At 72.7% G+C, this 56,171-nt stretch carries 53 protein-coding genes and 2 pseudogenes (2 of these 55 cut by a window edge); 18 read left to right on the forward strand and 37 right to left on the reverse strand.

Annotated features, from left to right (window positions below; translation table 11 throughout):
- On the reverse strand, positions 1 to 4 hold the start of the coding sequence (gene ppdK, locus EES41_RS12960; RefSeq protein WP_123078206.1) for a pyruvate, phosphate dikinase. It extends 2,705 nt beyond the left edge of the window; the window shows 4 of its 2,709 coding nt (coding positions 1–4); it begins with the start codon at positions 2 to 4; its stop codon lies off the left edge, out of view.
- 366 nt (positions 5 to 370) lie between these two features.
- Positions 371 to 1,531 (reverse strand): tRNA dihydrouridine synthase DusB, encoded by a 1,161-nt coding sequence (gene dusB / locus EES41_RS12965; protein WP_123078208.1) that lies wholly within the window; start codon positions 1,529 to 1,531, stop codon positions 371 to 373.
- Positions 1,532 to 1,565: 34 nt separating this feature from the next.
- On the opposite strand from dusB, the gene EES41_RS12970 reads away from it, so the two are divergent.
- The gene (locus tag EES41_RS12970; RefSeq protein WP_123078210.1) at positions 1,566 to 3,017 is read left to right on the forward strand and encodes an MFS transporter; all 1,452 of its coding nucleotides are present in this window, start codon (positions 1,566 to 1,568) and stop codon (positions 3,015 to 3,017) included.
- Positions 3,018 to 3,201: 184 nt separating this feature from the next.
- Here the strand turns inward: EES41_RS12970 and EES41_RS12975 are convergent, their stop codons facing one another.
- A complete protein-coding gene (locus EES41_RS12975) occupies positions 3,202 to 3,678 on the reverse strand; it encodes a MarR family winged helix-turn-helix transcriptional regulator (RefSeq protein ID WP_073799487.1) in 477 nt (158 codons plus the stop codon).
- Between the two features lie 91 nt (positions 3,679 to 3,769).
- Between EES41_RS12975 and EES41_RS12980 the strand changes: the two genes are divergently transcribed.
- From EES41_RS12980 to EES41_RS12995, 4 genes are all read left to right on the forward strand, one after another.
- Positions 3,770 to 4,114: a DoxX family protein gene (locus tag EES41_RS12980; RefSeq protein ID WP_164495822.1), complete on the forward strand. Its 345-nt coding sequence runs from the start codon at positions 3,770 to 3,772 to the stop codon at positions 4,112 to 4,114.
- Between the two features lie 66 nt (positions 4,115 to 4,180).
- A complete protein-coding gene (locus EES41_RS12985; protein WP_123078214.1) occupies positions 4,181 to 5,221 on the forward strand; it encodes an aldo/keto reductase in 1,041 nt (346 codons plus the stop codon).
- Positions 5,222 to 5,242: 21 nt separating this feature from the next.
- A complete protein-coding gene (locus EES41_RS12990) occupies positions 5,243 to 5,836 on the forward strand; it encodes a TetR family transcriptional regulator (RefSeq protein WP_123078216.1) in 594 nt (197 codons plus the stop codon).
- 135 nt (positions 5,837 to 5,971) lie between these two features.
- On the forward strand, positions 5,972 to 6,700 hold the full coding sequence (locus EES41_RS12995) for a VC0807 family protein (protein WP_123078218.1): 729 nt from the start codon (positions 5,972 to 5,974) through the stop codon (positions 6,698 to 6,700).
- 87 nt (positions 6,701 to 6,787) lie between these two features.
- On the opposite strand, the gene EES41_RS13000 is transcribed toward EES41_RS12995, so the two are convergent.
- Entirely contained in the window at positions 6,788 to 8,170 is a 1,383-nt protein-coding gene (locus tag EES41_RS13000) for a glycine--tRNA ligase (protein ID WP_008739295.1), read from the reverse strand.
- A 154-nt stretch (positions 8,171 to 8,324) separates the two neighbouring features.
- Here EES41_RS13000 and EES41_RS13005 point away from each other — a divergent pair, with 154 nt between their 5' ends.
- Genes EES41_RS13005 through EES41_RS13020 form a run of 4 tightly spaced genes read left to right on the forward strand, consistent with a single transcriptional unit; the run spans position 8,325 to position 11,483 of the window.
- Positions 8,325 to 9,311, forward strand: coding sequence for a metal ABC transporter substrate-binding protein (locus EES41_RS13005; RefSeq protein WP_123078220.1), 987 nt, complete (start codon positions 8,325 to 8,327; stop codon positions 9,309 to 9,311).
- 32 nt (positions 9,312 to 9,343) lie between these two features.
- Positions 9,344 to 10,138 (forward strand): metal ABC transporter ATP-binding protein, encoded by a 795-nt coding sequence (locus EES41_RS13010; RefSeq protein WP_123078222.1) that lies wholly within the window; start codon positions 9,344 to 9,346, stop codon positions 10,136 to 10,138.
- On the forward strand, positions 10,138 to 11,004 hold the full coding sequence (locus EES41_RS13015) for a metal ABC transporter permease (RefSeq protein ID WP_123078224.1): 867 nt from the start codon (positions 10,138 to 10,140) through the stop codon (positions 11,002 to 11,004). The genes EES41_RS13010 and EES41_RS13015 overlap by 1 nt, the downstream gene beginning before the upstream one ends.
- A 56-nt stretch (positions 11,005 to 11,060) precedes the next feature.
- Positions 11,061 to 11,483, forward strand: a complete 423-nt coding sequence (locus tag EES41_RS13020) for a Fur family transcriptional regulator (RefSeq protein ID WP_008739300.1) — start codon at positions 11,061 to 11,063, stop codon at positions 11,481 to 11,483.
- Here the strand turns inward: EES41_RS13020 and EES41_RS41395 are convergent.
- The 6 genes from EES41_RS41395 to leuA form a co-directional block, all read right to left on the reverse strand.
- On the reverse strand, positions 11,480 to 12,019 hold the full coding sequence (locus EES41_RS41395; protein ID WP_164495823.1) for a YcxB family protein: 540 nt from the start codon (positions 12,017 to 12,019) through the stop codon (positions 11,480 to 11,482). The two genes, EES41_RS13020 and EES41_RS41395, sit on opposite strands and share 4 nt — an antisense overlap.
- Before the next feature lie 32 nt (positions 12,020 to 12,051).
- A complete protein-coding gene (locus tag EES41_RS13030; protein ID WP_008739301.1) occupies positions 12,052 to 12,873 on the reverse strand; it encodes an isoprenyl transferase in 822 nt (273 codons plus the stop codon).
- An 11-nt stretch (positions 12,874 to 12,884) separates the two neighbouring features.
- Positions 12,885 to 13,631, reverse strand: coding sequence for a DNA repair protein RecO (gene recO, locus EES41_RS13035; protein ID WP_008739303.1), 747 nt, complete (start codon positions 13,629 to 13,631; stop codon positions 12,885 to 12,887).
- 75 nt (positions 13,632 to 13,706) lie between these two features.
- Complete coding sequence (locus tag EES41_RS13040) at positions 13,707 to 15,239, reverse strand: nucleobase:cation symporter-2 family protein (RefSeq protein ID WP_254211424.1); 1,533 nt, start codon at positions 15,237 to 15,239, stop codon at positions 13,707 to 13,709.
- Between the two features lie 618 nt (positions 15,240 to 15,857).
- A complete protein-coding gene (locus tag EES41_RS13045) occupies positions 15,858 to 16,559 on the reverse strand; it encodes a TerB family tellurite resistance protein (protein ID WP_008739306.1) in 702 nt (233 codons plus the stop codon).
- 225 nt (positions 16,560 to 16,784) lie between these two features.
- The gene (leuA, locus tag EES41_RS13050) at positions 16,785 to 18,557 is read right to left on the reverse strand and encodes a 2-isopropylmalate synthase (RefSeq protein WP_123078228.1); all 1,773 of its coding nucleotides are present in this window, start codon (positions 18,555 to 18,557) and stop codon (positions 16,785 to 16,787) included.
- Positions 18,558 to 18,897: 340 nt separating this feature from the next.
- On the opposite strand from leuA, the gene EES41_RS13055 reads away from it, so the two are divergent.
- The 4 genes from EES41_RS13055 to EES41_RS13070 all read left to right on the forward strand — a co-directional run bounded on the left by EES41_RS13055 (position 18,898) and on the right by EES41_RS13070 (position 21,978).
- A complete protein-coding gene (locus tag EES41_RS13055; protein ID WP_123078230.1) occupies positions 18,898 to 19,980 on the forward strand; it encodes a M4 family metallopeptidase in 1,083 nt (360 codons plus the stop codon).
- Between the two features lie 21 nt (positions 19,981 to 20,001).
- Positions 20,002 to 20,271, forward strand: coding sequence for a protealysin inhibitor emfourin (locus EES41_RS13060; protein ID WP_123078232.1), 270 nt, complete (start codon positions 20,002 to 20,004; stop codon positions 20,269 to 20,271).
- Positions 20,272 to 20,370: 99 nt separating this feature from the next.
- Complete coding sequence (locus tag EES41_RS13065) at positions 20,371 to 21,180, forward strand: GNAT family N-acetyltransferase (protein WP_164495824.1); 810 nt, start codon at positions 20,371 to 20,373, stop codon at positions 21,178 to 21,180.
- 102 nt (positions 21,181 to 21,282) lie between these two features.
- A complete protein-coding gene (locus EES41_RS13070; protein ID WP_123078236.1) occupies positions 21,283 to 21,978 on the forward strand; it encodes a cyclopropane-fatty-acyl-phospholipid synthase family protein in 696 nt (231 codons plus the stop codon).
- Positions 21,979 to 22,023: 45 nt separating this feature from the next.
- On the opposite strand, the gene era is transcribed toward EES41_RS13070, so the two are convergent.
- From era to EES41_RS13085, 4 genes and pseudogenes are all read right to left on the reverse strand, one after another.
- Complete coding sequence (gene era, locus EES41_RS42945) at positions 22,024 to 22,974, reverse strand: GTPase Era (RefSeq protein WP_037791844.1); 951 nt, start codon at positions 22,972 to 22,974, stop codon at positions 22,024 to 22,026.
- A 501-nt stretch (positions 22,975 to 23,475) separates the two neighbouring features.
- Positions 23,476 to 23,958 (reverse strand): annotated as a pseudogene (locus tag EES41_RS44170) (DUF916 domain-containing protein); the annotation flags it as partial.
- Positions 23,959 to 23,971: 13 nt separating this feature from the next.
- Positions 23,972 to 25,258, reverse strand: coding sequence for a beta-xylosidase (locus EES41_RS13080; RefSeq protein ID WP_123078240.1), 1,287 nt, complete (start codon positions 25,256 to 25,258; stop codon positions 23,972 to 23,974).
- Between the two features lie 161 nt (positions 25,259 to 25,419).
- Entirely contained in the window at positions 25,420 to 26,463 is a 1,044-nt protein-coding gene (locus EES41_RS13085; protein WP_123078242.1) for a GlxA family transcriptional regulator, read from the reverse strand.
- Between the two features lie 70 nt (positions 26,464 to 26,533).
- Between EES41_RS13085 and EES41_RS13090 the strand changes: the two genes are divergently transcribed.
- A complete protein-coding gene (locus tag EES41_RS13090) occupies positions 26,534 to 27,847 on the forward strand; it encodes an MFS transporter (RefSeq protein ID WP_254211425.1) in 1,314 nt (437 codons plus the stop codon).
- Here the strand turns inward: EES41_RS13090 and EES41_RS13095 are convergent.
- The 13 genes from EES41_RS13095 to hrcA form a co-directional block, all read right to left on the reverse strand.
- Entirely contained in the window at positions 27,804 to 28,022 is a 219-nt protein-coding gene (locus EES41_RS13095) for a hypothetical protein (protein ID WP_216827256.1), read from the reverse strand. The two genes, EES41_RS13090 and EES41_RS13095, sit on opposite strands and share 44 nt — an antisense overlap.
- A 68-nt stretch (positions 28,023 to 28,090) precedes the next feature.
- Positions 28,091 to 28,447: a cytidine deaminase gene (locus tag EES41_RS13100; RefSeq protein ID WP_073773621.1), complete on the reverse strand. Its 357-nt coding sequence runs from the start codon at positions 28,445 to 28,447 to the stop codon at positions 28,091 to 28,093.
- A gap of 56 nt (positions 28,448 to 28,503) precedes the next feature.
- On the reverse strand, positions 28,504 to 28,857 hold the full coding sequence (locus tag EES41_RS13105) for an MmcQ/YjbR family DNA-binding protein (protein WP_123078246.1): 354 nt from the start codon (positions 28,855 to 28,857) through the stop codon (positions 28,504 to 28,506).
- Positions 28,854 to 30,164, reverse strand: a complete 1,311-nt coding sequence (locus EES41_RS13110; RefSeq protein ID WP_123078248.1) for a hemolysin family protein — start codon at positions 30,162 to 30,164, stop codon at positions 28,854 to 28,856. Before EES41_RS13110 ends, EES41_RS13105 begins: the two co-directional genes overlap by 4 nt.
- Positions 30,161 to 30,658: an rRNA maturation RNase YbeY gene (gene ybeY, locus EES41_RS13115; protein ID WP_008738873.1), complete on the reverse strand. Its 498-nt coding sequence runs from the start codon at positions 30,656 to 30,658 to the stop codon at positions 30,161 to 30,163. The genes EES41_RS13110 and ybeY overlap by 4 nt, the downstream gene beginning before the upstream one ends.
- Before the next feature lie 13 nt (positions 30,659 to 30,671).
- A complete protein-coding gene (locus EES41_RS13120; RefSeq protein WP_123078250.1) occupies positions 30,672 to 31,739 on the reverse strand; it encodes a PhoH family protein in 1,068 nt (355 codons plus the stop codon).
- Positions 31,740 to 32,061: 322 nt separating this feature from the next.
- Complete coding sequence (locus EES41_RS13125; protein WP_123078252.1) at positions 32,062 to 33,156, reverse strand: carbohydrate kinase family protein; 1,095 nt, start codon at positions 33,154 to 33,156, stop codon at positions 32,062 to 32,064.
- A 193-nt stretch (positions 33,157 to 33,349) separates the two neighbouring features.
- Positions 33,350 to 34,255, reverse strand: a complete 906-nt coding sequence (locus tag EES41_RS13130) for a ribonuclease Z (RefSeq protein WP_123078254.1) — start codon at positions 34,253 to 34,255, stop codon at positions 33,350 to 33,352.
- A gap of 3 nt (positions 34,256 to 34,258) precedes the next feature.
- Positions 34,259 to 34,618, reverse strand: coding sequence for a histidine triad nucleotide-binding protein (locus EES41_RS13135; protein ID WP_123078256.1), 360 nt, complete (start codon positions 34,616 to 34,618; stop codon positions 34,259 to 34,261).
- Between the two features lie 86 nt (positions 34,619 to 34,704).
- Positions 34,705 to 35,448 (reverse strand): 16S rRNA (uracil(1498)-N(3))-methyltransferase, encoded by a 744-nt coding sequence (locus EES41_RS13140; RefSeq protein ID WP_123078258.1) that lies wholly within the window; start codon positions 35,446 to 35,448, stop codon positions 34,705 to 34,707.
- Complete coding sequence (locus tag EES41_RS13145; RefSeq protein WP_123082427.1) at positions 35,445 to 36,536, reverse strand: nitronate monooxygenase; 1,092 nt, start codon at positions 36,534 to 36,536, stop codon at positions 35,445 to 35,447. The genes EES41_RS13140 and EES41_RS13145 overlap by 4 nt, the downstream gene beginning before the upstream one ends.
- A 168-nt stretch (positions 36,537 to 36,704) precedes the next feature.
- Positions 36,705 to 37,844 carry a molecular chaperone DnaJ gene (gene dnaJ, locus EES41_RS13150; protein ID WP_008738888.1) on the reverse strand — a complete coding sequence of 380 codons (1,140 nt, stop codon included), beginning with the start codon at positions 37,842 to 37,844 and terminating at the stop codon, positions 36,705 to 36,707.
- On the reverse strand, positions 37,845 to 38,861 hold the full coding sequence (hrcA, locus tag EES41_RS13155; RefSeq protein WP_008738889.1) for a heat-inducible transcriptional repressor HrcA: 1,017 nt from the start codon (positions 38,859 to 38,861) through the stop codon (positions 37,845 to 37,847).
- A gap of 167 nt (positions 38,862 to 39,028) precedes the next feature.
- Here hrcA and EES41_RS13160 point away from each other — a divergent pair, with 167 nt between their 5' ends.
- Positions 39,029 to 39,754 (forward strand): MBL fold metallo-hydrolase, encoded by a 726-nt coding sequence (locus EES41_RS13160; protein ID WP_123078259.1) that lies wholly within the window; start codon positions 39,029 to 39,031, stop codon positions 39,752 to 39,754.
- 28 nt (positions 39,755 to 39,782) lie between these two features.
- The gene (locus EES41_RS13165) at positions 39,783 to 40,580 is read left to right on the forward strand and encodes a DUF3097 domain-containing protein (protein WP_123078260.1); all 798 of its coding nucleotides are present in this window, start codon (positions 39,783 to 39,785) and stop codon (positions 40,578 to 40,580) included.
- Between the two features lie 130 nt (positions 40,581 to 40,710).
- Here the strand turns inward: EES41_RS13165 and hemW are convergent, their stop codons facing one another.
- From hemW to lepA, 3 genes are all read right to left on the reverse strand, one after another.
- Positions 40,711 to 41,943, reverse strand: a complete 1,233-nt coding sequence (gene hemW / locus EES41_RS13170; RefSeq protein WP_123078261.1) for a radical SAM family heme chaperone HemW — start codon at positions 41,941 to 41,943, stop codon at positions 40,711 to 40,713.
- A gap of 32 nt (positions 41,944 to 41,975) precedes the next feature.
- Entirely contained in the window at positions 41,976 to 43,865 is a 1,890-nt protein-coding gene (locus EES41_RS13175) for a long-chain fatty acid--CoA ligase (RefSeq protein ID WP_123078262.1), read from the reverse strand.
- Positions 43,866 to 44,067: 202 nt separating this feature from the next.
- On the reverse strand, positions 44,068 to 45,933 hold the full coding sequence (lepA, locus tag EES41_RS13180) for a translation elongation factor 4 (protein ID WP_123078263.1): 1,866 nt from the start codon (positions 45,931 to 45,933) through the stop codon (positions 44,068 to 44,070).
- Between the two features lie 246 nt (positions 45,934 to 46,179).
- On the opposite strand from lepA, the gene rpsT reads away from it, so the two are divergent.
- The gene (gene rpsT, locus EES41_RS13185; RefSeq protein WP_008738895.1) at positions 46,180 to 46,446 is read left to right on the forward strand and encodes a 30S ribosomal protein S20; all 267 of its coding nucleotides are present in this window, start codon (positions 46,180 to 46,182) and stop codon (positions 46,444 to 46,446) included.
- Positions 46,447 to 46,965: 519 nt separating this feature from the next.
- Here rpsT and holA read toward each other — a convergent pair.
- A complete protein-coding gene (gene holA / locus EES41_RS13190) occupies positions 46,966 to 47,958 on the reverse strand; it encodes a DNA polymerase III subunit delta (protein WP_174261682.1) in 993 nt (330 codons plus the stop codon).
- A gap of 151 nt (positions 47,959 to 48,109) precedes the next feature.
- Between holA and EES41_RS13200 the strand changes: the two genes are divergently transcribed.
- On the forward strand, positions 48,110 to 48,352 hold the full coding sequence (locus tag EES41_RS13200; RefSeq protein ID WP_123078265.1) for a hypothetical protein: 243 nt from the start codon (positions 48,110 to 48,112) through the stop codon (positions 48,350 to 48,352).
- A 17-nt stretch (positions 48,353 to 48,369) separates the two neighbouring features.
- Here EES41_RS13200 and EES41_RS13205 read toward each other — a convergent pair whose 3' ends face one another.
- The 6 genes and pseudogenes from EES41_RS13205 to leuS all read right to left on the reverse strand — a co-directional run.
- Positions 48,370 to 49,230, reverse strand: a complete 861-nt coding sequence (locus EES41_RS13205) for a YceI family protein (RefSeq protein WP_123078266.1) — start codon at positions 49,228 to 49,230, stop codon at positions 48,370 to 48,372.
- A gap of 157 nt (positions 49,231 to 49,387) precedes the next feature.
- Positions 49,388 to 51,613 (reverse strand): annotated as a pseudogene (locus tag EES41_RS13210) (ComEC/Rec2 family competence protein); the annotation flags it as partial.
- 164 nt (positions 51,614 to 51,777) lie between these two features.
- Positions 51,778 to 52,419, reverse strand: a complete 642-nt coding sequence (locus EES41_RS13215) for a ComEA family DNA-binding protein (protein WP_123078267.1) — start codon at positions 52,417 to 52,419, stop codon at positions 51,778 to 51,780.
- Positions 52,420 to 52,933: 514 nt separating this feature from the next.
- Positions 52,934 to 53,779 (reverse strand): DegV family protein, encoded by an 846-nt coding sequence (locus EES41_RS13220; RefSeq protein ID WP_123078269.1) that lies wholly within the window; start codon positions 53,777 to 53,779, stop codon positions 52,934 to 52,936.
- A gap of 165 nt (positions 53,780 to 53,944) precedes the next feature.
- Positions 53,945 to 54,673, reverse strand: a complete 729-nt coding sequence (locus EES41_RS13225; RefSeq protein WP_123078271.1) for a hypothetical protein — start codon at positions 54,671 to 54,673, stop codon at positions 53,945 to 53,947.
- A gap of 171 nt (positions 54,674 to 54,844) precedes the next feature.
- Positions 54,845 to 56,171: the end of a leucine--tRNA ligase gene (leuS, locus tag EES41_RS13230; RefSeq protein WP_123078273.1), read on the reverse strand. The gene runs 1,556 nt beyond the window's last position; 1,327 of the gene's 2,883 nt are visible here — the last part of the coding sequence; its start codon lies beyond the right edge, outside the window; the stop codon is at positions 54,845 to 54,847.

Raw genomic sequence — 56,171 nt, forward strand, 5'->3', positions numbered from 1 at the left:
ACACGGGTCTCGACTCCTCGAGGACTCGGGTGGCTGCCCTGACGGCCAGGAACATACCCAGATCGAAGGCGTCTGGGTACGTCCACTTGGTCGTCATACGGCCGTAACCACCCGTGCGCCAGCAGATCGAAAGTGACTGATGGGTAGCCCGATCGTACGAAAAGCGTTCACTTCCCGAAGACGGAAGGGGCTATTGAGGCTTGTTCACACTCGGATGAGCGATCATCGATCCGTTTGCGTTCAAGTCTTGAACGCACAAAGGGTGGCACCCAGTGCCACCCTTTGGAAGTCATACCCGAGATTTTCTTGCTCATCTGAGCGCAACCCCACCCATGCGTGGCGTATATCACGCTACCGCGAGGGCGAAATGTCAGCCTCCGGACGTGTCCAGCTCGGCGTCCTCGCTCACCCCGGCGCAGTCGTACGGATCCTTCAACCAGCCCTCCGGCAGGACAACCCGGTTGTTTCCGGACGTCCGGCCGCGCGGGCCGTCCGCACTGTCGGGCCAGGGCTGGTCCAGGTCGAGCTCGCTCAGATGAGCATCCAGCTCGGACAGTGACGAAGTGACGGCGAGCTTCTTGCGCATCTCGGACCCCACCGAGAAGCCCTTGAGGTACCAGGCCACATGCTTACGGAAGTCGATCACCCCGCGCGCCTCGTCGCCGATCCACTCCCCCAGCAGCTGCGCGTGCCGGTGCATGGTCGCGGCGACCTCGCGCAGGGTCGGCTTGTGGAAGTCCTCGGGGCGTCCCTCGAAGGCCGCCACGAGGTCGTTGAACAGCCACGGCCGCCCCAGGCAGCCACGGCCGACGACCACGCCGTCGCAGCCGGTCTCGCGGACCATCCGCAGCGCGTCCTCGGCGCACCAGATGTCGCCGTTGCCGAGCACGGGGATCTCCGGCACGTGCTCCTTGAGCCGCGCGATGGCCTCCCAGTCGGCGGTGCCGCCGTAGTGCTGGGCGGTGGTGCGCCCGTGCAGGGCGATGGCGGTGACGCCCTCCTCGACGGCGATCCGGCCCGCGTCCAGGTACGTGAGGTGCTCGTCGTTGATGCCCTTGCGCATCTTCATCGTCACCGGCAGGTCGCCGGCGCCCGCGACGGCCTCGCGGAGGATGGCCCGCAGCAGGTTCCGCTTGTACGGGAGGGCCGAGCCGCCGCCCTTGCGGGTCACCTTGGGGACCGGGCAGCCGAAGTTCAGGTCGATGTGGTCGGCCCGGTCCTCTTCGACGATCATGCGGACCGCCTTGCCGACGGTCGCCGGGTCTACTCCGTACAGCTGAATCGAGCGGGGCTTCTCGGTCGCGTCGAAGTGGATCAGCTGCATGGTCTTCTCGTTGCGCTCGACCAGGGCGCGGGTCGTGATCATCTCGCTCACGAACAGCCCCTTGCCGCCGCTGAATTCGCGGCAAAGGGTACGGAACGGGGCATTGGTGATGCCTGCCATCGGCGCGAGCACCACCGGGGGCTGCACGGTGTGCGGGCCGATCGCGAGAGGCGGAGGGAGCGTGGTCATCCCCCCATTGTCGCGCATGCCAGGGTCGTTAGTTAGCCGTACTATCGGCTCCATGTCCGACTTGAGCCACCGGCGGCGCCTGCTCGTCCTGGCGATCTGCTGCATGAGCCTGCTCATCGTCAGTCTCGACAACACCGTCCTGAACGTCGCGCTCCCCTCCATGCGGCGCGAGCTGCACGCCTCGGTCGCCGGGATGCAGTGGACCATCGACGCCTACACCCTGGTGCTGGCCTCGCTGCTGATACTGATGGGCTCGACGGCGGACCGGATCGGGCGCCGCAAGGTGTTCACCATCGGCCTCACCGTCTTCGTCCTCGGGTCGCTGCTCTGCTCGGTGGCGCCCAGCCTGGGGTGGCTGATCGTCTTCCGGACGGTCCAGGCGATCGGGGGCGCCATGCTCAACCCGGTCGCCATGTCGATCATCACCAACACCTTCACCGAGCCCGCCGAGCGGGCCCGCGCCATCGGCATCTGGGGTGCGGTGGCCGGCATCTCCATGGCCGCCGGGCCGCTGATCGGCGGCGTGCTGACCGATTCGGTCGGCTGGCGGTCGATCTTCTGGATCAACGTCCCCGTCGGGCTGTTCGCCCTCGCCCTGACCCTGCGCTGGATCCCCGAGTCCCGGGCGGAGCGGCCCCGCCGCCCGGACCCGGTGGGGCAGCTGCTGGTCATGGCACTGCTCGGCTCGGTGACGTACGGGATCATCGAGGGCCCGGCGGCGGGCTGGAGCTCCGGGCTGATCCTCGGCTGCGGCGCGGTCGCCGTCGCCTCGCTGGTGGGACTGGTGGCGTACGAGCACAGGCGGACGGAGCCGCTGATCGACCCCCGGTTCTTCCGGAGCGCCCCCTTCAGCGGCGCCACGGTGATGGCGGTGTCCGCCTTCTCGGGGATGGCCGGGTTCCTCTTCCTGAACACCCTCTACCTCCAGGACGTCCGGGGGCTGGACGCCCTGGACGCCGGGCTCTACATGCTCCCGATGGCGGCGTGCACCATCCTGGCCGCCCCGGTGGCGGGACGGCTGGTCGCCGCCCGTGGGCCGCGGCTGCCGCTGCTGATCGCGGGCGTGGCCATGGCGGTGAGCGGGCTGCTGTTCGCGGCGTTCTCCGCCGAGACCTCCACCTCGCTGATGTTCACCGGGTACGTGCTCTTCGGACTGGGCTTCGGCATGGTCAACGCGCCGATCACCAACACGGCGGTGTCCGGGATGCCGCGCTCGCAGGCGGGCGTCGCGGCCGCCGTCGCCTCCACGAGCCGGCAGACCGGCAGCACGCTGGGGGTCGCGGTGATCGGCGCGGTGCTGGCGGCCGGGATGGCGGGCGGCCGCGACTTCGAGTCGGCTACCGGGCCGGCCTGGTGGATCATCACGCTCTGCGGGGCGTTCGTGCTGGTCGTGGGCGCCGTGAGCAGCGGACCGTGGGCGATGGCGACGGCCGAACGGACCGCCCGGACCCTGGAGCCGCCGCACGCGGACCGGGCCCCGGCCGGGGCGCCGCCGCACTCCTGACGGGGCTGCGGGGCTGCGGGGCTGCCGCATTCGGCCGCTGTGGATCCGGCCCCGGCGCGCCGGATCCGGCACCGGATCCCGTCCCGCTCATGTCCCGCCCCCGGGCCCGTCCGGGCCCCGCCCCCGGCGCGCGGACCGCGCGCCGGGGACGGTCGCGCACCTGGGCCGGGGGGGCCGCTCGCGGCTACTCCTGGCAGTCGAAGTCGTCGGAGTGCGAGTCGATCCGGGCCAGCAGGCCGCGCAGTACGTCGCGGTCCTGCTCGGAGAGTCCGGCGAACAGGCCGAGTTCCACCTCGTCGAGCGCCGCGTTGGTCCTGGCGAGCACGGCGGAGCCGGCGTCGGTGATGACCACGTTGTGGCGGCGGCGGTCGGCGGGGTCGCGGCGGCGCTCGACGAGGCCGTCGCGCTCCAGGTCGTTGAGGAGTCCGACGAGCACGCTCGGGTCCACCTCCAGCCGCTCGGCGAGCGCCCGCTGGCCGATGGGGCCGCCCTCCAGGTGCATGAGCGTCATGGCGTGCCGGGGGGTGAGCCCGGCCGCGCCGAGGGCCTTCCTCATGCGGGTCTGGGTGACCGATCCGTGCCAGGCCAGCAGCATGCCCAGCCGCTGCGGCGGGTGCGGGGAGTCCTGCGTCGCCGCCGTCGCTTCCTGTGCTGCCGTCATGTACCACACCGTAGCAGTCGACGAATGATTGCGATCAATAGATCGTTGATGCTATTCAATGGTTATTGCGTTTCGACCATTGGAGATCATCATGTTCATCGCCTACGCCGTCGTCGGCACCCTGCTGGCCCTCGCCCTCGCCGCGTCCGCCACCCTCACGCTCCAGGGCAACGACCAGATCGTGGCCAACATGCGCAAGGTCGAGGTCCCGGACTCCTGGCTGCCGAGACTGGCCGCCCTGAAGGCCGCCGGCGCGGTGGGTCTCCTCGCGGGCCTGTGGGCGGCTCCCCTGGGCGTGGCCGCCGCCATCGGCGTGACCCTCTACTTCGTCGGCGCGGTCATCAGCCACCTGCGCGTGAAGGACTTCGACCTCGCCCCCGCGGCCGTGTTGGCCCTGATGGCGGTGGCGGCGCTGGCCCTGCGCGCCGCCACCTGACTCTGACCCTAACCCTGACGAGTGACAGATATTGAAATCTGTCACTCGTCATGCCATTCTCGTTCCATGACGACGAACGAGAACTCCCACACGCACACGACTCCCCCGCGGCGCGCGCTCGGCACCACCGGCCCCGCCGTCTTCCCGGTCGGCCTCGGCTGCATGGGCATGTCCGCCCTGTACGGGGAGGCCGACCGGGCGGAGTCGATCGCCACGATCCACGCCGCCCTGGACGCCGGGGTCACGCTGCTCGACACGGGCGACTTCTACGGCATGGGCCACAACGAGCTGCTGATCGACGAAGCCCTGCGCAGCGCGCCCGCGGCGGCCCGCGAGCAGGCGCTCACCAGCGTCAAGTTCGGCGCGCTGCGCACGGTGGAGGGCGGGTTCACCGGATACGACGGCCGGCCCGCGGCCGTCAAGAACTTCCTGGCCTACTCGCTCCAGCGGCTCGGCCGGGACCACATCGACATCTACCGGATCGCCCGCGTGGACCCGGATGTGCCGATCGAGGAGACCGTCGGCGCCATCGCCGAGGCCGTCCAGGCGGGGCACGTCCGGCACATCGGCCTCTCCGAGGTCGGCGCGGACACCCTGCGCCGGGCCGCGGCGGTGGCCCCGATCTCCGACCTCCAGATCGAGTACTCCCTGATCTCCCGCGGCATCGAGGAGGAGATCCTGCCGACGGCGCGGGAGCTCGGCATCGGGGTCACGGCGTACGGGGTGCTGTCCAGAGGCCTGATCAGCGGCCACTTCAGCCGTGACCGCGCGCTGGCCCCGGGCGACTTCCGCGGGATGAGTCCGCGCTTCCAGGGGGAGAACCTGGACCGGAACCTCGATCTGGTCGACGCGCTGCGCAAGGTCGCCGAGGGCAGGGGCGTGAGCGTCGCGCAGGCCGCCATCGCCTGGGTGCTCTCGCGGGGCGAGGACATCGTGCCGCTGGTGGGGGCCCGGCGCCGGGACCGGCTGAGCGAGGCACTGGGTGCCATGGAGGTGCGGCTGTCCGCCGCCGATCTGGCGGCGATCGAGGAGGCGGTTCCGGCCGGGTCCGCGGCCGGCGACCGGTATTCGGCGGACCAGATGGCCCGCCTCGACAGTGAGCGCTGACCGGGCGGTACGGTCGTACCCATGCCACCCGCTGCCGCCGAACCACTGACGCCCGAGCGCATCCTCGAAACCACCGAGGAGGTGCTGCGCCGCTTCGGCCCGGCCAAGGCGACCGTGGTGGACGTGGCCCGGGCCCTGGGTGTCAGCCACGGCAGCGTGTACCGGCACTTCCCGTCCAAGGCGGCGCTGCGCGAGGCAGTCACGGAGCGCTGGCTCACCAAGAGCGTGGTCGTCCTGGAGGAGATCGCCTCGGCCCCGGGCGGGACGGCCCCCTCCAAGCTGGAGTCCTGGCTGGAGGCGCTGTTCGAGGCCAAGCGCCGCAAGGCGGGCGCCGACCCGGAGCTGTTCGCGACGTACACGGTGCTGCTGGCCGAGAACAGCGGGGTGGTGGACCAGCATCTGTCCGAGCTGATCGACCAGTTGGCCCGGATCATCGCCGACGGTGTCGCGGCCGGATCACTGTCCGCCCCCGATGTACCGGCCGCCGCGCGCGCGGTGTTCGATGCCACCGGCCGGTTCCATGACCCGCAGTACGCTGCGGACTGGCTCTCGCCCACCATCGTCACGGAGTTCGAGGCGGTCACCGCCCTCGTGATCCGGGGCCTGCGGGCCTGATCCGGCCACCGCGGTACCGGAGTTCGTAATTCCGGACACCTTGGTGATCATTTGAGCCGGGGGTCCTGTCGCGGGCCACGCTCCTGTTCTAGGTTCCCCCCAGCTCCATTCATCAGGCACTTCCCAGGGGGAACCATGTCCGATCAACAGACCCGGGTCGAACAGCCCGCGTCGCCGGCCCGCTCCGGTAAGGCCGCCGCGCTCGGCTGGATCCTGACCATCGGCCTCAACGTGGTCGCACCGATCATCACGTACAACCAGCTGCGCGACCACGGCTGGAGCGAGTTCGGCGCGCTGCTGGTCAGCAGCGCCTGGCCGGTGCTCGACACCGCCATCAGCGTGGCCTGGCGCCGTAAGCTCGACGAGTTCGCCGTCGTCACCCTGGTGTTCCTGGCGATCACGGCCGTCGTCTCGCTGATCGGGGCGCACTCGGCCCGGGCCCTGCTGATCAAGGACTCCGGGGTGACCGGGCTGTTCGGGGCGCTCTGCCTCGCGACCCTGCTCGCGCGGCGTCCGCTGATGTTCTACTTCGGCCGCAAGTTCGCCACCGACGGCACCCCCCAGAGCACCGCCTGGTGGAACGGCCTGTGGGAGTTCGAGGGCTTCCGCCGGACGATGACCGTCATGACGACGGTGTGGGGCGTGGCCTATCTCGCCGAGGCCGCGCTGCGGATCGCCCTGGCGTACGCGCTGCCCACCGACACGATGGTGATCATCAGCCCGATCATGGTCTACGCGGTGCTCGGCATGCTGGGCGTGTGGACCGCGCTCTACGGCAAGCGCTCGCAGCGCGAGGGCGAGCGTCGCGCGGCCGAGGCCGACGCCAAGGCCGAGGCGCAGGCGAGCGGGGCCGCGGCCTCGTAGGCGCGGAAGCCGTCAGACGTCAGACGTCAGACAGCGGTGGCCCGGTGCGCAGTGCGCACCGGGCCACCGGTCGTTCGGCAGGCGAACCTAGCAGCCGAGCAGACGGCTGCCGAGGTAGCTCTGGATCTGGTCCAGGGAGACGCGCTCCTGCTTCATGGTGTCGCGCTCGCGCACGGTCACCGCGTTGTCGTCCAGGGTGTCGAAGTCGACGGTGACGCAGAACGGCGTACCGATCTCGTCCTGGCGGCGGTAGCGGCGGCCGATGGCGCCCGCGTCGTCGAACTCGATGTTCCAGTTCTTGCGCAGGTCGGCGGCGAGGCCCTTGGCCTTCGGCGACAGCTGCGGGTTGCGGGACAGCGGCAGGACGGCGACCTTGATCGGGGCCAGGCGCGGGTCGAGGCGCATCACGGTGCGCTTCTCCATGACGCCCTTGGCGTTCGGGGCCTCGTCCTCGTTGTACGCGTCGAGCATGAAGGCGAGCATGGCGCGGTTGACACCGGCCGCCGGCTCGATGACGTACGGGGTGTAGCGCTCGCCGGCCTCCTGGTCGAAGTACGTGAGGTCCTGGCCGGAGGCGGCGGAGTGGGCCTTGAGGTCGAAGTCGGTGCGGTTGGCGACGCCTTCGAGCTCGGAGAACTCATTGCCACCGAAGTTGAAGCGGTACTCGATGTCGGCGGTGCGCTTCGAGTAGTGGGACAGCTTCTCCTTCGGGTGCTCGTACCAGCGGATGTTCTCCTCGCGGATGCCGAGGCCGCGGTACCAGTTCCACCGCTCGGCCATCCAGTACTCCTGCCACTGCTCGTCCTCGCCCGGCTTGACGAAGAACTCCATCTCCATCTGCTCGAACTCGCGGGTGCGGAAGATGAAGTTGCCCGGAGTGATCTCGTTCCGGAAGGACTTGCCCATCTGCGCGATGCCGAACGGGGGCTTCTTGCGCGAAGTGGTCTGGACCTGGGCGAAGTTGGTGAAGATGCCCTGGGCGGTCTCGGGGCGCAGGTACGCCTTCGAGCCGGTGTCCTGGGTCGGGCCGAGGTGGGTCTCCAGCATGCCGGAGAACTGCTTGGGCTCGGTGAACTGGCCCTTCACACCACAGTTGGGGCAGTTGATGTCGGCGAGGCCATTGGCGGGCAGACGGCCGTGCTTGGCCTCGTACGCCTCTTCCAGGTGGTCCGCGCGGTGGCGCTTGTGGCAGGAGGTGCACTCGGTCAGCGGGTCCGAGAAGGTCGCGACGTGACCGGAGGCCTGCCAGACCTCGGGGGCCAGGATCACGGAGGAGTCGAGGCCGACGATGTCCTCACGGCCGGTGACCATGGCCTTCCACCACTGGCGCTTGATGTTCTCCTTCAGCTCGACACCGAGCGGGCCGTAATCCCAGGCAGCCCTGGAGCCGCCGTAGATCTCACTGCACGGGAAAACGAAGCCACGGCGCTTGCTCAGGCTGACGATGGTTTCGATCTTGTCGGCGGCCACGGTGCTCTCTTCATTACGAGGACGAACGGCGAATGCCTCAGGTTACCGGCGCCCGCACCCTCCCTTTCAAATCGGTTCCCCTTCCACGACCCTACGCCCGCCCGCCCACCAGGGTTTTTGACAATCGTTTCCATCTTTGATGAAAATGGATGTCATGAACGTACGACGCCTCATACCCGCCGCCGCCCTCGCCGGAGCCGTCGCCCTCGGCGCGACGACCCTCACCGCCTGCGCCGGAGCCGGAGCCGCCGGCGGTGGCGCGGACGGCAAGCTCGATGTGATGGCCTCGTTCTACCCCCTGCAGTTCCTCGCCGAGCGGATCGGCAAGGACCACGTGAAGGTCGCCACCCTGACCAAGCCGGGTGTCGAACCGCACGACCTGGAGATCACCCCGAAGCAGACCGGCCGGCTGGGCGAGGCCGACGTGGTGCTCTACCTCAAGTCCCTCCAGCCCGCCGTCGACAAGGCCGTCGCCCAGTCCGGCGTGAAGAACATCGTCGACGCCGCCGCCCTCACCCCGCTGGAGGTGCACGGCACCTCCGGCCACGACCACGGGGCCGACGCGGACCACCCCGAGGAGGGCCACGGCGACGAGCACGGCCACAGCCACGGCGAGGCCGCCGAGGACCCGCACGTCTGGCTCGACCCGGTGAAGTACGCCGAGGTCGCCAAGGGCGTCGGCGCGGCCCTGGAGAAGGCCGACCCCGGCCACGCGGCGGACTACCGCAAGAACACCGAAGAGCTCGTGGCCCGGCTGACCGCGCTGAACACCGAGTTCGAGGACGGCCTGAAGAACACGGCCACCCGCACCTTCATCACCACCCACGCCGCCTTCGGCTACCTCGCCGAGCGCTACGGCCTCGACCAGGAGGGCATCTCCGGCGTCGACCCCGAGTCCGAGCCGAGCCCGGCCCGGATGAAGGATCTTCAGGCCGTCGCGAAGAAGGAGAATGTCTCCACCGTGTTCTTCGAGACGCTGGCCAGCGACAAGACGGCCAAGAGCCTCGCGTCCGACACGGGCCTGAAGACCGATGTCCTCGACCCGCTCGAAGGCATCACCGACAAGTCCCAGGGCGCCGACTACTTCGAGGTCATGCGGTCCAACCTGAAGAACCTGCAGAAGGCGCTCGGCACCAAGTGACGGCAGCAGCATCGACAACGGAGGCGCGAGCCATGGAGACCGCGACAGCCGCGACGGCGGCCGAGCAGCCCGTCATATCCCTGCGCGGGGCCACGGCCTCGCTCGGCTCGCGCCCCGTGCTGCGCGGAGTCGACCTGACCGTCCACCGCGGCGAGGTCGTCGCCCTGCTCGGCGCCAACGGCTCCGGGAAGTCCACGGCCGTCCGCGCCGTGGTCGGCCAGGTCCCGCTGACCGACGGCACGCTCTCCCTGTTCGGCACCGACTTCAAGCGCTTCCGCGACTGGTCGCGCATCGGGTACGTCCCGCAGCGCACCACCGCCGCCAGCGGGGTCCCGGCCACCGTCCGCGAGGTCGTCTCCTCCGGCCGGCTGGCCCGCTCCCGCTTCGGGATACCGCGCAAGGCCGACCGGGCCGCCGTCACGCGCGCGCTGGACCTGGTGGACATGGGCGGGTACGCCGACGCCTCGGTCAACGCCCTCTCCGGCGGCCAGCACCAGCGCGTGCTGATCGCCCGGGCCCTCGCCGTCGAACCCGAACTCCTGATCATGGACGAGCCGATGGCCGGCGTGGACCTGGCCAACCAGGAGGTCCTCGCCGGAGCCCTGCGCGAGCAGGTGGCCGCCGGCTCGACCGTCCTGCTCGTCCTGCACGAGCTGGGCCCGCTGGAGCCGCTGATCGACCGGGCCGTCGTGCTGCGCGACGGCTGCGTCGTCCACGACGGCCCGCCGCCGGAGGCCGTGGGACAGCACGCCCTGCCCGGCCACGACCACGTACACCCCCACGCGGCGCACGACGCCGAGCCCCTGCGGACGGGACTGCTGAGCTGATGGAACTCCTGAACTACGCCTTCATGCAGCGGGCCCTGCTCGCGGCCGTGCTCGTCGGCGTCACCGCCCCCGCGATCGGCACGTACCTCGTCCAGCGCCGCCAGGCCGTCATGGGCGACGGCATCGGCCACGTGGCCATGACCGGTGTCGCCCTCGGCTTCCTGCTCAACACGAGCCCGGTGTGGATGGCGACGCTGGTCGCCGTCGTCGGCGCGGTCGGCATGGAGCTGATCCGCTCCCGCGGCAAGACCAGCGGCGACATCGCGCTCGCCATGCTCTTCTACGGCGGCCTGGCCGGCGGCGTCATGATCATCAACCTGGCCCCGGGCGGCTCCACCGCCAACCTGACCAGCTATCTCTTCGGCTCCATCACCACCGTCTCGGCCGAGGACGTCACGGCCGTGGTGATCCTCGCGGCGTTCGTCATCGCCGTCACCCTGGGCCTGCGCCGCCAGCTGTTCGCGATCTGCCAGGACGAGGAGTTCGCCCGGGTCACCGGTCTGCCGGTGCGCTTCCTGAACCTGCTGATCGCGGTCACCGCCGCCGTCACCGTCACCGTGGCGATGCGGATCGTCGGCCTGCTGCTGGTCAGCGCGATGATGGTGATCCCCGTCGCCGCCGCCCAGCGCGTCACCCGCGGGTTCACCGCCACCCTGACGACGGCCATGGTCATCGGCGTGCTGGTGTCCCTGTCCGGCACCGTCGCGACGTACTACATCGACGCCCCGTCCGGCGGCACCATCGTGCTGCTCGCGATCGGCGTCTTCATGGTGATGACCGGCGTCTCGGCCCCGCTCGCCCGCCGCCGGGCCAAAGCGGCCCGCGCCGCCGAACAGATCTGCACCCGGGACGACGTAAAGGTCTAGTTCGGCCCGATCGGTCTCCTGGCACAATGGGCCAAGACCGACACGAGGAGGAACCGGTGGCGACTGCGCCTGGCGAGACCGCGCCAGTACGAGGACGATCCACTCGGCAGCGGGCCGCCGTGGCCGCGGCGCTGGACGAGGTGGACGAGTTCCGCAGCGCCCAGGAGCTGCACGACATGCTCAAGCACCGCGGTGACTCCGTGGGCCTGACCACCGTGTACCGCACCCTCCAGTCCCTCGCCGACGCCGGCGAGGTCGACGTGCTGCGGACCAGCGACGGCGAATCCGTCTACCGCCGCTGCTCCACCGGGGAGCACCACCACCACCTGGTCTGCCGCAAGTGCGGCAAGGCCGTCGAGGTGGAGGGTCCCGCGGTGGAGAAGTGGGCGGAGTCCATCGCCGCCGAGCACGGCTACGTCAATGTCGCCCACACGGTGGAGATCTTCGGCACCTGCGCCGACTGCGCCGCCGCCGGCTAGCCGGCGCGGGTCAGGTTCCGGTCGAGGAGTCCGCGGAGCCGCTCCAGGTCCTCGGGGACCAGGGCGGCCCGCTTGGGGATCCAGCCCAGGTCGCGGCCGTTGGCGTACACGAACACGAACAGGTTCGGGGTCTCGGCCCAGGCGGCGCACGCGTCCCACCCGTATACGGCCGAAGTGCCGTCGGGCCGGTGGTTGGCCGTCCCCGCCGCCGAGACCACGCACCGGTACTCGGGGTACTCCGAGGCCCAGGCGTACATCCGGCGGCCGCCCCGCCAGAGCGCGACCAGGGACCCGAGCAGCCCCACGGCCACCGCGACCCTGATCAGGGCGGCCGGCGGCAGTCCCCGGGCGGGGTGCGGCGGGATGACCAGGCCCGCCAGTACGGTCGCTCCCGCCCCGGACGCTCCGGCCAGGAAGTGCGCCCCCAGGGCCCGGCGGGCCGGCGGGAACCTGCGCAGGGCGAAGCGCTGCACCTCCCGGACGTCCCCGCGCCTCGCGCCGTAGTACAGCTCCACCGCCTGATCGGTCATGTCCATGGCGGCAGAGCGCATCCCGCACGGGCCGGCGGTCAGCCCGTGGAGCCCTCCGACTGGTTCGGGACGGCGCCGCCGAAGCGGCGGTCGCGCTGGGCGTACTCCAGGCAGGCCTGCCAGAGGTTGCGGCGGTCGAAGTCCGGCCACAGCACGTCCTGGAAGACCATCTCGGCGTACGCGCTCTGCCAGAGCAGGTAGTTGGAGGTGCGCTGCTCGCCGCTCGGCCGCAGGAACAGGTCCACGTCCGGCATGTCCGGGTAGTACATGTACTTCGCGAAGGTCTTCTCGTTGACCTTCGACGGGTCCAGCCGGCCCGCCGCCACGTCCCGCGCGATCGCCTGCGCCGCGTCCGCGATCTCGGCGCGGCCGCCGTAGTTGACGCAGAAGTACAGGGTCATCGCGTCGTTGTCGACGGTCTGCTCCTGGGCGACCTGGAGCTCCTGGACGACCGACTTCCACATCTTCGGCATGCGGCCGACCCAGCGGATCCGGATGCCCAGCTCGTTCATCTCGTCGCGGCGGCGCCGGATGACGTCGCGGTTGAAGTTCATCAGGAAGCGGACCTCGTCGGGCGAGCGCTTCCAGTTCTCCGTCGAGAAGGCGTACAGGGAGAGGTTCTTGACGCCCATCTCCAGGCAGCCCTTGAGCACGTCGAGCACGACGCCCTCGCCGACCTTGTGGCCCTCGGTGCGCGGCAGACCGCGCTCCTTGGCCCAGCGGCCGTTGCCGTCCATGACGACGGCGACGTGGTTCGGGACCAGCTCACCGGGGATCTTCGGCGGGCGCGCACCGGACGGGTGCGGCTCGGGAACCTTGTACTCCCGTCGAGAGCGTCCCAGAATCCCGCGTCGTGCCATGTGTCCAGCTCCTATTTCTCGACGTATCGCAGGGAGCGTAGCCCGCGCTCCAGATGCCAGTGCAAATAGGCCGAGACCAGCCCGCTGCCCTCCCGCACGTGACGTGCCTCGCAGGCGTCCGCGTGGCCCCAGTCGCCCGTCAGCAGGGCGCTGAGGAGGGCGATGGCCTCCGACGAGGGTACGACGCTGCCGGGGACGCGGCAGTCGCCGCATATGACCCCGCCCGCGGCGACCGAGAAGTGCCGGTTGGGGCCGTGGATCCCGCATTTCGCGCAGTCGTCGAAGCTGGGCGCGTAGCCGTTGACGGCGAGCGAGCGCAGCAGGAAGGCGTCCAGGATCAGGTGCGGTTCGTGTTCGCCCCGCGAGAGGGTGCGCAGCGCGCCGACGAGCAGCAGGTACTGCTGTACGGCGGGCTCGCCCTCGTTCTCGGTGAACCGCTCGGCGGTCTCCAGCATCGCGGTGCCCGCGGTGTAGCGGGCGTAGTCGGTGACGATGCCGTTGCCGTACGGGGCGATGATCTGGGTCTGGGTGCAGAGCGGGAGGCTGCGGCCGATCAGTTCGCTGCCCCGGGCGAAGAACTGCACGTCGGCGTGGGAGAAAGGTTCCAGCCCGGCGCCGAACTTGGACTTCGTGCGCCGGACCCCGCGGGCGACGGCCCGCACCCGGCCGTGTCCCCGGGTGAGGAGCGTGATGATGCGGTCCGCCTCACCCAGCTTCTGGGTGCGCAGCACGATGCCGTCGTCGCGGAACAGACTCATGGGCCCATTGTCGCCTGTGCGGGCGCGGTGACGGCCCTCCGGTCCGGACCGGAGGGCCGTCACCGCCGGGGAGGGTCAGGGGGTTGCCGGCGCTCCGTCGGCCGCCTTCTCCGCCCCGCTCTTCTCGGCCCCGCTCTTCTCGGCGCCGGTCTCCGGGTCGGCCGGGGCCGGGTCTGCCGGGGCCGGGTCTGCCGGGGCCGCCGCCTGGGCGGGGACGGCGGCCACCGCGGCCTCCGCGACGGCGTGCGGGTCGTCCTCGCCGAGGCCGTTGAAGATCAGGTTCAGCACGATCGCGGCCGTGGCACCGAGGGTCACACCGCTGTTGAGCAGCGAGGACAGGTCGGGGTCCAGGTGCTCCTTGAAGAACACCGGGACGGTGGCCGGGAGCAGGGCGAAGGCCAGGGAGACGCCCACGACCAGGGCGTTCTTCTCCTCCTTCAGGTCCACCTTGGCCAGGGTCTGGATGCCGGCCAGGGCGACCATGCCGAACATCACGGTCGCGGCGCCGCCGAGGACTCCGTGCGGGACGGCGGCGACGATGGCGGCGGCCTTGGGGAGCAGGCCGAGGACGATCATGAAGACGCCCGCGGCGACCACCACGAACCGGCTCTTGACCTTGGTCATCCGGACCAGGCCGACGTTCTCGGCGAAGGCCACGTACGGGAAGGAGTTCAGGACGCCGCCGAGCGCGGTCGCGGCGCCGTCGGCGCGCAGGGCGCGGGCCACGGTCTCGCTGTCGACCTCCTTGCCGACGATGTCGCCGACGGCGTAGGTGTCGCCGGTCGTCTCGACCATCGTGATCAGCATGACGATGAGCATCAGCACGATCGGGAACCACTCGAACTTCGGGGCTCCGTAGTGGAACGGGGTGGTGACGCCGACCCAGTTCGCGTTGCCCACGCCGCCGAACTTGGCGTCACCGAGCAGGAACGCGACGGCGGTGCCGCCGACCAGGCCGAGCAGGATCGCGATGCTGGAGAGGAAGGGCCGGCCCGTCTTCATCAGGACGAGGATGAAGAGCATGGTGCCGCCGGCGTACGCGAAGTTCTTCGGATCGCCGAAGTCGGGGCTGCCGAGGCCGCCCGCGGCGTCGTTGAGGGCGACGGGTATCAGCACGATGCCGAGCACCGTGATCACCGTGCCGGTGACGACCGGCGGGAAGATCCGCATGATGGTCCGGAAGGCCCTGGCGGGCAGCCAGGCGAAGGCGAAGGTCGCGATGCCGGCGGTGATGACGGCGCCGTAGATGACGAGCAGGCCCGCCGTCCCGCCGCCGGCCCCGAGGCCGATGGCGATCATCGGGGACACCGCGGTGAAGGTGACGCCCTGGATCAGCGGCAGCCGGGCACCGATCCGGCCGACGCCCCAGGCCTGCAGGATCGAGGCGATGCCGCAGGTGAACAGGTCGGCGTTGATCAGGTAGACCAGCTGCTCGGTGGTGAGGCCGAGGGCGCCGCCCACGATGATCGGGACGATCACCGCGCCGGCGTAGAAGGCGAGTACGTGCTGGAAGCCGTACAGCGCGAGCTTGGGGAGGGGGAGCACCTCGTCGACCGGGTGCGTGCTCTGCTCTCCACTGGCGGAAAGCCGGGCGGCGACACGTGCCATCTCTGCCTTGCCCTTCAAGAGGTAGGTAACCGAGAGGAATCTGGTTGTCCCTGGACGGAGTGGGCCGCTGTCCCGTTGGTCCGCCAGGGTTGTCAGTGCGTTCACGTGAATCGAAGCCCCGGAATGTTTCCGCCGGCGTCTCGTCGTGTGACCGGAATTGAACGCCTGTGGGCGTGCTCACAGATATCGTCGACTTCTACAAACTGTTGACGTCAGGCGATGTCCGCGTTGGAGGTTTCCCCCATGGCGGCCGAGCCGCCGGGGAGCGTATGGGGCGCGCGCGGGACACGGCCGCGCCGCTGCCCCCACGACTGCCCGGCGCCCATCGCCCGGCCTGCGCGAACGCGGTTCGCCGGGGCTCGGCGCGGCCCGCCGGGGCGGCCGCTTCAGGGTGTCCGGGGGGTGGATCGCCGCGGCCCGGAGTGACCCCCTCCGACCCCGGCACGAAGGGCGGGGCAGGCCGGTTTCAGGCCCCGTGAGGCCGGATCGTTACCCGGTCCGGACGGCATGCCGGTATACGGCCGCGGGAGAGCGCCCACCGGCCGGCCGGGCGGGGCCACGCCGGTTCATCGCCGCACCCGCAGGCCCGACGGCGCGATACCCGCCGGCCCGGGGGCCCTACGCCCCGGTGGCCCGTACTGCGGACAGCAGGCGGGCCACCTCGTCCGGGGTCATCCGCAGCGCCGCGCCCACCGTGGCGAGCACCTCGCGCTCGGCCGGGATGTACGGGCCGTCCGCGAGGGCGATCCGGGCGCCCTGGAGCAGGATCGACTCTCGGCCGGGTCCGGCCAGGTGCGGGGCCAGCGGTTCCAGGGCCTCGTGGAGCTCTATCGACAGCGCGGCCCCGCAGCACTCCGGGCCGTCGTACAGGCCGAGCCGGCCCTCGTCGGTGGCCAGCGCCTCCACGAGGGACTCCAGCTGCTCCTCCGTACAGTCCTGGAAGCCCGCCGACCGTACGGCCGACACGGCGGCCTCCAGCGCGCTGCGCGAGGCCGTCCCGCCCGCCGCCAGGACGGCCAGCGCCACGGTGTGCGCGGCGTCGCGCAGCAGCGCCGAGAACCGGTGGGTGGTGAGGTGGTCCAGGACCTCGGTGTCGAAGCGCTCCCGGCAGGCCTGGCACTCGACGACGGGTCCGGCCTGCCCGCGCGGCAGCAGCGGAACGCCGAGGACGGTGAACCGGCGCCGCCCGGTGCGCCGGCGGTAGTTGCGGTCACCGCCGCAGTCGGGGCAGAAGAACTCCCCGTCATCCACGGTGCTCCAGGTGGTACGGACGCCCCAGACCGTCAGCTTCCGGCCGTCCCCACCCCGAACTGGCAGCACGTCGCACCTCCGTCACCTGCCGGCGACATCGCCGGATTGGCGTGATGTTAGCCACATCGGTGAGGATCCGTCAGCCGTGTGACAAGACAACCTGCGCCACCCGGGGGACTTGGCCGAACTGCGCCCCCGCCCGCCTCCGCCTTCCCGGCGCCCTTTCCCGGCCGAACGGCGCGGCCCCGCCCCTCCGGGTGGAGGGGCGGGGCCGGGGCACTACGGGGTGACGGGTCAGCGGCCCGCGCGGTTGACGGCGGAGATGACCGCCTTCAGGGAGGCGCGGGTGGTGTTGGCGTCGATGCCGATGCCCCACAGCACGCGGCCGTCGATCACGCACTCGATGTACGAGGCGGCCACGGCGGAGGCGCCCTCGCTCATGGTGTGCTCGGTGTAGTCCAGCAGGCGGGCGTCGATGCCGATGCCGGCCAGCGCGTCGAAGAAGGCCGAGATCGGACCGTTGCCGGTGCCGTTCAGGACCGCGTCGACGCCGTCCACGACCGCCTCGACGGTCAGCGTGTCCGTACCGTCCTTGTCGGTGGCCGTGGAGCCGGAGCGCAGCTGGATGCGGCCCCACTGGGCCGCCGCGTCCTCGGGGTTGGGCAGGTACTCGTCGCGGAAGACGTCCCAGATCGCCTTCGGCGTGACCTCGCCGCCCTCGGTGTCGGTCTTGGCCTGGATGATCCGCGAGAACTCGATCTGCATGCGGCGCGGCAGGTCCAGCTTGTGGTCGTTCTTCAGGACGTACGCGATGCCGCCCTTGCCGGACTGCGAGTTGACCCGGATGACGGCCTCGTAGGAGCGGCCGACGTCCTTGGGGTCGATGGGCAGGTACGGGACCGCCCACTCGATGTCGTCGACGGTCTTGCCCAGGGCGGCCGCGTCGGCCTCCATGGCGTCGAAGCCCTTCTTGATGGCGTCCTGGTGGGAGCCGGAGAAGGCGGTGTAGACCAGGTCGCCCGCGTAGGGGTGGCGCGGGTGGACCTCCATCTGGTTGCAGTACTCGCTGGTGCGGCGGATCTCGTCGATCTGCGAGAAGTCGATCTGCGGGTCGATGCCCTGCGAGAACAGGTTCATGCCCAGGGTGATCAGGTCCACGTTGCCGGTGCGCTCGCCCTGCCCGAACAGGCAGCCCTCGATGCGGTCGGCGCCGGCCATCAGGGCCAGCTCGGCGGCGGCGACGGCGGTGCCGCGGTCGTTGTGGGGGTGGACGGAGATGCAGATGTGCTCGCGGCGGGTCAGGTTGCGGGCCATCCACTCGAAGCGGTCCGCGTGCGTGGACGGCGTCGAACGCTCCACGGTGGCGGGCAGGTTCAGGATGATCTCGCGGCCCTCGGCGGGCTGCCAGACGTCACAGACGGCCTCGCAGACCTCCAGGGCGAAGTCCAGCTCGGTGTCGGTGAAGATCTCCGGGCTGTACTGGTAGCCGAAGGTGGTCTCCGGGCCCAGCAGCTTCTCGGCGTACTCCATGACCAGGCGGGTGCCGTCGACGGCGATCTGCTTGATCTGCTCCTTGGAGCCGCGGAAGACCACGCGGCGGAAGGTGGGAGCGGTCGCGTTGTACAGGTGGACGGTGGCGCGCTTGGCGCCGACCAGGGACTCCACGGTCCGCTCGATCAGGTCCTCGCGGGCCTGGGTCAGTACGGAGATGGTGACGTCGTCCGGGATCGCGCCCTCTTCGATGATGGAGCGCACGAAGGCGAAGTCGGTCTCGCCGGAGGAGGGGAAGCCGACCTCGATCTCCTTGTAGCCCATGCGCACCAGCAGGTCGAACATCTCGCGCTTGCGGGCGGGGGTCATCGGGTCGATCAGCGACTGGTTGCCGTCGCGCAGGTCGGTGGAGAGCCAGCGCGGAGCCTTGGTGACGCGGGCGTCCGGCCAGGTGCGGTCGGGGATGTCCACCTGCTCGTACGAGCCGTACTTGTGGATCGGCATCCCGGAGGGCCGCTGGGCGTGGGTCGCGTTCGTGATGGGCGTGGGGCTGCCGGCGAAAGTGTGCTGACTCATGGCGTGGGGCTCCTCGCGTGTCCGCGTGTAGTTCGCTGGGACGGCCGACGGCGGTCGTAAATCCGCAACACCAGACTCCGCGGGGAGGGGGTCGGCCTACGACTACAGACCCTCGCCGCGGCAGCTAAGGAGAAGCAGCCCGAAACGCATGATGGGCCGAGCCTAGCCGAGCCGCGCCGTGACGCGAGGACCTGTTCCAGTATGCAAGACCGCCCTGTCCGTTTTGTACCAAATGTGAGCTAAGCCTCACTCGCCCCGACCCTACGGGCAGGTAACACAACCGAATGAATCATGGTCGCATCTAGTGACATGACGGTTACCCGGTGCCACATTGCCGGGCATGGATACCTCCCACGCCACCGCGCACGCCCACCGCCACCCCGTCTTCTGCACCGTGATCCCCCCGCACCTCCTCGACAAGATCGCCCAGTCCGAGAACACCCGGCGGGCCGACGCCGCCCAGCGCACCCTCGAACAGGACTCCCTGCTGCGCACCCGGCGCCGGGTGACCACCGTCCGGGGCATCACCCCGGCCCTGGAGGCGCCCGCCGGCGACGACCCGCGGCGCACCATCCACGACGCCGGCCACCGCACCCGGCTGCCGGGGAAGAAGGTGCGCGGCGAGGGCGACCCGGCGCACGCCGACGCCACCGTCAACCGCGCGTACGCCGGGCTCGGGGCCACGTTCGAGCTGTTCCTCAAGGGCTTCGGACGGCACTCGATCGATGACTCCGGACTGCCGCTGGACGCGACCGTGCACTACGGCGAGGACTACAACAACGCCTTCTGGGACGGCCAGCAGATGGTGTTCGGCGACGGCGACGGGGACCTGTTCCTCGATTTCACGGTGTCGGTGGACGTGATCGGCCACGAGCTCACCCACGGCGTCACCCAGTACTCGGCCAACCTCGTCTACCGGGGACAGTCGGGCGCGCTCAACGAGTCGATGTCCGACGTGTTCGGATCCCTGATCAAGCAGTACTCCCTGGGACAGACCGCGGACCAGGCGGACTGGCTGATCGGCGCCGGACTGCTCGGCCCCAACGTCACCGGGGTCGCGCTGCGCTCGATGAAGGCGCCCGGCACGGCGTACGACGACGACGAGCTCGGCAAGGACCCGCAGCCCGCGACGATGGACGACTACGTCGACACCTACAGCGACAACGGCGGCGTGCACATCAACTCCGGCATCCCCAACCACGCCTTCTACCTCGTGGCGACGGAGCTGGGCGGCAAGGCCTGGGAGCGCGCCGGGCAGATCTGGTACGACACCCTGACCGGCGGCGAACTGACCCCGAAGGCCACGTTCAAGGACTTCGCCCGGCTCTCGATGGCGGCGGCCGTCGCCAGGTTCGGGGAGGGCGGCGCGGAGCAGCGGGCGCTCCAGAAGGCGTGGTCGACGGTGGGCGTGCCGACCGCCTAGGGGTGGGGTAGACAAGCCCTCATGCGGATTCTGGTGGTACGTACCGGAGGTTTCACGGGCATCGAGCGCCGGGTCGAGGTGGACACCTCGGGCCGGCCCGATGAGGACGAGTGGCGGGCGCTGGCGCAGCTGGCGCTGCGGCCCGGTTCGCCCGGGGACGAGGCGCACCGGGTGCGGGACGGGTTCTCGTACCGGATCACGGTGGACGGGCGGACGGTGTCCTGCGCGGACCCGCACCTGTCGGACGCGCAGCGTTCGCTGATCTCGCGGGTCCTGAAGGAGGGCGCCTGAGAAAGTCCCCCGCGGTGCGGGCGGGCGGGCCGGCCGGCGGGCCCGCCCGCCGACGGCAAACCAGGTGCCCGCTCCGGGTCGCTTTGCTTGGATGGCCCGATGACAAAGATCTTGGAATCACTGGAGCGTTACTACGACGCCGTGCCGCGCGTGGGCGGTGCACGGGGCGAGGACTTCGGACCGCTGACCCTGTTCGTCCAGGAGGGCGCCGGCTGGCCGTACTACGCGCGCCCCGCGCTCGGCGGGGCGGACGCCTCGGCGGCCGATGTGGAACGGGTCCTGGCCCGCCAGCGGGAGCTGGGGATCCCGGAGGCCTTCGAGTGGGTGGCCGAAACCAGCCCCACGCTGCGGGCGGCCGTGGAAGCCGCCGGGCTGCATGTCCACGAGCACCCGCTGATGGTGCTGGACCCGGCCGCGGAACCCCTCGCGCCGCATCCTGACGTACGCCTGCTCGGCGCCGACGACCCGCTGCTCACGGCGGCGGTGGCGGTGCCGGCCCTCGCCTTCGCGGATCCGGGGACGGCCCGGGGCGAGGCCGGTCCGGCGGAGCTGGCCGTGGCGGCGGCGGACCCGGCGGTGGAGGTCCGCCGGGCCTCGCTGGCGGCGAAACTCACGGCGGGCACGACGGCGATGGCGGCGGCCGTGCGGGACGGGGTGGTGCTGTGCTCCGGCCTGTACAACCCGGTCGGCGAGGTCGCCGAGGTCGTCGCCGTCGGCACCCTTCCCTCGGCCCGCCGCCAGGGGCTGGCCCTCGGCGTGACGGCGGCGCTGGTCGCGGACGCCCTGGCGCGCGGGGCGGCCACGGTGTTCCTGACGGCGGGCGACGAGGACGTGGCCCGCGTCTACTCCCGCGCGGGGTTCCGGCGGGTGGCGACGGCCCTGATCGCGGAGCCGCCGGAGCGCCCCTGACCGGCGTTTGCCGAAGCGGCAACAACTTTTGACCGTGCGGGACGGCGGGCGGAGCATCGGCGGCACCGCACCGCAACCGGTGCGCCTACAGGAGGGGCCTCGATGTCCGAGCAGCGCACGCACGACCACCGGCACCCGCACAGCCACGGCCACGGCTCCGAGCGCGCCACCCGCCCGCCGGGCGGGGCGGGCGAGGAGTTCTGGGACGCCCGCTACCAGGAGACCGGCCGGATCTGGAGCGGCGAGGCCAACGCCGTGCTGGTGCAAGAGGTGTCCGGACTGGCCCCGGGCCGGGCCCTGGACCTCGGCTGCGGGGAGGGCGGCGACGCGGTGTGGCTGGCCCGCCTCGGGTGGACCGTGACCGGGACCGACATCTCCGGGGTCGCCCTCGGCCGGAGCGCCGAGCACGCCGCGGACGCCGGGGTCGCGGACCGCGTCACCCTGGAGCGGCACGACCTGACCGAGTCCTTCCCGGAGGGGGAGTTCGACCTGGTCTCGGCGTGCTTCCTGCACAACTACGGGGACTTCCCCCGCGACCGCGTCCTGCGCGCCGCCGCCTCGGCCGTGGCGCCGGGCGGCACGCTGCTGGTCGTCGGCCACGCGGGCTGGGCACCCTGGCAGGAGGAGCGCGAGGAGGCGTACTTCCCCACGCCGCAGGACGTCGTGGCGCAGCTGGAGCCGGTCACGGCGGGCTGGGAGGTGCTGCGGGCCGAGGAGACCGAGCGGGTCCAGAACCAGCCCGACGGCACGCCCGGGACCCGTACGGACAACGTGGTGCGGCTGCGCCGTCCCGCGTAGCCGGTGGGCCGGCCGGTCCCCCGCCCGGGGGACCGGCCGGCCGCGTCAGAAGCCCAGCTTGCGCAGCTGCTTGGGGTCGCGCTGCCAGTCCTTGGCGACCTTCACGTGCAGGTCGAGGAAGACCGGGGTGCCGAGCAGCGCCTCGATGTGCGTGCGCGACTTCATCCCGACCTCCTTCAGACGGGCGCCCTTCGGGCCGATGATGATGCCCTTCTGGCTGGGCCGCTCGATGTAGAGGTTCGCGTGGATGTCCAGCAGCGGGCGGTCCGCCGGGCGGTTCTCCCGGGGGATCATCTCCTCGACCACGACGGCGATGGAGTGCGGGAGCTCGTCGCGCACGCCCTCCAGCGCGGCCTCGCGGATCAGCTCGGCGACCATCACCATCTCGGGCTCGTCGGTGAGGTCGCCCTCCGGGTACAGCGGCGGGCTCAGCGGCAGCAGCGGCGCGATCAGGTCGGCCAGCAGCTGGACCTGGCTGTCGCCGACCGCCGAGACGGGGACGATCTCGGCCCACTCGAAGCCCAGCTCGGCGGCGAGCTGGTGGACGGCGAGGAGCTGCTCGGCCAGCTGCTTGGACTCGACCAGGTCCGTCTTCGTGATGATGGCGATCTTGGGGGTCTTCTTGATCCCCGCGAGCTCCTTGGCGATGAACTTGTCACCGGGGCCGAGCTTCTGGTCGGCCGGCAGGCAGAAGCCGATGACGTCGACCTCGGCCCAGGTGGTCCGGACGACGTCGTTCAGGCGCTCGCCGAGCAGCGTGCGCGGCTTGTGCAGACCCGGTGTGTCGACCAGCACGAGCTGGGCGTCGGGGCGGTGCACGATGCCGCGGACGGTGTGGCGGGTGGTCTGGGGCCGGTTGGAGGTGATCGCGACCTTGGTACCCACGAGTGCGTTGGTCAGGGTCGACTTCCCCGCGTTGGGGCGGCCGACGAAGCATGCGAAGCCCGCGCGGTGCGGGGCGGTGGGCTCGGGGGAACGATCGCTCATACGGGCCATTCTCCCCGATGCGGCTACCAGCGCCGACCAGGCCACGGCCAGGAGGGCCGCAGGAGCCGCGAGCGCGGTCGCCAGACCCGGCCGCGCGGCATGCCCGACGGAGGCCCGGGCGGCCGCTCCGGGGGCGCTGACCTGCACCGTCACCTCGGCCCACTCGGCGGCGGGCGGGTCGGCCCAGGACGTGGAGAGCCGGACGCGCTGGCCGGGCAGCAGTTCCGCGGGCAGCCCGGTGAGCTCCCGGTGGAGCAGTCGGCGGCCGAGGGCGCCGGATGCGGTGAGGGTGGCGCGGGGCCGCAGGGTCACGTTGCCGAGGTTGTGGAGCGTGTACGAGACCTCCGCGCCGGCGGCGCCGCGCCGCGGGGTGACCGCGAGGTCCTGGACGGCGAGGGCGGGGGCGGTGGGCCCGGTGACCCGGAGGTAGAGGCGGGCGGCGACGGCCCGCCGGACTCCGATGCCGGGGCCCGCCCCGCCCGGGGCGTCCTCCACGGCCACGATGGCGCCGGGGTGGTCCCCCGGCTCGGCCCGGTCGGGGACGGTGAGCGTGAACCCGACGTCCGCCGACGCCCCGGCCGCCACGGTGACCCGCTCCCGGGCGAGCTCCGCCCAGGCGGCGGTGGCGCGGCGCGGCTCGTCGGGGCCGCGGAGCGCGAAGCCGCCGTCGCGGGGGGTGTTGTACGCGTCGGCGGCGTAGAGCCGGAAGCTGCGGGGGCGGTCGGTCCGGTTGGTGACGGTGACCGTGTCCGCGACGGTCGTGCCGGGGGCGGCGGCGAGGTAGAAGTACGGCCGCCGGGTCACGGCGTTGGCGGCGGGCCGGACGGCCCACTCCCCGTTGTCGTCCCCGTGGGCCGTACCGCCGGCCGGCAGCGCCCCGAGCACGATCACGGCGAGCACCGCCCCGCGCAGCAGCGTCCGGACGCGCGCGAGCGCCGGGCGGGCCGGGGCGCGCCGACCGCGCGGCGGCAGGCCCGCGCGGGGCCGGGTCACAAGGGGGGCCGGGTCACGAGAGGGTCAGGGTCAGGACCGCCCGGTAGGCGCCCGGCGGGGTGTACGGGGGCACCCGGAGGGTGACGGTCGCGTCCACCGTGAAGGTCCCGCCGACCCGCTCGGCGTCCGGCGCCGACGCCAGCACCGCCCCCTCGGGCCCCACCACGCCCGCGCTGCCTGCCGCGCACCGGCTCGGGCTCCCCTGCGCCGCCGCGCACCGCGGCGTCCAGCTCAGCGACGCTCCCGGGATCCGCACCCCGCCCGGGCCGGTGAAGTCGGTGACCCTGCCGGTCAGCGACCACCCCGCCGGGCCGCCCCGCGCGTCCTTGACCGTGACCGTCCCGATCCGGCCCGGGGCGGCGCCCGCGTCCCCGTACGGGACCGCGCCCAGCACCACCGACTCGCCCGCCTGCGTCATGGACAGCGTCCCCGGCTCCACCACCGCGGTCACCTGCCGGGTGCCCGGCGGCAGCGCCGGCGCCGCCTCGACGACCGTGTACGCGGCCGGTCCCGAGCCCGCTCCCGCCGACCAGGCCGCGCCCTCGTACGCCACCACCCCGGTCGTCGCCTTGTCCGTCACCGGCAGCTCGGCCCGGAACTCCCCCCGTTCGTCGGCCCGGGCCGCCACCCGGTCCGGGGTCTCGGCGGCGCCCGCCCGGCCGGCGACCGTCACCGTCGCCCCGGGGACGAACCCCGCGCCGGCGACCCGCACTCGCGCGCCCGGCTTTCCGTACGCCGCGCCGAGGGAGACGCCCCGCAGGTTGGCCGTCGGCAGCGGGCTCGCGGTGAGGCGCTGTGACACCGGGGCTCCGGTCGCCGCGCATACGGTGTCCAGGTCCAGTACGTGGCTGGTGTGCAGCGTGTATCCGCCCGGGGCCAGGGTGATCTCCCCGGGCGCGGTGACGGTGAAGGTGCCCGTCATGGTGACCCCGGGCAGCGCCGCACCGGCCTCGACGGGATCGTTCCGTTTGGCGCCGACGACGGTGACCTCGCCGCTCTGCGCGCCCCCGAGCAGGATCCGCCCGGCCGGGGTCAGCGCGTCGGCGGGCAGTGCGCCCGCGACCGGGTTCAGGGCGGGGGTGGCGGCCACCTGGTACGTCACGGTGACGGTGTCCCCGACGCGCGGCGCCGGGTCGTCGACGCTGAGCCGGGCGGTCGTCGTCCCGTCGGCGGGCGGGAGTCCGGCCTCCTGCGGCGGCAGGCAGTGCGTCGGGAACTCCACCTGTCCCGGGGGCGTTTCCCCCTCGGCGGCGGCCGGTGAACCGAGCGCGCCCCCGGTCGTGGCCGCGAGGATCACCATGCCGAGGGCGCCGCGGGTCCATGCCCGTCTCCTGCTGCCCGCCCGTGTCCGCGCTGTCCGCACTGTCCGCCCCCTGGGTCCGTCCCGCCGCGACAGGGGGCCATTCACGAGCGGGCGGCGGGAGAAGTCAATGCGCGGACCCGGCATCAACTGATGGCCCATCAGGAGATGGCTGAATCCCGCTCCCCGCCGCCCTCCACTGCGGCCCCCGCACCGCCCCCGCGCCCCGACGACGCCCGGAACGTGCGCCGGTACTGCGTCGGGCTCACCCCCAGCGCCGTCTGCAGGTGCTTGCGCAGCGACTGCGCCGTCCCGAACCCCGCCTGCCGCGCCACCTGTTCCATGGGCAGGCCGGTCTCCTCCAGGAGCGAGCGGGCCCGCTCCACCCGCTGCCCGACGATCCACTCGCCGGGGCTGGCCCCGCACTCCTCGCGGAACCTGCGCGTGAAGGTCCGTACCGACATGGCCTCCTGCCGCGCCAGGTCGGCCAGCACCAGCGGCTCGTGCAGCCGGTCCAGCACCCACGCGCGGGCCGCCGCCGTACTGGCCTGCGCCGGCTCGGGCACCGGGCGCGCGATGAACTGGGCCTGCCCGCCCGGCCGGTGGGGCGGCACCACGGTCCGCCGGGCCACGTCGTTGGCGACGGCGGCGCCGTGGTCGCGGCGCACGATGTGCAGGCAGAGGTCGATGCCGGCGGCGACGCCCGCGGAGGTCAGCACGTCCCCGTCGTCGGTGTAGAGCACGTCCGCGTCCACCCGGACGGCCGGGAACAGCCGCTGGAAGTGCTCGGCGGAGGCCCAGTGGGTCGTGGCCCGGCGGCCGTCCAGATACCCGGCGGCGGCGAGCACGTAACCACCCGTGCAGATGGAAACGAGCCGGGTGCCCGGGCGGATGTGCGCGAGGGCCGCCGCGAGTTCACCGGTCAGCCTGCCCTCCTCGTGCACCGGGCCCAGCTCGTACGAGGCGGGCACCACCACCGTGTCCGCGGTGGCCAGCGCCTCGGGACCGTGCTCGACCTGGATCGCGAAATCGGCCTCCGTGGCGACCGGCCCGGGGGCGAGCCCGCAGGTGACGATCGTGTAGAGCGGCCGCCCGGCGGAATCCTTGGCGCGGCCGAAGATCCGGTGCGGGATGCCGAGCTCGAAGGGCAGCAGCCCGCCGAGGGCGAGTACGACGACGCGATGTGCCCTGCGCTCCGAGTCCATGGCCCGATCGTACCGAAGCATGGCATTCAGGCCGCTGTCCCGGGGAAGGCGCAGGCCGGAGGCTGTTCCCGTGACGCAGACAGATCCCTCCACGACGCCCTCGACCGCCCCCGCCCCCGCTCCCCCGGCCGGTTCCGGCCGTGTGCACCGCGCCTGGTTCGTCGCCGCCGTCGGCTTCGTGACGATCATCGGCGCGGCCGCCTTCGCCTCCCTGCCCGGACTGCTCATCGAACCGCTCCACGAGGAATTCGACTGGTCGCGCGGCACGATCGCCTTCGCCGTCTCCGTGAACCTCGCGCTGTACGGGCTCACCGCGCCGTTCGCGGCCGCGCTGATGGACCGCTACGGCATCCGCCGGGTGGTGGCACTCGCCCTGATGGTCATATCCGGCGGCTCGGTCGCCACCGTCTGGATGACCGCGTCCTGGCAACTGGTGCTGTTCTGGGGCGTGCTGGTGGGCCTGGGCAGCGGCTCGATGGCGCTGTCCTTCGCGGCGACGATCACCAACCGCTGGTTCACCGCCCGGCGGGGCCTGGTCACCGGCATCCTGACCGCCGCCGGCGCCTCCGGCCAGCTGATCTTCCTGCCGCTGCTGTCCTGGCTGGTGGAGCACCACGGCTGGCGCCCGGCGGCGGTGACGGTCTCGCTGGCCGCGCTGGCCGTCGTCCCGTTCGTGTGGCTGCTGCTGCGCGACCACCCGGCGGACCTGGGACTCGCCCCGTACGGAGGCACGTACGCGCCGAAGCCCGCACCGGCGGCGGGCGCGGCGCGGCGCACGCTGACGGTGCTGTTCAAGGCGGCCCGCACCGGCCCGTTCTGGCTGCTGGCGGGCACCTTCGCGATCTGCGGGGCATCGACGAACGGGCTGGTCAAGACCCACTTCGTGCCGGCGGCGCACGACCACGGCATGCCGGTGACCGCGGCGGCCGGGCTGCTGGCCGTGGTCGGCGTCTTCGACGTCATCGGCACCGTGGCGTCCGGCTGGTTCACGGACCGCTTCGAGGCCCGGCGGCTGCTGGCCGTCTACTACGCGCTGCGCGGGATCTCGCTGCTGTTCCTGCCGCTGCTGCTCGCCCCGTCGGTGCACCCGCCGATGGTGTTCTTCATCGTGTTCTACGGGCTGGACTGGGTCGCCACCGTCCCGCCGACGATCGCGCTGTGCCGCGAGCAGTACGGGGAGGACAGCGCGATCGTGTTCGGCTGGGTGCTGGCCTCGCACCAGGTCGGCGCGGCGGTGGTGGCGTTCCTGGCGGGCCTGGCGCGGGACGCGTTCGGCTCGTACGACGTCGTCTGGTACGCGTCGGGCGCGCTGTGCGCGATGGCGGCGCTGATGGCGATGGTCATCCGCCGCCGGCCGGCCACCGCCGCACTCGCGGCGGCGTAGCGGCGGCCCGGCGCTCGCGCAGCGGTCCGCCGATGACGAACGGCAGGCGCTCGGCCGGCGCGCCGAGCGCGGCCCGCTCCGCGCCGGTCGGGGCCCGGCGGCCCGTGCCGACCAGCAGCGCCTCCGTGTCGGTGAACGACGGGGGGGAACGCGGCGCCCGCGATGTCTCCGGCATCGCGCGGGACCGGGCCGTGCCCTCGGCGGGCGGCCGGGTGGCGGGGGCGGTGCAGCGGGGGCGGCGGGTCAGGCGCCGGCCGGGGTGGTGGAGCGCAGGGTGCCGTCCGGGGCGGCCAGCAGCACCGGGGTGGCGGCGCCGCCGAGGTCGCGGACGGCGGCCCGGTCGGCGTCGGGGACCGACTCCGCCGCGCTGACCACGGCCGCGGCCTCCAGGGAGCGGGCACCGCTCGCCACCGCCATCGCCACCGCGGTCTGGAGCGCGCTCAGCTTCAGGGAGTCCAGCTCCACCGTCCCGGCTACGTACGTCCGGCCCGTCTCGTCCCGCACCGCCGCGCCCTCCGGCACCGCGTTGCGGGCCCGGGCGCTGCGCGCCAGCGTGATGATCTTGCTGTCCTCGGGGTCGATCCCGGTGCTCTCCGTCATGGACGAAAGCATAGGGAGGGCCTCGGCGCGGCCGCGCGACCACCCCGCCGCGGCGGTCACGGCCGGTCCAGCCGGAGCCGCTCCGCCCGGGGCAGACCCGCGACCACCAGGTCGTACGAGTCCTCGACCAGCTCCCGTACCAGCGCGTCGGGGAGCCCGGAGACCGTCACCGTGTTCCAGTGCCGCTTGTTCATGTGATAGCCGGGCACGATCGCCGCGTGCTCCTCCCGCAGCCGGACCGCCAGCTCCGGTTCGCACTTGAGGTTGACCTTCAGCGGCTCCGCATCCAGCGCGGAGAGCGCGAACACCTTCCCCAGCACCTTGAACACCGAGGTCTGCGGAGTGAAGGGGAACTCCTCCACCGCCGCGTTGAAGCCGAGGCAGAACGCCCGCAGCTGTTCCGGGGTCACTCCGGCCCCTCCTCGCCCTCGCCCGCCGCCGGCACCACCGGCTCCACGAGCACCGTCACGATCTTGTTCCTGCGCCCCGCCGGGGACTCGGCCGTCAGCCGCAGCGGCCGCCCGTCCGGGAGCTCGACGAGCGCCGAGGCGCCCGCGATCGGCACCCGGCCCAGCGCCTTGGCCAGCAGCCCGCCGACCGTCTCCACGTCCTCGTCGTCGTAGTCCTCGACCTTGAACAGCTCGCCGAGGTCGGTGATGTCGAGGCGCGCCGTCACCCGGTAGCGGTCCTCCCCGAGGTCCTCGACGGGCGCGAGCTCGCGGTCGTACTCGTCGGTGATCTCGCCGACGATCTCTTCGAGGATGTCCTCGATGGTGACGATGCCCGCGGTGCCGCCGTACTCGTCGATGACGACGGCCACGTGGTTGCGGACCTGCTGCATCTCGCGCAGCAGATCGCCCGCGTTCTTGGTGTCCGGCACGAACACCGCAGGGCGCATCGCCGTGGAGACCAGGTCCGATTCGGCGTCCCGGCTGATGTGCGTCTTGCGGACCAGGTCCTTCAGGTACACGACCCCGACGATGTCGTCCTCGTTCTCCCCGGTCACCGGTATGCGCGAGAACCCCGACCGCAGTGCGAGCGTGGTCGCCTGACGGATCGTCTTGTACCGCTCGATGCAGATCAGGTCCGTCCGCGGCACCATCACCTCGCGCACGAGCGTGTCGCCGAGTTCGAAGACCTGGTGCACCATCCGGCGCTCGTCGTCCTCGATCAGCGATTCCCTCTCCGCCAGGTCCACCATCGCGCGCAGCTCGGCCTCGGAGGCGAACGGCCCCTTGCGGAAGCCCTTTCCGGGCGTGAGCGCGTTGCCGAGGAGGATCAGCAGCTGCGGGATGGGCCCCATCACCCGGGCCAGCGGCACCAGGACGTACGCGGCCGCCGTCGCCGTGTTCAGCGGGTGCTGGCGGCCGATCGTACGGGGGGACACGCCGACGGCGACGAACGAGACGAGCACCATCACGGCGATCGCCACGAGCAGCGCGGTCCAGTTCTCGCCGAACTCGTCGAGGCAGACGTAGGTGACGAGGACACCCGCCGCCATCTCGCAGGTGACCCGGACCAGCAGGGCCACGTTCACGTAGCGGGTGGGGTCGGCGGCGACCTGCGCGAGCTTCGCGCTGCCGCGCCGCCCCTCCCGTACGGCCTGCTCCGCGCGGAAGCTGGAGACCCGGGCGATCCCGGACTCGGCGCACGCCGCGAACCAGGCCACCACGACCAGCAGGACCGCCCCGGTGATGAGCTGGGGGGCGCCGGTCACGAGACGGTCGGGGCCGGGGACGGGCCGGTGATGCCGCGCTCACCGCGCCAGCCGTCGACGATCGCCGCCTGGAGGCCGAACATCTCGGCCTTCTCGTCGGGCTCCTCGTGGTCGTACCCGAGCAGGTGCAGCACCCCGTGGACCGTCAGGAGCTGGAGCTCCTCGTCCATGGAGTGCTGCGTCGGGGCGTCCTCGCCCTGCTTCTTGGCCACCTCGGGGCAGAGCACGATGTCGCCGAGGAGCCCCTGCGGGGGCTCCTCGTCGTCCTTCGCCGGCGGACGGAGTTCGTCCATCGGGAAGGACATGACGTCGGTGGGTCCGGGCAGGTCCATCCACTGGATGTGGAGCTGCTCCATCGCCCCCTCGTCCACGACGATGACGGAGAGCTCGGAGAGCGGGTGGATCCGCATCCGGGTGAGCGCGTAGCGGGCGATGTCGAGGATCGCCTGCTCGTCGACCTCGATCCCGGACTCGTTGTTGACGTCGATCGACATGGTGCGCTGAGTTCTACTTCCCGTTTCGGCCGCTGCGGCCGGCGCCCGGGCCGCTGGGGCCCGACTGGCCGCTCTGGCTGTCGTCGTACTTCTCGTACGCGTCGACGATACGGCCGACGAGCTTGTGCCGGACGACATCCTCGGACGTGAGCCGCGAGAAGTGGATGTCGGGCACCCCTTCGAGGATCTCCTGGACCTGGCGCAGCCCGCTCTTGGTGCCGCCCGGCAGGTCGACCTGGGTGACGTCACCGGTGATGACGATCTTCGAGTCGAAGCCGAGCCGGGTCAGGAACATCTTCATCTGTTCCGGGCTCGTGTTCTGCGCCTCGTCAAGGACGACGAACGCCTCATTCAAAGTGCGACCGCGCATGTAGGCCAGGGGGGCGACCTCGATCGTGCCCGCCGCCATGAGCCGCGGGATCGAATCCGGGTCGATCATGTCGTGCAGCGCGTCGTAGAGCGGCCGCAGGTACGGGTCGATCTTGTCGAAGAGCGTGCCCGGCAGGAAGCCGAGCCGCTCGCCGGCCTCGACGGCGGGGCGGGTCAGGATGATCCGGCTGACCTGCTTGGACTGCAGGGCCTGGACCGCCTTGGCCATCGCCAGGTAGGTCTTTCCGGTACCGGCGGGGCCGATGCCGAAGACGATCGTGTTCTTGTCGATCGCGTCGACGTACCGCTTCTGGTTGAGGGTCTTGGGACGGATGGTGCGGCCGCGGCTGGAGAGGATGTTCTGGGTGAGGACCTCCGCGGGGGTCTCCTCCGGGCCCTCGCCCTTGCCGTTCGCCTTGAGCATGGCGATCGAGCGTTCCACTGCGTCCTCCGTCATCGGCTGCCCGGTGCGGAGCACCAGCATCATCTCGTCGAACAGGCGCTGGATCAGGGCGACTTCGGCCGCCTCGCCGATCGCGCTGACCTGATTGCCCCGAACATGGATGTCGGCCCTCGGGAAGGCCTTCTCGATCACGCGCAGCAGGGCGTCGCCGGATCCGAGCACGGTCACCATCGGATGGGTGGCCGGGACGGTGAAGTGGGCTCGCGCCTGCCCGGGCGCGGGGGTGTGGGCTGTCGGTGTCTGAGTCATGGGCCGGCACTGTGGCCTGCGCATACCTCCCGCTGAGGGGCCGTGCCGATCGACGACCTCCGGAATACCAAGCGTACGACTCCGCCGCCGCATCCCCGAGGCCTTTTCCGGCGCTGTCACGGCCCGCCGCCCCCGCGGCCCCGCGCCGGCTCCACGCCCGGCCTCCGCCCGCCGCCCCGCGCGGTTTCCCGGCCCGGCCGCCGCCTGTCGCCCCCGCGGCCCCGCGCGGTTTCCCGGCCCGGCCGCCGCCTGTCGCTCCCGCGGCCCCGCGCGGTTTCCCGGCCCGGCCGCCGCCCGGCCGGGGAACCGGCGCGCCGCCCGGCTACGCGCCCGGGCGGAATCCGATCGTCGGGACCGCCCGGCGCCGCGGCGCGGGGGCCGCCGGCGGCGGGAGCAGGGCGTCCAGGAAGCCGTACGGCCCGCGCAGCGCGTCCGGGGCGGCGGCCCACCAGTGCGCCACCTCCGCCCACCCCGGCGCCGACAGCGAGCCGCCGAACTCCTGGACCGACAGCGCCGCCGTCAGGCCCGCGAACGCCAGCCGGTCCGCCAGCGGCCACCCCGCCAGGGTGCCTGTGACGAAACCCGCCACGTACACGTCTCCGGCCCCCGTGGGGTCGAGCGCGTCCACCGCGATACCGGGGACCTCGGCCGTCTCCCCGGTCCGGCCGTCCACCGCGCAGGAGCCCTCCGGGCCCATCGTCACGACCGCGATCGGCACCTTCTCCGCGAGCTTGCGGGCCGCCGCCCGGGGGCAGTCGGTCCGCGTGTAGCGCATGGCCTCCCCGGCGTTGGGCAGGAACGCCTCGCAGTGCTCCAGATCGGCCAGCGCCCCCAGGTCCCAGCGCCCGCTCTCGTCCCAGCCCACGTCGGCGAAGACCCGGGCCCCCTGCCGGGCCGCCGTCGCGATCCACTCCTCCCCCCGCCCGGGCCCCAGGGAGGCCACGGCCGCACGGGCGCGGGGCGGGCAGCGCGGGAGGCCGGGGTCGGCGGGCGGCGGGGCCTCGTGGCCGTGCGAGACCATCGTGCGCTCGCCCTCGTAGGCCATCGAGACCGTGACCGGGCTGTGCCAGCCGGGGACGGTGCGCGACATGGTCAGGTCGATGCCCTCGCCCTGTTCGAGCGCGTCCCAGCAGTACTCGCCGTAGTGGTCGTCGCCGAACGCCGCGGCGAGCGAGGTGCGCAGGCCGAGGCGGGCCAGCGCGGTGGCCATGTTGGCCACGCCGCCGGGGCTGGAGCCCATGCCGCGCGCCCAGGACTCCGTACCGCGCACCGGGGCCGAGTCGAGGCCGGTGAAGATGATGTCGAGAAAGACCGTGCCGGTGAGGAAGACGTCGCAGCCGGGTTCGTGGGGGTCACGGAGCGGACCGAGCGGGTCCACGGCGGAGCTGCGGCTGGTGCGGCTGTCCCGACTGGTCACGGTGTACTCCCCGGATGATGCGCGTGCGGCCGAAGGGTCGTTTCTGCGGGATGGGTTCCCACGGAAAGCTCCGAGCCCTCCCCGCCCGGACGCAACCCAAACCCAAGTGTGGCCCAGATCACCCCCGGGCCGCTCCCCAGCCACCTCCGGCGCCCCCGCCGGGGGGCTCCGGCGGAGGCTCCCCCTGGCGGTCTCAGCCCCGCTTCGGCAGGGGAACCCGTACGAGGTCCTCGGCGATCGTCAGCTCCCCCTCGAACCCGGCCGCGCGGGCCTGCCGTTCGAACGCGCCGGGGTCGGAGTAGCGCTGCGAGAAGTGCGTCAGCACCAGGTGCCGTACGCCCGCGTCGCGCGCCGTCCGGGCCGCCTGGCCGGCGGTGAGGTGCCCGTGGTCGGTGGCGAGGCGCTCGTCCTCGTCGAGGAACGTCGACTCGATGACCAGCATGTCGCAGCCCCGGGCGAGTTCGTCCACGCCGGGGCAGAGCCGGGTGTCCATGACGAACGCGAAGCTCTGTCCGGGCCTGTGCTCGCTGACCTCGTCGAGGCCCACGCCGCCCAGCCGGCCCTCGCGCTGGATCCGGCCCACGTCCGGCCCCTTGATCCCGTGCCGCGCGAGCAGTTCGGGCACCATGCGGCGGCCGTCGGGCTCGCTGATCCGGTAGCCGAAGGACTCGACCGGGTGCGACAGCCTGCGGGCCTCCAGGGTGTACGAGGACCCGCGCGCCAGCGTCCCGTCCCCGGCCACCGGCTCCTCGCGCAGCCGTACGGTCTCCCGGTAGGCGGTCGCGTACCGCAGCCGGTCGAAGAACTTCTGCCCCGAGGCGGGGTAGTGCGCGGTGACGGGGTGCGGGACCTGGTCGAGGTTGATCCGCTGGATCACCCCGGCGAGGCCGAGGCTGTGGTCACCGTGGAAGTGGGTGACACAGATCCGGTTGATGTCGTGCGCGGCGACCCCGGCCCGCAGCATCTGGCGCTGCGTGCCCTCGCCCGGGTCGAAGAGGATGCCCTCGCCGTCCCAGCGCAGCAGGTAGCCGTTGTGGTTGCGGTGGCGGGTGGGCACCTGGCTGGCGGTGCCCAGCACCACGAACTCTCTTACGGACACGGGCTATCCGGGGGGCCACTGGAGGCCGCGGCCCCCGAGGAGGTGGGCGTGGGCGTGGAAGACGGTCTGGCCCGCGCCGGCGCCGGTGTTGAAGACGATCCGGTAGCCGTGGCCGTCGATCTTCTCCTCGGCGGCGATCCGGCCCGCCTCGGCCAGCACGTCGGCGGCGACGGTGGGTTCGGCGGCCGCGAGGGAGGCGGCGTCGGGGTAGTGGACGCGCGGGATCACGAGCACGTGCGTGGGCGCCTGCGGGCTGATGTCCCGGAAGGCGAGGGTGGTCTCGGTCTCCCCGACCACGGTCGCCGGGATGGACCCTGCGACGATCTTGCAGAACAGGCAGTCGGCCTGCGGTTCCCCGGCCATTGCGTTCGCCTCCCGTGACGTTGGATCGGTCGGGGCATCGTATCCACCCCCCCTCCCGGTCCGGGGGCCCACCACCCCCCGGGGGTTCAGGACCAGCGGCCCGTCCGGGCGAGCAGGACCGCCGTCGCGGCGGTGCCGGCGGTGGAGGTGCGCAGGACCGGGCGGCCCAGCCGGTACGGGTGGGCGCCGACGGCGGCGAAGGCGGCCAGCTCATCCGGGGAGACGCCGCCCTCCGGGCCGACCACCAGCACGATCGACCCGGCGGCGGGCAGCTCGGCCGTCGCCAGCGCCCGCGAGGGCGCGTCCCGGTCCTCGTGCAGCACCATCGCCAGGTCGGCGTCCGCGAGCAGCGCCGCGACCTGCTTCGTGGACATGGCCTCGGCGACCTCCGGGAAGCTGACCCGGCGGGACTGCTTGCCCGCCTCGCGGGCCGTGCCCCGCCACTTCGCCAGGGACTTCGCGCCCCGGTCGCCGCGCCACTGGGTGATGCACCGCGAGGCCTGCCACGGCACGATCGCGTCCACGCCGGTCTCGGTCATCGTCTCGACCGCGACCTCGCCCCGGTCGCCCTTGGGGAGGGCCTGCACGACGGTGACGCGTACGGCGGGCTCCGCTTCCGTGAAGACCCCGGACACCGCGACGACCAGCCGGTCCTTGCCCTCCGCCGCCTTGACGACCGCCTCGGCCCAGCTGCCGCGGCCGTCCGTGAGGACCACCGCCTCGCCCGGGTTCAGCCGCTTCACCGAGACCGCGTGCCGGCCCTCGGGGCCGTCCAGCACGAACTCCGGCCCCGCGGGGACCTCTTCGACCACGAACACGGGGGCCGTCATGACACTCTCCTCGTCTGCGTTTCCTTCAGCACGCCCTGCGCCTCGGCCAGTTCCGCCGCGAGCACCTCCACCAGCTCGCCCGCCGGTACGGTCCGGGCCAGCCGGTGTCCCTGGCCCGCCCACAGCGCCATGCCCTGCGGGTCCCCGGCCGCCGCGGCCGCCTTGCGCAGCCCCGAGGTGAGGTGGTGGACCTGCGGGTACGCGGCCGGGGCGTACGGCCCGTGCTCGCGCATGAACCGGTTCACCAGCCCCCGCGCGGGCCGCCCGGAGAACGCCCGGGTCAGCTCGGTGCGGACGAACAGCGGGTCCGTCAGCGCCGCCTTGTGCAGCGGGTGGGCCCCCGACTCCGGGCACGCCAGGAACGCGGTGCCGAGCTGCGCCGCCTCCGCTCCGGCCGCGAGCACGGCCGCGATCTGCGAGCCGCGCATCAGGCCGCCCGCCGCGATGATCGGGAGGGCGACCCCTTCCCGTACCTGCGCGACCAGCGCGAGCAGCCCGACGCCGGCGGTGCCGTCGGCCTGCGGGTCGTCGCGGTGGGTGCCCTGGTGGCCGCCGGCCTCGACGCCCTGGACGCAGACGGCGTCGGCGCCCGCCTCCTGGGCGGCGCGGGCCTCCTCGACCGAGGTCACGGTGACGACGGTGTGCGTACCGGCCTCGCGCAGCCGGGCGAGGGCGGCGGGCGCGGGGCAGCCGAAGGTGAACGAGACGACCGGGACCGGGTCTTCGAGGAGGATGGCGAGCTTGGCGTCGTAGCCGTCGTCGCAGGTGCCGATGATGTCCTCGGCGGCGAGGGAGACCTCGTACCAGCTGGCCTCGCCCGCGAGCTGTCCGCGGTAGGCCTCGACGGCGGCCGGGTCGACGTAGCCGGTCTGCGGCATGAAGAGGTTCACGCCGAAGGGCCGCCGGGTCAGCCCCCGGGTCTGCTTGATCTCCTGGTACATGCCGTCGGCGGTCTTGTAGCCGCCGGCCAGGAAGCCCAGCCCGCCCGCTTCGCACACGGCCGCGGCGAGGGCGGGACAGGAGGCGCCGCCCGCCATGGGAGCCTGCACGATCGGGAACCGGTAGAGACCGTTCGGTGCGGAGGACATGGACTGCATCGTGCCATGTCCCGCTCACCGCACCGAATCACGGCATTCGCCTGGCATAGTCCGCTTCAGCGGCCTGGCGCGTTCGCGCCGGGCGCCCGGCGCGAACGCGCCGAACCCGGTCCGGGGCGTCCCCGGACCGGGCTCGTACGACGGTGACCGCGCTCGGCGTCAGCGGCCGTTGAACGCGTCCTTCAGACGGCTGAACAGACCCTGCTGGCCCGGCGCGAACTGGCCCATCGGCCGCTCCTCGCCGCGCAGCTTGGCCAGCTGGCGCAGCAGGTCCTCCTGCTGGGCGTCCAGCTTGCCCGGCGTGGTGACCTCGACGTGGACGATCAGGTCGCCCCGGCCGCCGCCGCGCAGGTGCGTCACGCCGCGCCCGTGCAGCGGGATCGACTGGCCGGATCCGGTGCCGGGCCGGATGTCGATCTCCTCCATGCCGTCCAGCGTCTCCAGCGGGCACTTGGTGCCCAGGGCCGCCGCCGTCATGGGGATGGTCACGGTGCAGTGCAGGTCGTCCCCGCGCCGCTGGAAGGTCGGGTGCGGCAGTTCGTGGATCTCCACGTACAGGTCGCCGGCGGGGCCGCCGCCGGGGCCGACCTCGCCCTCGCCCGCGAGCTGGATCCGGGTGCCGTTCTCGACGCCGGCCGGGATCTTGACCGTGAGGCTGCGGCGGGAGCGGACCCGGCCGTCGCCCGCGCACTCGGGGCAGGGGGTCGGGACCACGGTGCCGAAGCCCTGGCACTGCGGGCAGGGGCGCGAGGTCATGACCTGGCCCAGGAAGGACCGGGTGACCTGCGAGACCTCACCGCGGCCGCGGCACATGTCACATGTCTGCGCCGAGGTGCCGGGGGCGGCGCCTTCGCCGGAGCAGGTGTTGCAGACGACCGCCGTGTCGACCTGGATGTCCTTGGTCGTCCCGAAGGCCGCCTCGTCCAGCTCCAGGTCCAGGCGGATCATCGCGTCCTGGCCCCGCCGGGTCCGCGAGCGCGGGCCGCGCTGCGAGGACTGGCCGAAGAAGGCGTCCATGATGTCGGAGAAGTTGCCGAAGCCACCCGCACCGAATCCGCCCGCGCCACCGCCGCCGCCCGAGGAGGACAGCGGGTCGCCGCCGAGGTCGTAGACCTGCTTCTTCTGCGGATCCGAGAGGACCTCGTACGCCGCGTTGATCTCCTTGAAACGCTCTTGCGTCTTCGGGTCCGGATTCACATCCGGGTGGAGCTCACGCGCGAGGCGGCGGAAGGCCTTCTTGATCTCGTCCTGCGATGCGTCGCGGCGTACGCCGAGGACCGCGTAATAGTCCGTGGCCACTTACGACTCCGCCAGGATCTGTCCGACGTAACGTGCCACTGCGCGTACCGCTCCCATCGTTCCGGGGTAGTCCATGCGGGTCGGTCCGACCACGCCGAGTTTGGCGACACTCTCGCCGCCCGAACCGTAGCCGACCGAGACGACGGACGTGGAGTTCAGTCCCTCGTAGGCATTCTCATGCCCGATCTTCACGGCCATCCCCGACTCGTTGGCCTCGCCCAGCAGCTTGAGGAGCACGACCTGCTCCTCCAGCGCTTCGAGCACCGGCCTGATCGTCAGGGGGAAATCGTGTCCGAAGCGGGTGAGATTGGCGGTGCCGCCGATCATCAGCCGCTCCTCGGCCTCCTCGACCAGGGTTTCGAGGAGGGTGGCGAGCACGGTCGAGACCGTGGCCCGGTCCTCCGCCTCGAAGGATTCGGGGAGGTCCTGCACCAGCTGCGGCACGTCGGTGAACCGACGGCCGACGACCCGGCTGTTGAGCCGCGCCCGCAGATCGGCGAGGGAAGCCTCGCCGAAGGGGGTCTGGCAGTCGACGAGCCGCTGCTCGACCCGCCCGGTGTCCGTGATCAGTACGAGCATCAGCCGGGCCGGGGCCAGCGACAGCAGCTCGACGTGCCGGACGGTGGAGCGGGTCAGCGACGGGTACTGGACGACGGCGACCTGCCGGGTGAGCTGCGCGAGCAGCCGCACCGTACGGCCGACGACGTCGTCGAGGTCCACGGCGCCGTCGAGGAAGTTCTGGATGGCCCGGCGCTCGGGCGTCGACAGCGGCTTGACGCCCGCCAGCCGGTCGACGAACAGCCGGTAGCCCTTGTCCGTGGGGATCCGGCCGGCGCTGGTGTGGGGCTGGGCGATGTACCCCTCCTCCTCCAGCACGGCCATGTCGTTGCGCACGGTGGCGGGCGAGACGCCGAGCCGGTGCCGCTCGGTGAGCGCCTTGGAGCCGACCGGCTCCTCCGTCCCGACGTAGTCCTGGACGATGGCGCGCAGCACTTCGAGTCTGCGTTCGCTGAGCATCGCGCACACCTCCAGCTGTGATGCGTGGTCGTGGTCTCGGTCTTGGTACCGGCCCGTTTGGCACTCGGGGCATACGAGTGCCAGAGAACCCCCGGTCAGTGTACGGCCGGGTAGTACGCCGGAGGCAAGGGCGGTCGCTCGGGGGGTCGCCAGGGTAGCGTCACGGCATGGACGTCCGATGGGAAGAGGCGGGCTGGGAGCGGTTGACCGGGCGGGCCGGCCGGCGGCGGCTTCCGGTGTGGGACTGCACGGTGGGACTGGTGGTGGGGGACGATTCGGTCCTCCTCGTCGATCCCGGATCGTGCGTGCGCGAGGGCGCGGAAGTGCGGGCCGAGGCGGAGCGGCTGACCGGCCGCCGCGTGACCCATATCGCATTCACGCACGGCCATTTCGATCACGTGCTGGGCGGGGCCGCGTTCTCCGGGGCCGAGGTCTTCGGGGCGGTCGGGCTGGACGCGCTGCTGTCGGTGGGGCGCGACGAGCTGCGCGGGGACGCGGTGCGGCACGGGCTGGCGGAGGCGGAGGCCGCCGAGGCGGCGGACCTGCTGGCGGCGCCGAAGCACCTGGTGTCGGGCGAGTGGACGCTGGACCTGGGCGGGGTCCAGGTGCTGCTGGCGAACGTCGGCCCCGGGCACACCCGGCACGACCTGGCGGTGTTCGTGCCGGGTGCGCGGGAGGTGGTGTTCTGCGGGGACCTCGTGGAGGAGTCGGGCGACCCGTCGGCCGGCCCGGACGCGGTGCCCCGGCAGTGGCCCGCGGCGCTGGACCGGCTGCTGTCGCTGGGCGGCGACGACGCGCTGTACGTGCCGGGTCACGGAGCGGTGGTCGGCGCGGCCTTCGTGCGTGCGCAACGGGACACACTGCGGGCGCGGTTCGGCGTGTCGGAGGCGTGAGCACGGGCTCTCTCGTACCGTCGGCCGGATGCGCGAGTACTCCCCCGACCTGACCCCGCAGTGGAAGCGTGCCCGAGCCGTGCCGGAGGTGGCGGCGGACCCGGGCCTGGTGGTGGAGGTGGCCGGTACGGACTTCTGCGGCGCGGTGGTGGCCTGCGAGGCGGGCACGGTGACGCTGGAGGACCGCTTCGGCAAGCGGCGGGTGTTCCCGCTGGAGCCGCGCGGGTTCCTGCTGGAGGGGGCGGTGGTCACCCTGACGCGCCCGGCGCGGGGGCCGGCCGCACCGGCCCGTACGGCGTCGGGCTCGGTGGCCGTGCCCGGGGCGCGGGCGCGGGTGGCGCGGGCGGGCCGGATCTACGTCGAGGGGCGGCACGACGCGGAGCTGGTGGAGCGGGTCTGGGGCGACGACCTGCGGATCGAGGGCGTGGTGGTGGAGTACCTGGAGGGCATCGACGACCTTCCCGCCGTCGTCGCCGATTTCGCCCCGGCCGCGGACGCCCGTCTCGGCGTCCTGGTCGACCATCTGGTCCCGGGCTCGAAGGAGTCCCGCATCGCGGCGTCGGTGACCTCCCCGCACGTCCTGATCGTGGGCCACCCGTACGTGGACGTCTGGCAGGCGGTGAAGCCGTCGGCCCTGGGCATCGCGGCGTGGCCGGTGATCGGGCCGGGCCAGGACTGGAAGACGGGCATCTGCCGGGCGCTGGGCTGGCCGGAGAGCACCGGGGCGGCCTGGCAGCACATCCTGTCCCGCGTGACGTCGTACAAGGACCTGGAGCCCACCCTCCTCGGCGCGGTGGAACACCTCATCGACCACGTCACGAGCTGACCCGGCCGCGCGGGGCGCGGCCGGGGGCCCGCTCGGGCTCAGCGCGGGGTCAGCGCGGGTCAGCGCGGCTCAGCGCGGGTCAGCGCGGCTCAGCGCGGCTCAGCGCGGGTCGGCGCGGGTCGGCGCGGGGTCAGTCGACCAGGTCGCGGACGACCGCGTCGGCCAGGAGCCGGCCGCGAAGGGTCAGGACGGCGCGGCCCGCCGCGTAGGGGCCGGGCTCCAGCAGGCCGTCCGCCAGCGTCCGCCCGGCCGCGGCCAGCCCGGCGGGGGCCAGCAGCGCCAGCGGGCAGCCGTCCACCAGCCGCAGCTCCAGCAGGATCCGCTCCACCCGCCGGTCCTCCGCGGACAGCAGCTCCCGCCCCGCCCCCGGGGACCGCCCCCCGGCCAGGGCCGCCGCGTACGCGCCGGGGTGCTTCACGTTCCACCACCGCACCCCGCCCACGTGCGAGTGCGCCCCGGGACCCGCGCCCCACCAGTCGGCCCCGCGCCAGTACAGCTCGTTGTGCAGGCAGCGCCCCGCCTCCGAGGTGGCCCAGTTCGACACCTCGTACCAGGAGTACCCCGCCTCGGCCATCACCGAGTCCGCGATCAGGTACCGGTCCGCGTGCACGTCGTCGTCCGTCATCGGGACCTCGCCCCGCCGGATCCGCCGCGCCAGCTGGGTGCCTTCCTCCACGATCAGCGCGTACGCCGACACGTGGTCCGGCCCCGCCCCGAGCGCGGCCTCCAGCGAGGCCCGCCAGTCGTCGTCGGACTCGCCCGGGGTGCCGTAGATCAGGTCCAGGTTCACGTGCTCGAACCCCGCGGCCCGCGCCTCCGCGACACACGCCTCGGGCCGGCCCGGCGTGTGCGTGCGGTCCAGCACCTTCAGGACGTGCTGCTTGGCGCTCTGCATGCCGAAGGAGACCCGGTTGAAGCCCCCGGCCCGCAGCTCCTCCAGGTACCGCGGGTCGACCGACTCCGGATTGGCCTCCGTGGTGACCTCGGCGTCCTCGGCCAGCCCGAACTCGTCGCGGATCGCCGCGAGCATCCGTACGAGGTCCCCGGCCGGCAGCAGCGTCGGCGTGCCGCCGCCCACGAAGACGGTCCGCACGGGGCGCGGGTCGTCGCCCAGCACCTTCCGCGCCAGGCGCACCTCGTCGATCAGGGTGTCGGCGTAGTTCTCGCGGGAGGCGAGCACGCCGCCGCTGCCCCGCAGCTCGGTCGCGGTGTACGTGTTGAAGTCGCAGTACCCGCAGCGCGTGGCGCAGTACGGGACGTGCAGGTAGAACCCGAGCGGCCGGTCCCCGGCACCCGCCAGGGCGTGCGACGGCAGCGAGCCGTCTTCGGGCATGGGTTCACCGTCGGGCAGTGCGGAAGGCATGCGCCCATTGTCCCGCACCGCCCGAAGGTCGTTTACGCCTCGCGCGTCCCGGCGTACATCTCCTCGATCAGGTGCTTGAACTCGCGCTCGACGACCGGCCGCTTCAGCTTGAGGCTGGGCGTGAGGTCGCCGTGCTCGATGTCCAGGTCGCGCGGGAGCAGCCGGAACTGCTTCACGGTCTGCCAGCGCTGGAGGCCCGCGTTCAGGGTCTGTACGTACGTCTCGACCATCCGGTTCGTCTCCGGCGCGGCCACGATCTCGGCGTACGTCTTGCCCTCCAGCCCGTTCTCGGCGGCCCAGACCAGGATCGACGGGCCGTCGAGGGCGATCAGCGCCGAGCAGAAGTTCCGGTCCGCGCCGTGCACCACGATGCTGGAGACGTACGGGCAGATCGCCTTGAACTGGCCCTCGATCTCCGCCGGGGCGACGTACTTGCCCCCCGAGGTCTTGATCAGGTCCTTCTTGCGGTCGGTGATCCGCAGGTAGCCGTCGGGCGACAGCTCGCCGATGTCACCGGTGTGCAGCCAGCCGTCCGGCTCCAGCACCTCGGCGGTCTTCTCGGGCTGGCCGTGGTAGCCCTGCATGATGCCGGGGCCGCGCAGCAGGATCTCGCCGTCGTCGGCGATGCGGACCTCGGTGCCGGGGAGCGGCTTGCCGACGGTGCCGGTGCGGTAGGCCTCGCCCGGGTTGACGAAGGAGGCGGCGCTGGACTCGGTCAGTCCGTAGCCCTCCAGGATGTTGATGCCGGCGCCGGAGAAGAAGTAGCCGATCTCGGGGGCCAGGGCGGAGGCGCCGGAGACGGCGGCGCGCAGCCGGCCGCCGAAGGCCTCGCGGAGCTTGGAGTAGACCAGCGCGTCGGCGATCTTGTGCTTGGTGGTGAGGCCGAACGGGGCGGTCGCGTTGCCGGTGCGCCGGTAGTTGTCCTGGGTGACCTTGGCGTACTCGCGGGCGATGCCGACCGACCACTGGAAGATCTTGTACTTGGCGCCGCCGCCGGCCCGGGCCTTGGCCGCGACCCCGTTGTAGACCTTCTCGAAGATGCGCGGGACGGCCGCCATGTAGGTCGGCTGGACCACCGGCAGGTTTTCGATGATCTTGTCGATCCGGCCGTCCACGGCGGTGACGTGCCCGACCTCGATCTGGCCGGAGGTGAGCACCTTGCCGAAGACGTGCGCCAGCGGCAGCCACAGGTACTGGACGTCCTCGCTGGTGATCATCCCCGTCGCGACGGTGGCCTTGGCCATGTACGACCAGTTGTCGTGCGGCAGCCGTACGCCCTTGGGGCGGCCGGTGGTGCCCGAGGTGTAGATCAGGGTGGCGAGCTGGTCGGCGGTGATCGCCCCGATCCGCTCCTTGACCGCCTCGGGGTTCTTGGCGAGGTACTCCCTGCCGCGCGCCTCCAGGTCGTCGAGGGAGAGCACCCAGCCTTCCGGATCGCCCTCGGCCGCGATCGCGTCGGCGCTCTCCACGACCACCACGTGCGACAGCGCGGGCAGGTCGGCGCGCCGCTCGCGGGCCTTGGCGAGCTGCGAGGCGTCCTCGGCGATCAGTACGTGGCTGTCCGAGTCGGCGAGGATGTACGCCGACTCCTCGGCGTTGGTGCTGGGGTAGATGGTGGTGACCGCGCCGCCCGCGCACATCACCCCGAGGTCGGCGAGGATCCACTCGACCCGGGTGCCGGAGGCGAGGGCGACCCGCTGCTCGGATGCGAGCCCGAGGTCGATCAGACCGGCCGCGATGGCGAAAACGCGCTCGGCGGCCTGCCCCCAGCTGAGTGACTTCCAGTCGTCGGGGCCCTCGCCGCCGGCCGCGGGGACCGGGAACCGGTAGGCCTCCGCGTCCGGCGTGGCGGCGACACGCTCAAGGAACAGGGCCGCCACGGTGGGCGGGCGGTTCTCGATCAAGGTCTGTGTGTCGCTCACGGACGTCCTCCGGACCACGCGGCAGGGCCTGCATTGGGCAAGTGACTCTGGGCTGAACAGTGACTCGATGCTTTGGTAACCGGCGAGTAACCAGAGATCAGACTAGGGGCCCTCCGCCTGGCGCGTAAGGGCCAGCGGGCGGCCGATTCATAACGAAACAGGCCCCCGCGCGTCCGCACGGGGGCCCGTTTCGCATACGGCGCTACTTCTTCTTGCCGCCGGAGTCGTCGCTGGACAGCACCGCGATGAAGGCCTCCTGCGGGACCTCCACGGAGCCGACCATCTTCATCCGCTTCTTGCCTTCCTTCTGCTTCTCCAGCAGCTTCCGCTTACGGGAGATGTCACCGCCGTAGCACTTGGCGAGGACGTCCTTGCGGATGGCGCGGATGGTCTCGCGGGCGATGACTCGGGAGCCGATCGCGGCCTGGATCGGGATCTCGAAGGCCTGCCGCGGGATGAGCTCGCGCAGCTTGGCGACCAGGCGCACGCCGTAGGCGTAGGCCGCGTCCTTGTGCGTGACGGCGGAGAAGGCGTCGACCTTGTCGCCGTGCAGCAGGATGTCGACCTTGACCAGGCCGGAGGCCTGCTCGCCGGTGGGCTCGTAGTCGAGGGAGGCGTAGCCGCGCGTCTTGGACTTCAGCTGGTCGAAGAAGTCGAAGACGATCTCGGCGAGCGGAAGGGTGTAGCGGATCTCGACGCGGTCCTCGGAGAGGTAGTCCATGCCGAGGAGGGTGCCGCGGCGCTGCTGGCAGAGCTCCATGATCGCGCCGATGAACTCGGAGGGTGCGAGCAGGGTGGCCCGTACGACCGGCTCGAACACGTCCGAGATCTTGCCCTCGGGGAACTCGCTCGGGTTGGTGACGGTGACTTCCTTGCCGTCCTCCATGACCACCCGGTACACCACGTTGGGCGCGGTGGCGATCAGGTCGAGGCCGAACTCGCGCTCCAGGCGCTCGCGGACCACGTCCAGGTGCAGCAGGCCGAGGAAGCCGACGCGGAAGCCGAAGCCGAGCGCCGCCGAGGTCTCCGGCTCGTAGACGAGCGCGGCGTCGTTGAGCTGCAGCTTGTCCAGGGCCTCGCGCAGGTCCGGGTAGTCCGAACCGTCGAGCGGGTACAGACCCGAGAAGACCATCGGGCGCGGGTCCTTGTAGCCGCCGAGGGCCTCGGTCGCGCCGTTGTGCAGGCTGGTGATGGTGTCACCGACCTTGGACTGACGGACGTCCTTCACGCCGGTGATGATGTAGCCGACCTCGCCGACGCCGATGCCGTCGGACGGGGTCATCTCCGGGGAGGAGACACCGATCTCCAGCAGCTCGTGGGTGGCGCCGGTGGACATCATCCGGATGCGCTCGCGCTTGTTGAGCTGGCCGTCGACCACACGGACGTAGGTGACGACACCGCGGTACGAGTCGTAGACCGAGTCGAAGATCATCGCGCGCGCCGGGGCATCCTTGACACCGATCGGCGCCGGGACGGTGGCGACGATCCTGTCGAGCAGGGCGTCCACGCCGACACCGGTCTTCGCGGAGACGCGCAGCACGTCCTCGGGCTGGCAGCCGACCAGGTTCGCGAGCTCCTCGGCGAACTTCTCCGGCTGGGCGGCCGGCAGGTCGATCTTGTTCAGGACCGGGACGATCGCGAGGTCCTTCTCCATCGCCAGGTACAGGTTGGCGAGGGTCTGCGCCTCGATGCCCTGGGCGGCGTCCACCAGGAGGACCGTGCCCTCGCAGGCGGCCAGCGAGCGCGAGACCTCGTAGGTGAAGTCGACGTGCCCGGGGGTGTCGATCATGTTCAGGACGTGCGTGTTGCCCTTGCCCTCGCCCTCGGTGGGCGCCCAGGGCAGACGGACCGCCTGCGACTTGATCGTGATGCCGCGCTCACGCTCGATGTCCATGCGGTCGAGGTACTGGGCGCGCATCTGCCGCGAGTCGACCACGCCGGTGAGCTGAAGCATCCGGTCGGCGAGGGTCGACTTGCCGTGGTCGATGTGCGCGATGATGCAGAAGTTGCGGATCAGCGCCGGGTCGGTACGGCTCGGCTCGGGCACGTGGCTGGGGATGGCGGGCACGCAGTGTCCTGATTCTCGGGTCGCGGTCGGAACGAAGTCTGAGCGAAGGTTCGAATCTCGTCGCCCTCGTCGGCGCGCGATGTCGGATCTGTACGCAGACTCCCATGGTCCCATGGACGGGGCAGTGCGCTCGGTTTGGGCCGGTCGGAGCCTGCCTGGTAGCCTGGGCAGCTGTGTCTCGTATGCCCTCTCAGCTGTCGGGACACAATCCGAAGATCAAATCTCTGAACCTGCAAAGGCTCTTTCGTGGCGAACATCAAGTCCCAGATCAAGCGGAACAAGACGAACGAGAAGGCGCGCCTGCGTAACAAGGCCGTCAAGTCCTCGCTCAAGACCGCGATCCGCAAGGCCCGCGAGGCCGTCCTCGCCGGTGACGTCGAGAAGGCCACCGTGGCTTCCCGTGACGCCGCGCGTGCGCTCGACAAGGCTGTCTCGAAGGGTGTCATCCACAAGAACGCCGCCGCCAACAAGAAGTCGGCGCTGGCCTCCAAGGTCGCCACCCTGCAGGGCTGAGCTCCCTGATGTGAAAGCCGGGTAGGGATCCAGTGGGCCCTCTCTCCCACTCCTGACCGGCACCCCGCGCCGCACACGAAGCGTTCGCCACGCGGGTGCGGCGCAAACACAAGCAGTAACCGAAGGCCCCGGCCGCCCCCCTTCCCCAGGGGGACGGCCGGGGCCTTCGCCTTCCCCAGCCCCGCCGCACCCTGCCAGCCCCACCGCACCCTCCAGCCCGGCCGCGCCCCCCAGCCGCGCCGCGCCCTCCAGCCCCGCCGGCGTTTGAGGCGCGGGGGTTCGGGGGCAGCGCCCCCGACAACGGCGCAGCAGGCGGGAGGCGGGCGAAGGCCGGGGAGGGTGAACCCGCGCGGCGCCCCCACCGCGCACCAGCACCCGGCAGCAGGCCGGCCGGGCAGCAGGCAAACGGCAGACGGCAGACGGTCGGCCAGGGCCGATCGGGGCCGGCCGGGAACGGGGCTCCCCCGCGCCGCGGCGCGCCGCGCGCCGCCCGGGCGTAGGCCCGCCCGGGCGGAAGGGCTACCGCCGCTGCGGCCGCGCCGCACGGGCCACGGCCACGACCGCCTTTTCCAGGGCGTACTCGGGATCGTCGCCGCCGCCCTTGACCCCGGCATCCGCCGCGGCCACGGCGCGCAGCGCGTCCGCGACTCCGTCCGCCGACCAGCCCCGCATCTGCTGCCGGACCCGGTCGATCTTCCACGGCGGCATTCCCAGGTCCCGCGCCAGGTCGCCCGGGCGGGCCCCGCGCGGGGCCGAGGCCAGCTTGCCGATGGCCCGCACCGCCTGGGCCAGCGCGCTGGTGATCAACACCGGCGCCACCCCCGTGGACAGGGACCAGCGCAGGGCTTCGAGGGCCTCGGCGGCCCGCCCCTCGACCGCGCGGTCGGCGACCGTGAAGCTGGAGGCCTCCGCCCGGCCCGTGTAGTAGCGGCCCACCACTGCCTCGTCGATGGTGCCCTCGACGTCCGCGCACAGCTGCGCCGCCGCGCTCGCCAGCTCTCGCAGGTCGCTGCCGATCGCGTCGACCAGCGTCTGGCACGCCTCGGGGGTCGCCGAGCGCCCCAGCGTCCGGAACTCGCCCCGAACGAACGACAGCCGGTCCGCCGCCTTCGTCATCTTCGGGCAGGCGACCTCCCGGGCACCCGCCTTCCGCGCGGCGTCCAGCAGGCCCTTGCCCTTGACTCCGCCGGCGTGGAGGAGGACGAGGATGATCTCCTCGTACGGCGCCGCGAGGTACGCCTTCACTTCCTTCACGGTGTCGGCGGACAGGTCCTGCGCGTTGCGCACGGTCAGGACCTTGCGCTCGGAGAAGAGCGAGGGGCTCGTCAGCTCGGCCAGCGTGCCGGGCTGGAGCTGCTCGGGCATGAGGTCCCGGACGTCCGTGTCGGAGTCGACGGCCCGGGCGGCCGCCACCACCTCCCGCACGGCACGGTCGAGGAGCAGGTCCTCCTGCCCCACCGCGAGGGTGAGCGGAGCCAGCGGATCGTCGGTGGAGTTCTTCCTGGTGGCCATCGCCTCCAGCATCCCATGCCGCACTGACAGTCCCCCGCGCTGCGGCCTTCCCCGCTCCGGCCTCCCCCTCTCCGGCCTCCCCCTCTCCGGCCTCCCCCTCTCCGGCCTCCCCCGGCCCGGCGCCGCTCGACTCGTGCCCGAGAATGGTCGGGTGAACGTGCGACATGTACTGGTGCTGCCCGACCGCGACGCCGCCGAGGAGGTGGCGCAGGAGGTCGTCGACTGCTTCGGGCTGTCCGAGGATCCGCGACTGGTCCGCGACGCCCTGGCCGGCGAGGACGACGCGGAGGACGCCCAGTGGCTGGTGGTCGTCGAGGACCCGCGGGAACGGCTCGACCCGACCGCCCTGGACGCCCTCGCCTCCGCATACGAGGGCTGGCTGGAGGCTCCCTAGGAGCCCGCGCCCGGGCCCTACGCCTTGTGGACGATCTGGACGTCCAGCTCCACTTCCACCTGCGCGCCGACCGCGGCGATCCCCTGGGCCAGCACCGACTGCCAGTTCAGGGTGAAGTCCTCGCGGTCCAGTTCGGCCGTGGCCCGGCAGGCCGCGCGAGGCTCGCCCTCCAGCCCCGTGCCGAGGCCGAGGTACTGGGTGTCCAGGGTCACCGAGCGGCTCACGCCGTGGAGCGTCAGGGCGCCCGCGACGGCCCAGCGGCTGCCGCCGCGGTGGATGAAGCGCTCGCTGTAGAACTCCACCGTCGGGTACCGGGCCGCGTCCAGGAAGTCGGCGGACCGCAGGTGGTCGTCCCGCATCCGCAGCCTGGTGTCGATGCTCGCCGCGTCGATGATGACGTGCATGGAGGAGTCCTCCATCCGGTCGGCTATCCGGACCGCGCCCGCGAAGGTGTTGAACCGGCCGTGGATCCGGGCGAAGCCGATGTGCCGCGCCGTGAAGGCGATCGACGAGTGCGCCGGGTCGAGTTCCCAGTGCCCCGGCGCGGGCAGCAGCGGAGGCTCCACCGCGTCGAGGATGATCTCCCCCGTGCCCGGCTGCGCCGGGTCCCCGACGAGCGTCGCCCCGTGGAACGGCGCGTAGCCCTCGGCCGTGACGGAGAGCCGGTACTCGCCTTCCGGCAGGGCGGCGGTGAGCCCGCCGAACGGGTCGGTCTCGCCGCTGACGATCCGTCTCCCGATCGGGTCGGTCACCTCGAACTTGGCCTGCCGGATGGGCTGATGGACGGTGTCCAGCACCCGGCAGCTCAAGAGCCCCGCCGTGGGCGGCAATGACAAGGTCGCGGATGTGTGTGAGCTGGCACTTCCGGCCGTCTCCATCCCCCGTCGACGTCCGAACATGGTTGATGCACCCCCGTGCTGTATGAACGTGGACCGCTCTGGCGAAAACGCATTCGATCATGCTGTCGGGTTGTGGGCAAACAGAGCGGTGCGGCCCGGTATGCCCGCGCCGCATCCGGCGCCGTCCGGCCGGAAAGGCCCTCATCCCCGCACCGCTTCCGGAGACGGCCACGGAGCCGTCCGTATCGGTGCGCAGAACGGTCGCCCCCAAGGCCCGCAGCCGCGCGAGCGTATCCGGTGCGGGGTGCCCGTAGCGATTCCCCGCGCCGACGGGGACGATCGCGATCCGGGGCCTGACCCGGGCCTGCAGGGCGGGGTCCTGGTGCGCCGAACCGTGGTGGGCGACCTTGAGCACATCCACCGGGCCCAGCTCCGGACGGGCCTTCAGCAGGGCCTGCTGGGCGGGTGGTTCGAGATCGCCGAGCAGCAGCAGCGTCAGCCCGGGACCGCGGACCAGCAGGGCCACGCTCGCGTCGTTCGGGCCGTCCGGCGGCGGGCCCTCGGGCGGCGGCCAGAGCACCTCCCACTCCAGCGGCCCGGCCCGCCGCCGCTCCCCCGCCGACGCCGTGACCACCGGCACACCGGCTGCCGTCGCGGTCCGCCGGACGGACTCCGCCTGCCCGGGCGGCTCCGCCAGGGCGGTGGTCTGAATCACACCCACGGCCCGGCCCCGCAGCACCCCGGACAGGCCGCCCACGTGATCGGCGTGAAAGTGCGTCAGCAGGAGCAGCGGCACCCGGCGCACCCCCAGGGTGCGCAGGCAGTCGTCCACCGGTCCCGGTTCCGGGCCCGCGTCGACCACCAGGGCCGTGCCCGGGCCGATGGCGAGCACCGCGGCGTCGCCCTGGCCCACGGCGCACTGGACGTAGCTCCAGTCGGGCGGCGGCCAGCCGGTGAGGCCACGGGTGAGCTGCGGCGGCCGCAGCACGGCGAGGAGCAGCAGCAGGGCCACCGCGGCGCAGGCCCACTTCCGGCGGCCGAACCAGCCCCCGAGGCCCACCACGGCCAGCGTGGCGACGGCCAGCAACAGGCCCCCGGTGACCCCGCCGGGCCAGGCCAGCTCCGCGCCCGCAAACCCCGCCCCGGTCCGCGCCACGGCGGCGATCCACCCGGCCGGTACCCCCGCGCACCAGGCGAGCAGCTGCGCCGCCGGCATGCTGAGCGGCGCGGTCGCGAGGGTCGCGAAGCCGAGCACGGTCGCCGGACCCGCCGCGAGCTCCGCCAGCAGGTTGCACGGCACCGCTACGAGGCTCACCCGGGCGGAGATCACCGCGACGACCGGCGCGCACACCGCCTGGGCGGCCGCCGCGGCCCCCAGCGCCTCGGCGAGGCGGGGCCGCACCCCGCGCCGCCGGAGGGCCTCGCTCCACCGGGGCCCGAGGGTCAAGAGGGCCCCGGTGGCCAGGACGGAGAGCAGGAAGCCGTAGCTCCGGGCCAGCCAGGGCTCGTACAGCACGAGGCACAGCACGGCGGCGGCCAGCGCGGGGATCAGGGACCTGCGCCGCCCGGTCGCGAGGGCCAGCAGGGTGACCGCCCCGCAGGCGGCGGCCCGCAGCACGCTCGGCTCCGGCCGGCACACCACCACGAACGCCAGCGTCAGGGCCGCGCCGCTCAGGGCCGTCGCCCGCAGGGAGAGCCCGAGCCGGGGTGCCAGCCCACGCCGCTCAACGTGCTGGGCGCCGGCCGGGGGCCCGATGAGCAGGAACAGGACCACGGTCAGGTTGGAGCCCGACACGGCCAGCAGGTGCAGCAGGTCGGTCGCCCGGAACGCCTCGTGCAGGTCGGGCGGGACCCGTGAGGTGTCCCCGACCACCAGCCCGGGCAGCAGGGCCCTGGCATCCGGCGGGAGCCCCTCGGTGGCGGTGCGCAGCCCGGCCCGCAGGCTCCCCGCGACCCGCTGCGCGGCGTCGGGGCCGCCGGTCACCCCGGGCGGGGTGTCGCCCGACGGCCGGACCAGCGCGACGGCCCGCTCCCCGCCCCGGGCCGGGGCCAGCCGGGCGACGACCGCCACCCGCGTCGAGGGCTGCAGCCGGGCCCAGTCGGGGTGCCCGGCCAGGACCCGTACCGGGGTCTCGACCCGGGTCCGCGACCCGTCGGGCCCGGTCACCCGGGTCACCACCGCGTCCAGCATCAGCAGCGGCGGCCCCTGCCCGCCGCCGACGGTGCGCGGGTCGGAGGCGACGGTGAGCTCCAGGGACACCCGGGCGTGCTCCCGGGCCAGCGCCTCCACCGGCCCGGCCCGCGCCTCGGCCCGCTGGAGCCCCGCCACCCCGGCCGCCGCGGCGGCGCACAGCAGGGCCGCGGCGGCGGCCGTGGCGGGCCGCCACAGGGACCGCGGGCTCCGACGGCAGCCGGCCAGCATCAGCAGTCCCGCACCGGTCGCCCCCAGCCCCACCCCGGCAGCGGTCCAGCCGGCCGGCGCGTCGAGCGCGAGGGCCGCCGCCACCCAGGCGGCCACGGCCGGCGCCACGAGCCGCAGGTCCGCCGGCCCGCTCTCCGGGCCCGGCCCCTGCGCCCCCGGGCCGTTCACGGCCGCACCAGCTTGCGGAGGTCGGCGAAGCGGCGCTCGCCGATGCCGTTCACCTGGCGGAGGTCCTCCACCGACCGGAAACCCCCGCGCGCGGTGCGGAAGTCCACGATGTGCTGCGCGAGCACGGGGCCCACTCCGGGCAGGCCGTCCAGCTGATCGACGGTGGCACTGCCGAGGCTCAGCGGCCCGGCCGCCGGCCCGGAAGCGCCCGGGAGCGGCGGCGCGGGGGCTCCGACGAGCACCTGCTCGCCGTCCACCAGCACCCGGGCCCGGTTCAGCCCGCCGGTGTCCGTGCCCGGGCGCACTCCCCCGGCGGCGGCCAGCGCGTCCTCCACGCGGGATCCGGCGGGCAGCCGGCGGACCCCGGGGTCCCGGACCTTGCCGCTGACGTCCACCACGATCCGGTTCCCCCCGGCCCCGGGGCTCGGTGTCGGCGCCGACACCGGGGCGACCACGGCCGGCGCGGTCACCGGCTGCGGGCGGCCCGACCAGTACTGCTGCGCGGCGAACCCGACGGCGGCGACGAGCACCACCCCCACGGCGGCCACCGTCCGCGGCTCCACCCCGCACCGGGCCTGCAGCCACACCGGCAGCCGCTCCCGCACGGCAAGTCCCCGAGCCGCCCAGGCGGCCGGCACGGGCTGCTCCGCCGGCTCCGGAGGCGGCGGTACGGGCGGCGCGGCAGCGGCACGTAAGACAGCCGGCTCGGCCACAGGCTCCACGGCCTCCGGAGCCGGCGGGGCAGGAGGCGGCGGGGCAGGCCGCACCGCCAACGGCGGGGCAGGCCGCACCGCCAACGGCGGGGCAGGCTCACCGCCAACGGCGGGGCAGGCCGCACCGCCAACGGCGGGGCAGGCCGCACCGCCAACGGCGGGGCAGGCTCACCGCCGCCCAGCAGGGCCTCGGCCCGCCGCCGCATCGCGATGGGGTCGGGGTGCGGGTCCGCACCCCGGCGGGCACCGCTGCGATGCCGCAGACGGCCGTCGGAGAGAGGGCGGCGGCCGGGGCCACTGGTGGCGCCGGCAGGTCGGGGAGTACGCGTTCGAGTCGTCATGCCACGACGGTAGGGGCCGCTCCCGATCCCCGTTCGGACCCCTCAATTCCGGTGGATGGCCGCCGCGTTGTGGATATCCCGGCCACCCGTTCCGGTGATCAGCGGGGGGACACGACCGCCGCGAGCAGGCCCGGCCCGGTGTGCGCGCCGATCACCGCGCCGACCTCGCTGACGTGCAGCTCGACCAGGCCGGGGATGCGCTCACGCAGCCGCTGCGCCAGCTTCTCGGCCCGCTCCGGGGCCGCCAGGTGGTGCACGGCGACATCCACGCTGGCCGTGCCCGCCCGCTCGACGGCGAGTTCCTCCAGGCGGGCGATGGCCTTGGAGGCCGTGCGCACCTTCTCCAGCATCTCGATCCGCCCGCCGTCCAGCGTCAGCAGCGGCTTGACCGCGAGGGCCGAGCCGAGCAGGGCCTGCGCGGCGCCGATCCGGCCGCCGCGGCGGAGGTAGTCGAGGGTGTCGACGTAGAAGTACGCGGACATGTCCGCGGCGCGCTTCTCGGCGGCGGCCACGGCCTCGTCGACGGAACCGCCGGCCTCGGCCGCCTCGGCGGCGGCGAGGGCGCAGAATCCGAGGGCCATCGCGACCATGCCGGTGTCGACGACGCGCACCGGGACGGAGGCCGTCTTGGCGGCGACCACGGCGGCGTCGTAGGTGCCGGAGAACTCGGCGGACAGGTGCAGGCTCACGATGCCCGTGGCCCCCGCGTCGGCAGCCGCCTGGTAGGCCCGTACGAACATCTCCGGACTGGGGCGCGAGGTGGTGACGGACCTGCGCTTCTGCAGGGCCACGGCGAGGCTGCGGGCCGAGATCTCGGTGCCCTCCTCCAAGGCCTCGTCGCCGAGCACCACGGTGAGGGGGACGGAGGTGATCCCGTGCCGCGCCATCGCCGGGTGGGGCAGGTAGGCCGTGGAATCGGTGACGATCGCGACATGGCGGGACATGAGCCGGAGGTTACCGCCCGTGGCGGTCCGACGGCAGCCCGGGCCCACCCGAAGCGGCCCACACGCCTCCCGTGCCCCCAGGGCAACCCGAACCCGCGTCCGAGCATCATCGGTCGCCGGGCACCCGGCCCAGCCGCGGCCCGGTCGGCGCCCGGACCCGCCGCCTCAGGTCGTGGTCTCGGGGCGCGGCGCCTTCTGCCAGGGGTACGAGGGCGCCGGGGCGGACGGATTCAGCGCCGTCGGCCCCGGCTCCGCCTGCGCACCCCGGCCCGGAGCGGCCCCCGGCGGGGTCTGCGCCGCGTCCCAGGCGGCCGCGGCGGCCGCCAGGTCGTCCGCCGGCTCGCGCGACCAGTCCCGCAGCGCCCCCGACTCGACCTCGATCTGCTCGGACAGCGACGACAGCTCGTCCGCGGAGAAGCGGTGCGCCCGCTCCCGCGCGGCCCACCGCAGCGAATCCGCCGACTGCTTGATCTTGGCGGCACGTTCCCGCAGCTCGGGAAGCATCTCGGCGGTCCGCTTGCGGTCCGGTTCCTGCTCCAGGCGCCGCAGCTCGTCATCCAGCTCTCGGCCGTGCGCGCTCAGCCGCTCGAACAGCCCGATGGACTCCTTCAGCGAGGGGTCGGAGCGCACCCCGTCATGCAGGGCCTGCTGCGTGGCCCGCATCGACGTCCGCAGGTCCAGGCGCAGCTGTGCCAGCGACGCCGTGACCCCGATCTGGCCGAGGCTCTTGGCCTTCAGGGTGGTGTCCTCCACGGTCCGGCGGGCCTGCGTGATCGTCCGGTCCACGCCGCGCTTCGCCGCGCCGACCGCCTTCGCCGTGGCCCACGCCCCCAGACCCAGGAAGGCGAACAGCATCAAGAGGGCAAAGATGATGACCAACGCGCCGGCCTCCATGAGGCTCCCCTTCCCCTGCCTTTTTCCGTCCCCTCCACCGTAAACGCCACGGGCAGGTTGGGGGTTCCCATCGAACCCCCAACCTGCCCGTACGGGATCACCCTCAGAGGGCCCCGAAAGCCGTCACGCGACGCCACACGACGTCACGCGACGCCACGCGACGTAAAAGCGTCACACGACGATGTTCACCAGCTTCGGCGCGCGCACGATCACCTTGCGGATCTCCGCACCGCCCAGCGCCGCCACGACCGCCTCGTCGCCCAGCGCCAGCTTCTCCAGGTCGCCCTCGGAGATCGTCGGCGGCACCTCCAGCCGCGCCTTGACCTTGCCCTTGATCTGCACCACGCAGGTCACGGTCTCGTCCACGACGTACGCCGGGTCCGCGACCGGGAAGTCCTGGTGGACCACCGAATCGCCGTGCCCCAGCCGCTGCCACAGCTCCTCCGCGATGTGCGGGGCCAGCGGCGCGATCAGCAGCACCAGCTGCTCCGCCACGGACCGCTCCAGCGGCCGGCCCGCCTTCGTCAGCGCGTTGTTCAGCTCGGTGATCTTCGCGATGGCGGTGTTGAACCGCAGCGCCGCCAGGTCCGCGCCGGCCCCGTCGATCGCCTTGTGCAGCGCGCGCAGCGTGTCCTCGGCGGGCTCGGCGTCGACGACCGTCACCGCGCCCGTCTCCTCGTCCACGATGTTGCGCCACAGGCGCTGCAGCAGCCGGTACTGGCCCACCACGGCCCGGGTGTCCCACGGACGCGAGACGTCCAGCGGGCCCATGGCCATCTCGTACAGGCGCAGCGTGTCGGCGCCGTACTCCTCGCAGATCTCGTCGGGCGTGACGGCGTTCTTCAGGGACTTGCCCATCTTGCCCAGCTCGCGCTTGACCGGCTCGCCCTCGAAGAAGAACTTGCCGTCGCGCTCCTCGACCTCGGTGGCCGTGACCGGGAACCCGCGCTCGTCGCGGTAGACGTACGCCTGGATCATGCCCTGGTTGAACAGCTTGTGGAACGGCTCGACCGAGGAGACGTGGCCCAGGTCGAACAGCACCTTGGACCAGAAGCGCGCGTACAGCAGGTGCAGCACCGCGTGCTCGGCGCCGCCCACGTACAGGTCGACGCCGCCGTGCGGCTGGCCCTCGCGGGGGCCCATCCAGTACTGCTCGATCTCCGGGTCCACCAGGGCCGACGCGTTGTTCGGGTCCAGGTAGCGCAGCTCGTACCAGCAGGAGCCGGCCCAGTTCGGCATGGTGTTGGTCTCGCGGCGGTACGGGCGCACACCGCGCCCGTCGCCCAGGTCCAGCTCCACGTTGACCCAGTCGGCCTTGCGCGACAGCGGGGTCTCCGGCTGCGACAGCGCGTCGTCCGGCTCGAAGGTGCGCGGCGAGTAGTCCTCGACCTCGGGCAGCTCCAGCGGCAGCATCGACTCGGGCAGCGAGTGGGCGACGCCGTCCTCGTCGTAGACGATCGGGAAGGGCTCGCCCCAGTACCGCTGGCGGCTGAACAGC

Source organism: Streptomyces sp. ADI95-16 (assembly GCF_003721495.1).
GTDB classification, from domain to species: Bacteria; Actinomycetota; Actinomycetes; order Streptomycetales; family Streptomycetaceae; genus Streptomyces; species Streptomyces goshikiensis.

What these genes read in the sequence shown, in the direction of transcription:
- EES41_RS13015 (WP_123078224.1), top strand. Translation starts at nt 10,138, where the DNA reads ATGGAACTCCTGAACTACGCCTTCATGCAGCGGGCCCTGCTCGCGGCC.
- EES41_RS41395 (WP_164495823.1), bottom strand. Translation starts at nt 12,019, where the DNA reads ATGGACATGACCGATCAGGCGGTGGAGCTGTACTACGGCGCGAGGCGC.
- EES41_RS13060 (WP_123078232.1), top strand. Translation starts at nt 20,002, where the DNA reads ATGCGGATTCTGGTGGTACGTACCGGAGGTTTCACGGGCATCGAGCGC.
- holA (WP_174261682.1), bottom strand. Translation starts at nt 47,958, where the DNA reads ATGGCCACCAGGAAGAACTCCACCGACGATCCGCTGGCTCCGCTCACC.
- dusB (WP_123078208.1), bottom strand. Translation starts at nt 1,531, where the DNA reads ATGCGCGACAATGGGGGGATGACCACGCTCCCTCCGCCTCTCGCGATC.
- EES41_RS13120 (WP_123078250.1), bottom strand. Translation starts at nt 31,739, where the DNA reads ATGACTCAGACACCGACAGCCCACACCCCCGCGCCCGGGCAGGCGCGA.
- EES41_RS13100 (WP_073773621.1), bottom strand. Translation starts at nt 28,447, where the DNA reads ATGACGGAGAGCACCGGGATCGACCCCGAGGACAGCAAGATCATCACG.
- EES41_RS13145 (WP_123082427.1), bottom strand. Translation starts at nt 36,536, where the DNA reads ATGTCCTCCGCACCGAACGGTCTCTACCGGTTCCCGATCGTGCAGGCT.
- leuA (WP_123078228.1), bottom strand. Translation starts at nt 18,557, where the DNA reads ATGAGTCAGCACACTTTCGCCGGCAGCCCCACGCCCATCACGAACGCG.
- EES41_RS12975 (WP_073799487.1), bottom strand. Translation starts at nt 3,678, where the DNA reads ATGACGGCAGCACAGGAAGCGACGGCGGCGACGCAGGACTCCCCGCAC.
- EES41_RS12995 (WP_123078218.1), top strand. Translation starts at nt 5,972, where the DNA reads ATGTCCGATCAACAGACCCGGGTCGAACAGCCCGCGTCGCCGGCCCGC.
- hemW (WP_123078261.1), bottom strand. Translation starts at nt 41,943, where the DNA reads ATGCCTTCCGCACTGCCCGACGGTGAACCCATGCCCGAAGACGGCTCG.
- EES41_RS13080 (WP_123078240.1), bottom strand. Translation starts at nt 25,258, where the DNA reads ATGGTGATCCTCGCGGCCACGACCGGGGGCGCGCTCGGTTCACCGGCC.
- EES41_RS13065 (WP_164495824.1), top strand. Translation starts at nt 20,371, where the DNA reads ATGACAAAGATCTTGGAATCACTGGAGCGTTACTACGACGCCGTGCCG.
- EES41_RS13135 (WP_123078256.1), bottom strand. Translation starts at nt 34,618, where the DNA reads ATGGCCGGGGAACCGCAGGCCGACTGCCTGTTCTGCAAGATCGTCGCA.
- EES41_RS13095 (WP_216827256.1), bottom strand. Translation starts at nt 28,022, where the DNA reads ATGCCGGAGACATCGCGGGCGCCGCGTTCCCCCCCGTCGTTCACCGAC.
- EES41_RS13010 (WP_123078222.1), top strand. Translation starts at nt 9,344, where the DNA reads ATGGAGACCGCGACAGCCGCGACGGCGGCCGAGCAGCCCGTCATATCC.
- EES41_RS13160 (WP_123078259.1), top strand. Translation starts at nt 39,029, where the DNA reads ATGGACGTCCGATGGGAAGAGGCGGGCTGGGAGCGGTTGACCGGGCGG.
- EES41_RS13220 (WP_123078269.1), bottom strand. Translation starts at nt 53,779, where the DNA reads ATGTCCCGCCATGTCGCGATCGTCACCGATTCCACGGCCTACCTGCCC.
- era (WP_037791844.1), bottom strand. Translation starts at nt 22,974, where the DNA reads ATGGCCCGTATGAGCGATCGTTCCCCCGAGCCCACCGCCCCGCACCGC.
- EES41_RS13225 (WP_123078271.1), bottom strand. Translation starts at nt 54,673, where the DNA reads ATGGAGGCCGGCGCGTTGGTCATCATCTTTGCCCTCTTGATGCTGTTC.
- EES41_RS13070 (WP_123078236.1), top strand. Translation starts at nt 21,283, where the DNA reads ATGTCCGAGCAGCGCACGCACGACCACCGGCACCCGCACAGCCACGGC.
- hrcA (WP_008738889.1), bottom strand. Translation starts at nt 38,861, where the DNA reads ATGCTCAGCGAACGCAGACTCGAAGTGCTGCGCGCCATCGTCCAGGAC.
- EES41_RS12980 (WP_164495822.1), top strand. Translation starts at nt 3,770, where the DNA reads ATGTTCATCGCCTACGCCGTCGTCGGCACCCTGCTGGCCCTCGCCCTC.
- EES41_RS13005 (WP_123078220.1), top strand. Translation starts at nt 8,325, where the DNA reads ATGAACGTACGACGCCTCATACCCGCCGCCGCCCTCGCCGGAGCCGTC.
- EES41_RS13055 (WP_123078230.1), top strand. Translation starts at nt 18,898, where the DNA reads ATGGATACCTCCCACGCCACCGCGCACGCCCACCGCCACCCCGTCTTC.
- recO (WP_008739303.1), bottom strand. Translation starts at nt 13,631, where the DNA reads ATGAGTCTGTTCCGCGACGACGGCATCGTGCTGCGCACCCAGAAGCTG.
- EES41_RS13165 (WP_123078260.1), top strand. Translation starts at nt 39,783, where the DNA reads ATGCGCGAGTACTCCCCCGACCTGACCCCGCAGTGGAAGCGTGCCCGA.
- ybeY (WP_008738873.1), bottom strand. Translation starts at nt 30,658, where the DNA reads ATGTCGATCGACGTCAACAACGAGTCCGGGATCGAGGTCGACGAGCAG.
- EES41_RS13040 (WP_254211424.1), bottom strand. Translation starts at nt 15,239, where the DNA reads ATGGCACGTGTCGCCGCCCGGCTTTCCGCCAGTGGAGAGCAGAGCACG.
- EES41_RS12990 (WP_123078216.1), top strand. Translation starts at nt 5,243, where the DNA reads ATGCCACCCGCTGCCGCCGAACCACTGACGCCCGAGCGCATCCTCGAA.
- EES41_RS13205 (WP_123078266.1), bottom strand. Translation starts at nt 49,230, where the DNA reads ATGGAGACGGCCGGAAGTGCCAGCTCACACACATCCGCGACCTTGTCA.
- EES41_RS12970 (WP_123078210.1), top strand. Translation starts at nt 1,566, where the DNA reads ATGTCCGACTTGAGCCACCGGCGGCGCCTGCTCGTCCTGGCGATCTGC.
- EES41_RS13140 (WP_123078258.1), bottom strand. Translation starts at nt 35,448, where the DNA reads ATGACGGCCCCCGTGTTCGTGGTCGAAGAGGTCCCCGCGGGGCCGGAG.
- EES41_RS13085 (WP_123078242.1), bottom strand. Translation starts at nt 26,463, where the DNA reads ATGGACTCGGAGCGCAGGGCACATCGCGTCGTCGTACTCGCCCTCGGC.
- EES41_RS13030 (WP_008739301.1), bottom strand. Translation starts at nt 12,873, where the DNA reads ATGGCACGACGCGGGATTCTGGGACGCTCTCGACGGGAGTACAAGGTT.
- EES41_RS12985 (WP_123078214.1), top strand. Translation starts at nt 4,181, where the DNA reads ATGACGACGAACGAGAACTCCCACACGCACACGACTCCCCCGCGGCGC.